This window comes from Microbulbifer sp. MCCC 1A16149 (assembly GCF_050368945.1).
Lineage (GTDB): Bacteria > Pseudomonadota > Gammaproteobacteria > Pseudomonadales > Cellvibrionaceae > Microbulbifer.
On sequence record NZ_CP185959.1, the window covers coordinates 4,300,001 to 4,357,671 of the forward strand.

Below are 57,671 nucleotides of genomic sequence, written 5' to 3' on the forward strand. Positions count from 1 at the left end.
GGTACCGTAACTTCGGGAGAAGGTACGCCGGTTTTGGTGATGGGACTTGCTCCCTAAGCTGAGGCCGGTCGAAGTGACCAGGTGGCTGCGACTGTTTATTAAAAACATAGCACTCTGCAAACACGTAAGTGGACGTATAGGGTGTGACGCCTGCCCGGTGCCGGAAGGTTAATTGATGGGGTTAGCTTCGGCGAAGCTCTTGATCGAAGCCCCGGTAAACGGCGGCCGTAACTATAACGGTCCTAAGGTAGCGAAATTCCTTGTCGGGTAAGTTCCGACCTGCACGAATGGCGTAACGATGGCCACGCTGTCTCCACCAGAGACTCAGTGAAATTGAAATCGCTGTTAAGATGCAGTGTACCCGCGGCTAGACGGAAAGACCCCGTGAACCTTTACTACAGCTTTGCACTGAACTTTGAGCCTACTTGTGTAGGATAGGTGGGAGGCTTTGAAGCAGTGACGCTAGTCATTGTGGAGCCATCCTTGAAATACCACCCTGGTATGTTTGAGGTTCTAACTCTGGTCCGTTATCCGGATCGAGGACAGTGTATGGTGGGTAGTTTGACTGGGGCGGTCTCCTCCCAAAGAGTAACGGAGGAGTACGAAGGTGCACTCAGCATGGTCGGAAATCATGCAATGAGCATAATGGTATAAGTGCGCTTGACTGCGAGTCAGACATGACGAGCAGGTACGAAAGTAGGTCATAGTGATCCGGTGGTTCTGTATGGAAGGGCCATCGCTCAACGGATAAAAGGTACTCCGGGGATAACAGGCTGATACCGCCCAAGAGTTCACATCGACGGCGGTGTTTGGCACCTCGATGTCGGCTCATCACATCCTGGGGCTGAAGCCGGTCCCAAGGGTATGGCTGTTCGCCATTTAAAGTGGTACGCGAGCTGGGTTTAGAACGTCGTGAGACAGTTCGGTCCCTATCTGCCGTGGGCGTTGGAAATTTGAGAAGAGTTGCTCCTAGTACGAGAGGACCGGAGTGAACGAACCTCTGGTGTTCGGGTTGTCACGCCAGTGGCATTGCCCGGTAGCTATGTTCGGACGGGATAACCGCTGAAAGCATCTAAGCGGGAAGCCTCCTTCAAGATTAGATTTCCCTGACTCCTTGAGAGTCCTAAAGGGCCGTGGAAGACTACCACGTTGATAGGCTGGGTGTGGAAGCGTTGTGAGGCGTTGAGCTAACCAGTACTAATTGCCCGTGCGGCTTGACCATACAACAGAGATGGTTACTAACGATTACTGATCAGATGATCGATCAGTGGATTGTGCGCGAGACGAGACATACAGATCTTGCGGTGTATTACTACAGAATGTTTTACCGACTTATTTGGGTTGATTGTTAGCTGCGAAAGCAGTGGCAAACGAACAATCAAGCGGCAGCGCCGAGCACAGAGCTCATAAGACCAAGCCAACCCAAGCCAGTTTGCCTGACGACCATAGAACTGTGGAACCACCTGATCCCTTGCCGAACTCAGAAGTGAAACGCAGTATCGCCGATGGTAGTGTGGTGTTTCGCCATGTGAGAGTAGGTCATCGTCAGGCTTCTAAATAAAAGAAAGGGCCACCCATTTGGGTGGCCCTTTTTTTATTTAGGATACGATGAATTACTGCCACTACCACGCAGCGCCAAAGCGCTGCCATGTGACCGGCCATGCTCCGCAGGAGCAAAGCCGGGGGCGCCGGAGGCGTCGCACCGCTCGCCACCCAGTGTAGGTCCACAGACTTCCAGCCACCCGCACCACCAGACCGAACACAAAAAAAAGCCCCGATCGCTAACGCGACCAGGGCCTTTTTTTATATCCACACACCCCTAGAAAACCAAACCCGCCCAAAAAAACACCGTCGCTTTTTTAAACGTTTTCCGCAACCCAACAACCACGCCACTCACACCCCATATCCCGTACTTACCCACAGCTCTATCCAGTTATTCTGTGAGTAACGCCTTTTACTGTTAGCTACAGGCGGCGCATATCGAGTACTGGCATGTTCTGCCGCACTGTCCCCAACTTATCCCCATCGAGCTTTGCAGTAATCACAGCTTCGCCCTCGCCAGCTTCCGCCAGCACGTCTCCCCAGGGATCAATAATCACAGAGTGTCCCCAGGTCCTGCGTTTCTCCGAGTGCTGTCCGCCCTGGTTTGCCGCAATGACGTAACAGCCGTTTTCAATTGCGCGCGCCTGTAGCAGGGTTTTCCAGTGTGCCTCGCCTGTAGTGTGGGTAAATGCGGCGGGTACCAGCAAAACCTCCGCACCCCGGGTAGCCAGTACTCTGAAAAGCTCGGGAAAGCGCAGATCGAAGCAGATACTCAGGCCGAGCTTTGTCCACGGGGTATCGACAACACTGGTATGGGTGCCAGGCTCGATAGAGTTCGATTCGCGATAGCGTCCCGCCGCGTCGGCGACGTCCACGTCGAATAAATGTATCTTGTCGTAGCGGGCGCAAAGCTGTCCGCGGTCGTCGTAGACCAGGCAGGCTGAGCGGTTGCGTTTCCCCTCAACCGGAGAGCCATCAGGGCGCTCAAGCAGTGGTATGGCACCGGCAACCAACCAGATACCCAGCTCCTTTGCCCAGCGACTGAGAGCAGCCTGAATTGGTTGCTGCGTTTCATCGGCGACGCCGTCCTCAGCGAAGTGTTCGGCTGCTGCGTAGCTGCCGCGATCCGAGAGATGTGCAAAATTTTCCGGGAGTAACACCAGCTCTGCACCGGCCTCCGCCGCTGTTCTCAACAGCGCATGGGCCCTGTTGAGATTGTTGGCGACGCTATCTCCGCTCACCATTTGAACCGCGCCTACGTGCACATCCTTCACGGAAATCTCCTTGAATTCTATTGCAATGAAACTTTCACAAGATTGCTTTCAGCCAGCAACGATCTGACAAATAGCACACGCTCACTATTTTTACTCAGGTCGAAGTTTAGTCGGAATCGGTTCTTGGCCAGTGGTACTTGCTGATCGATGCCGGTGGTCAGATTGATGCGCCGCATAACGGCCATATTCCCTTCGTGCGCCGTGAAGTACATCCAGTCGTCGCGGATCTGCCAGCGATTTGGCGAGGCTGAAGGTAACTCGGCCATGAGAAATGGATCGCGCTCGGGTCGAATAAACCAAACCTTGTTACTGCCATCAATACGTAAAAAGCGGTTGTCGGGGAGCGGGATATCAGCGAGGTAGCCTTGCATTTTGAAAGCCGAGGTTCCGGATAGCAGGTCGTGCTGATATAGCTTCACTGTCCCCTTTTCCATTTTCGAAAACTGCAGGCCACTGCCATCCGCTAACCAGAACGGGAACCCGACCAGCTCCGCACCACTGGTGATAAATTCGACGGATGGATCCCGCAGGTTCATCACGAAAACCCGATCACCGGCAACGCCGGCGATGTGACTACCAGTAGTATTCAGAGTAAGCGCTGTAACACGCGTGCCTGCCGGGAATTCAAAAATCTCGACGGGTTTTCCGTGATGGCCTGTGTACTTGAGGAGAAGTCCAGATCCGCGCTTTTCGAGAAAATAGAGCCCTCGCTGATCAGGGCTGAACAATGGAAAATCTTCCGCTCCGGGTAGGTCCAAGTTATGTGCTGCCATCAGCGAGCGTTCCATGAACGGGTTCGGCTGCTCCAGCAGATCAAGGAAGTTACCGTTATGTTTGCGCATGTACAGGCAGTGTGCATGGCACTGGTGGAAAACATCATTGATACCGTCGGCTAACGGATCGCCTAGGGAAAGGGTATTGGAGTTGAGATCAAAAAACTGAATCGCACCCTGGAAATTACTGAGCGTTATCTGGTCGCGGGTTTCTGACCACACCAGCCGATCGGCGGGCGCGAGCAGAACCCTGGTATGCAGCAGGCTTCCGGTTGTTTTGTCGAACACGAGAAGCTCCTGCTTGCCCGACTCCACCACCCGAAGTACCGCCAGCATGGAGCCATCGCTGGACTCCCGCGCAAAAATGTCGCCGGCTCCCTGTACATTGGGCGCAGTAACAGTGGTCACTTGCCGGGTATCCAAATTGATTTTGCTAATACCTGCGGGCACCCCCGGGCGAGGGCCGTCTTTGAGATAAACCGCGCGCTCACCTTGAGACCAGGACACGAGGTAGCGCCGTGTCGTCTGGTCGGCTAACAGCAGTTGCTCCGCGACGATCCCCTGCTGTGGGTCGAACTTGGCGAGATAGTGGGTCAGCTCGCTATTAACGCTGCGGGAATAGACGATTTCCTGCCCATCCGGAGACCACAGTGCGCTGGCGTAATCCGCGGATTCCCAGGTTAAGCGCTGTACCTGCGCGGTGTTCAGGTTTTTCACATACAGCTGTAAAAAGTCATCTTTATTAGATCGGTGAGAGAAGATCAGCCGGTTACTTGCAGGATTGTAGTCCGGGCTTACCTCCGAGCCGGTCATCCGCGTGAGAAGCTCTATCTCCGCAGGGCGCTGCTCGTGAACAGACGATGACCAGAGCGCAGCGATAAGCGCGGCACCGGCGCTGACGCCCGCAATTGGGATGAGAAGTCTATTTCGCTGCCGGGTGGTGCCTGTGTGCCCCTGACCATCGTCGGGGTAATACGGGGTGACCGGCGCGATCAATGAATAGCCTTTCAATGGCTCTGTGCGAATATAGTTTGAATTACGGGCATCGTCCCCGAACGCATCGCGCAATTTTCGGACCATCGCACGCAGTGCGTCATCTCCGACCACCCGATCTGGCCAGATATGTTTACCGATCCGTTCCCTGGTGATTGTTTCCCCGGGGCTTTCAATAAATAGCTTCAGCAGCGCGTTAACCTGGGGTTCAAGCCGCTTTACGTGGTCCCCTTGTAGCAGACGTCCGCGATCATCGTCGTATAAATATTCCCCTACCTGATGGCTGCCCTTCACAATACTCAAAGCTCCAAATACTTTGTAAATCAATCGGTTACGGCTTGTGAACAAGTGTGGCCGAATTCCCGGCGTGTCAGCCACATACATTCACAAAGCTTCCTTTGTCATCACGTGTCAACCTTCGATATTGATTCCTCATTAAAACACAGCCGATGTATCCGGTGCCGTCCGGATCGCGCTGGATTGATGGATACTGAGGAAAAACGTATGCAAAACATAACCAACCTGGCGATGGTTCTCGTGTCGCTTTTTGCTTTTCACCTTGGGGCAGCGGAGGCGTCGAGTACCACTGACAGAACCTATCCCGAGCTCGCCGGGGAAATTGATCAAATTCTAAAGCGCACTCGCACACCGGGCGCTGCGGTTGCCGTGTTTGAGCCAGACGGTTCCGTGTGGCGCTATACGACCGGGTTCAAGAATATTGAGCACCGGCAAAAAGTGGATCGACATACGGTATTCCGGGTCGGCTCCGTGTCAAAGATACTGGTGGGGCTCGCTGTAATGAAACTGGTTGCAGAGAAACAGCTGACCCTCGACGACCGCATCGCCGATCTGGCTCCGGAGGTGGAATTTGAAAATCCTTGGGAAGACCAGTATCCAATACGGTTGATACATCTGTTGAACCACACAACCGGCTGGGATGCACCGCACCCGCCTGAGCTTGTCAGCCAGAACAAGGAACCACTTACTATTGCCCAAACACTGGCACTGCACCCGCATTCGCGAAAATCGCGCTGGGTGCCGGGGAGCAGGTCTGCTTACAACAACACAGGGCCATTGGTAGCCGCGTATATCGTCGAGAAAATCACCGGCGAGCGCTATGAAGACTATATCCAAAGCCGGTTCTTCCAGCCCCTGGCCATGGACGACAGTGGATTCTATTTCGATGATCATTTTCGCTCCAACGCAGCAACCCTGTACCGCGGCAGTCAGGCCTTGCCCTACTGGCACTTGCCAAATCGTGCCGCCGGCGGCATGCACAGTAGTCTCGACGATATGGTCAGGCTTTTGCGTTTTATGCAGCATCCGGAGGAGACAGTAGACGGTACGGTGCTGAAAGCTGACAGTGTACGCTTGATGGAACGCCCCGTTGGCTCACGCGCAGCCGCCGCCGGGATCGAAATAGGGTGGGGAGCCGGACTAACCTCGTTTCACCATAAAGGGCAGATCTACTACGGCCACGAGGGGGCTCTACCCGGAGTACGAGCGCTGGTAGCTTACATGCCGCAGGGGAAACAGGGACATGTGGTTCTCACGAATGGTGAAAGCCCCGCAGCAAATCAGATCCACAAATTGCTGGCCGACTACGAAGCAACAAAACAGGCCAGTGAGAAAGCAAATCCTCCACGATCAATGGGGCATCCGAATGCCAGCTTAAGCGGTTTCTATCAGTTGGTGAGTCCGAATGCTGAGCAGTGGCGCATTGCCCACAAACTGATCCCGTGGAAGATTGCCGTTGCAGATGGCGGTATCACGGTCGCACCTTTGGTCGGTGGGAAGCCTCGAAAACTATCCGCGACGGCGAGCGGACAGTATCTACAGGAGGGTAGCGGTCGTGTTGCCTTGGTCGCGACTGAAGATCCCCTGCTGGGTAGTGTTCTCCATTACGGACCGATGACGTTAAAGAAAACGGGTATCCTTAGCGCGTTGCTTCCGCTGCTGTTGGTCGCGAGCTGGCTGGTAACCACCATACTCGGACTGCTTTTTCTTATGGTCTGGCTGCCGAGAAAGCTCTTCGGTCGCAACATGGCCGTCGCTGATGTTCGCTTGCGTAGCTGGTCGATAATACCCGTGTTCGGAGTCTTGACTGCATTTGTAGGTACAGTGATGGTTTCCCGTGGCCCTGAACCGTTCGCGCTGGCGGCGACCATGACACTGCCGTCACTAATGGTGTTTATTGGCCCTATCGTATTTGTACTCGCCTCGTTGTGGGCACTGCGGGTTGGTTACTTGCATCGCAAACAAACGACAGGGGGATTCTGGCGAAACCACGCGATAGTGTTGATGGGATTAAATGCAGTTCTAGCCTGCTTCCTGACAGGATACGGCGTCGTCGGCCTGCGTTTATGGGCCTGAGCATCGCGTAATCTGCGGTGCCTCAAATCGGCGGCACCGCATGGCATATCTCGCGATCCGTGCTTTCGTTTATTTTTTACCGGTGCCCACCTGGTAAACAAACTTCAGCCAGTAGTAATCGCCTTCGGGCGTGTTTTTGGTATCCATCTGTGGCAACCAGCGAAACTCGACCACGATATTGTCCTTGCCCATGGGCAGCATGTAACCGATTGCCGGACCAATACCGCCGCTTTTCTGACGGAAGGGACCCACAAACCGGTTCTGATTTTGGTCATCGCTGATTTGATTACCGTAGAAGCCGTTGACACCCAGGGTGAGGAAGCCGCTGCCCGCCTTAATCATCTGTTGCAGGCTCACATCAAAATGCAGCAGCCGGCCACTGCGATAATCGGTATCGGGATTTTGCTGGTTGATGGTCAATCCGGCGAACATCGTGGCGTTAAAACCCGATTCCATATTGGTGTAGGCGATTCCGAAGGTGGGATCTGCCGCCCAGTAATTGAGGCCGGGATTGGCAAGTCGTCCCTCCTCATAGTCGCCGGTGGGCGCATGGATAGGGAGAAAGGCGTTGTACTGCCAGTTACCATCCACCCAGGCCAGCATTGCCGGAATCAGGGTGGTGTCACCCAGACCGGATTCGGATGAGGTGCGACGGATAGAGCGTACGGGGCCTTCTACACGACCGGTAACCTCCACATCAATCCAGGACAGGTAGGCGCCCACGGTGTACTTGGCGCCCAGTACCGGCGTGTCGAAAGTATACAGTGCGCCGGGAACCACACTGTTGATGCGCACGTCGATACCCGCAGTAATCACGTCTGCAATCGGCACGCGTATATCGGTACTGATATCGCCGCTGTAATTGAGATACATAGGTTCAAACACCCAGCCCGTTTGAACCGGCGCGCGGTCAATCAAGGTTGCCGCTGTTCCGGGCACGTAATAGCCGATACCGCCTTCGGTCGCACGGGCAGGGTTTGCCCACAATCCCATAAGGCCCGTGCAAAACGCTGCCAGCAGCAAGCACGTTGAAATTCGGTTGGATAAAAGGTTTACGAGCACGACAGTTACTCCCTGACTCCGGGTCCGTTACTTCCTGTATATCGTTTGCAAGTGTAGTTGCTATCGCGATTTCTACTTGGGCTACTGCCCTTGGCGGCGCACCCTACTATAGGCCGGAAGTGTGTCAGCGCAGGGGCGTAGTTATGGATCTCAAGCTCGAAGGCAAACTGGCGTTTGTCAGTGGCTCTACCAAGGGTATAGGAAGGTCTATTGCGGAAAGCCTGATAAGTGAGGGTGCCAGAGTCATCATCAATGGCCGCTCGGACACCAACCTGGTAGCTGCCGAGCTGACTGCACTTGGCGATGTGATCGCGATCGATGGGGATCTGTCCGATGCACAGGATACGGCGCGAATCTGCGCAGAGATAGAATCCCACGGTCAGCTGGACGTGCTGGTCAACAATATGGGGATATTCAACCCCCGTCCCTTCGCCGAGATCACCGATGAAGAGTGGCGTCAGTTCCTCGACATCAATGTCCTTAGCACCGTGCGACTGTGCAGACACTTTTTCCCCAAGATGCTCGAGCAGGACTTCGGGCGCATCATCAATATTGCCAGCGAAGCCGGTATGCGCGGACTGGAGAGCATGGTGCATTACTCGGTGACAAAAGGCGCACAGATAGTTCTGGGGCGAGGTCTCGCCAATCTCACCAAGGGTAGTGGTCGCGATGTTACTGTGAATTCGGTGCTGCCGGGGCCAACCATGACCGAAGGAGTGAGTAGCTGGCTCAAAGAGAGCGCCCAGGTACAGGGAAAGTCGGAGGAGGAATTCGTCCGCGATTTCTTCCGCGAAACAGAGCCCGATTCCCTGTTGCAGCGCTTTATCAAGCCCGAGGAAATTGCGGCCGTGGTGGCATTTCTCGCTTCACCCTGCAGTGCCGCAATCAACGGTGCGAGCATCAAGGCCGAAGGTGGCCTGATCAAGAGTATCGTTTGATAGCTGTGCGCCGGGAAAAACTAGTGTCAGAGCAGTCTGCAGAATAATTATCTGCCGGCCACACCGTTGAACCGTAACACCCGGCATTTCATCGAGTAAGCGGACGCTGCGGATTCCAGCTCCGATGGGGCATGGTAGAGTTGTGCGCAAAGACCAACGACCACCGTTTAGCCTCTGGAGAGTCTTCCCATGTCCGGTATTTCACTGGCGCATCCTGCGCGGCTGCTTTCATTGCTTGCCCTGCTCGCCGCACTGGTTACGCAAAACACCCTGGCTGCTACCGCCGCCGAACAGCTTCAGCAAGTAATTGACGATCACTGGCAGTACAGTCTGCGGGAAGATCCCATCACCGCCGGTCGAATGGGCGAGAAGGGTTATAACGATCGCCTGCCGGGGGTATCGGAAGAAGACCGCGCCCGTCGTCTGCAGGCCGAGCAACAACTCGTGGCCCGTCTCGCCGAGATCGACAGCGCTGCACTGAACGACTCCGAGCGGGTCAACAGGGACTTGCTTACCTGGGTGCTGAAAAATTCCATCGAGGCTAATGAACAGTATCTCGATCGCATCCCGGTCAATACCTTCTACAGCTTCTGGAGTGCGGCGCTGGATGCCAGTAGCGGACTGAATATGCCAAAGCCGTCGGATTACGAGGACTACATCCAGCGTATCCAGGATTTCGGCCGCTACTTCGATGAAAACATCGCAAATATGCGAGCCGGGATTGAGGACGGGTTTGTACTTCCGAAAGTCGTCGTCGAAGGGATTGCCCCCACGGTGCGCGCCCAGGTCTATGACGACCCGAAGAAAAGCAGCCTGTACGAGCCGTTTGAAAACCTCCCGGACAATTTCTCTGCTGCGGAAAAAAATCGTCTGCAGAAGGCGGGCGCCCAGGCCATTAAAGAGTACGCGATCCCCGCATTTGATCGCGTGGCGACCTTCCTTGAAGGTGACTATATGAATGCGGCGAGTGAATCCCTGGCTGCGGAAGATCTGGCCGGCGGCAAGGATTATTACCGCCACGCGATCCGCACCTACGTCACCCTGGATATGGATCCCGCGGAGATTCACAAGATCGGGCTGGCCGAAGTAAAACGTATCCGTGCGGAAATGAACGCGCTGATCAAGGAGTCCGGGTTTGATGGCAGCTTCGAGGAATTCACCGAGTTCCTGCGCACCGATCCCCAGTTCTACGCCAAGACCCCGAAGGATCTCCTCAAAGAAGCCTCCTACATCGCCAAACGCATCGACTATCGCCTGCCGGAGTTCTTCGGCAAGCTGCCGCGCTTGCCCTACGGGGTGGTGCCGGTGCCGGATGAAATCGCGCCCAACTACACCACCGCCTCTTATAACCCGGCGGCCATTGGCGGCACCCGCGGCGGCGCCTACTGGGTGAATACCTACGCACTGGATCAGCGCCCGCTGTATGAACTGGTCGCACTGACCCTGCACGAGGCCGTTCCCGGCCACCACCTGCAGGGCGCGCTGTCGCTGGAACTGGAGAATGTCCCAATGTTCCGCAAGAACCTGTATCTCAGCGCATTCGGTGAGGGCTGGGCCCTGTATACCGAGCGCCTCGGGGTGGAAATGGGGGTATACGAAAATGCCTATCAGCAGTTCGGCCGCCTGAGCTATGAAATGTGGCGCGCCGCGCGCCTGGTCATCGATACCGGCATCCACTCCCAGGGCTGGAGCCGTCAACAGGCACTGGATTTCCTGGCCGATAATACCTCGCTGTCCAAGGCGAATGTGCGCGCAGAGGTCGACCGTTATATCTCCTGGCCGGGGCAGGCGCTGTCTTACAAAATGGGGGAGATCAAAATTCGCGAGCTGCGTGCGAAAGCGGAAAAAACACTGGGTGATCAGTTTGATCTGCGCGCCTTCCACGATGCGGTGCTGGCCAACGGTGCCCTGCCGATGGAAATGCTGGAAGCGCAAATGGATCGATTTATCGCAGAAAACAAAATCTGATAATTTGCGGCCCCGGTAAATTTAACCGGGGCCGGTCGCCCGTACCTCTGCCCGAACCCCTGCCCGAACCCTTGAAAGTCCCTGTGGACCAACCTTCCATAAATCGAACGATTTATCCAAATTAATTCGATTTAATCGCACCGACTCTCTTCTTATAGTGATGCCATCCAACCCTAGAGAGGACGGCAAGATGCTATATCTACGGCGTGCCGATGAGCGCGGCAAAGCAAATTTCGGCTGGCTCGATTCCCGCCACAGCTTTTCCTTTGGGAACTACTACGACCCGAAACACATGGGAATTTCTGTCCTACGGGTCATAAATGACGATACGGTCGCACCGGCTGCGGGGTTCGGCACCCACGGTCACCGGGATATGGAAATCATTTCCTATGTGCTGGAGGGCGCAATAGAGCACAAGGACAGCATGGGTAACAGCTTTGTGGTACCCGCCGGTGAGGTACAGCGCATGACCGCGGGTACCGGTGTTACCCACTCCGAGTTCAATCACTCGCAGACCGAAGCACTGAAATTCCTGCAGATCTGGATTATTCCCAACCAGCGGGACCTGGCGCCGGGATATGAACAGAAAGCGATAGCGCAAAACGGACCGCTGACGCCACTGGTAACCCCAAACGGCGAAGACGGATCCCTCACTGTGCACCAGAATGCCGGTATCTACCGCCTGCAGCTGAAGGACGGAGAAACCCTGAGCCTGAACCCGCAGAGAGGCATCGGCTACCTGCACCTGATCGAGGGCGGTGTTGCGGTAAACGATGGCCAGCTCACTGCCGGTGATGGCCTGGGCGTAATGGAGGAATCTCTGGAGCTGACCGCTGCAGAAAGTGGCGTCACGGCGCTCTGGTTCGACCTGCCGCGAGCGCCGGAAAATGCTGGATAGTGCATGGAGCTGATCAGTAACGGCCCCCTGTTCTGGGGCCTCGCAATACTGGGTGTGGTGCTCACCGGCATATCCAAATCTGGCTTTGCCGGCGGCGCCGGTGTGGTTGCGGTGCCGTTGCTGGCGCTGGTACTGCCGGTGGAAGCCGCGGTGGCCTTAATGCTGCCGATTCTGCTGATTATGGATGTGCGCACCATTGCCTATTACTGGCGGCACCGGGATGCCCTGGAGCTGAAAAAACTGCTGCCCGCGGCAGTGCTCGGCATCGCCCTCGGCGGCTGGCTGCTGGCCTGGGTTTCTCCGTTTGCGCTGACCCTGTCGCTGGGGCTGTTGAGCCTCCTATTCGCGTTCTGGCAAAAGCTGGCCCCCCTGGCGGCACGGCTTCCCGGCAGCGCCTGGCTGTGGGGCACCACATCCGGTGTGACCAGCACGCTGATACACGCCGGCGGGCCGCCGCTCAACATGTACCTGATCGGGCGCAGGTTGCCGAAACTGTCGTGGCTGGCAACGGCGGGGGTGGTGTTCGGAGTGATGAACCTGATCAAGCTGGTGCCCTACACCCTGGCGGGTTTGTGGAACCGGGAGCTGCTATTAACCGCACTGGTGCTGTCGCCCGTGGCCTATTTGGGGGTCTACCTCGGCTATCGTCTGCAGCATTATCTCAATGAGCGAACCTTCCTGGTGGTCTGCCGCTGGCTGTTGGCGCTGTCCGGCATGGCGCTACTGGTCAAAGCATTTGGGGCCTGATTAGGCCCCCCCAACTCCCACTATCGCTGACTGGCTTGGCGGCTGAAATGGCGGCCGTGCTTGCGGCTTTCGTTTTCATGTAATATTTTGAGTTACATGAAAAGAGACAGCAGACTTTCCGGAGTGCTTCACGTGCTCCTGCATATGGCCGAGATCGACGGCCCGGTTACCTCTGATGCCCTGGCGGGCATGATGCAGACCAACCCGGTGGTCATTCGCCGCATTCTGGCGGGACTGCGCAAGCAGGGGCTGGTGCACTCGGAGAAGGGCCACGGAGGCGGCTGGCGGCTGGCGAAGAATCTCGAAACCGTCACCCTGTACGATATCCATATTGCGTTGGGTTCGCCGGGCGTACTGGCGTTGGGTCATCGCACCGAGGCGCCCGGCTGCCTGGTGGAACAGGCGGTAAACAATGCCATGGGCGAAGCCTTTGATGCGGCCGAAGCACTGCTGTTGTCCCGATTCCGCGAAATCACCCTGGCGTCCCTGAGCCGGGATTTCCACCAGCGCATGCAGCACTGCGGCAATCCCGGGCACTGATGGCGATTGCCAGAAGCTCCCACGACCTGAGCTTTTCACAAGCCCGCAATTAAGGAACTGCACCTATGAAGGATTTTGATGTAGCGATTGTTGGCGGCAGCTATGCCGGAATGAGCGCAGCCCTGCAGCTTGCCCGTGGTCGTCGCCAGATTCTGGTGCTGGACAGTGGTCAGCGGCGCAATCGTTTTGCCTCCCACGCACACGGTGTCCTGGGGCAAGACGGCCGCCCGCCCGCTGATATCGCGGCAGATGGCCGTACCCAACTGCTTCAGTACCGCAACGTCACCTGGATTGAGGCCGCTGTGGAATCGGCGGAACAAAATGGAGAGAAGTTCCGGGTGAGCACCCGCCAGGGGGACAGCTACAGCGCAGCGCGTCTGATCCTCGCCACCGGCGTGCGCGATGGACTGCCCGATATCCCGGGGCTGGAAGAGCGCTGGGGCAGCGCGGTATTTCACTGTCCCTACTGTCATGGCTACGAGTTGGAGCAGGCGGCGCTCGGCGTATTGGCGGTGGGAGAGATTTCCATGCACCACGCGCTGATGTTGCCGGACTGGGGGCCCACCACATTTTTTATCAATGAAAGTTTCGTGCCGAGCGCCGAGCAACTGCGCCAGCTGGCCCAGCGAAACGTCACCGTCGAACGCACGCCGGTTTCACACATCGCCGGCGAACGGGCTGCGGTGCACCTGCAGGACGGTCGCGTCGTCGATCTCGCCGGGTTGTTTGTCGCCACGCAGCTGCAACATCCGGTGCCACTGGCGCAACAGCTTGGCTGTGCGTTTGAGGAAACACCGATGGGCGCGGTCATCCAGACCGATGCGATGCAGGCGACATCGGTGGCGAATGTGTTTGCCTGTGGTGATGCGGCGCGCGCCGCGGGCAATGTGACTTTTGCAATGGCCGATGGCGCCATGGCCGGTGCGGCTGCGCACCGTTCACTGATGTTTGAGGGACTGATGTAACCGGTTTCTTGGTTAACAAGGCTGGCGTAACAGGCTGGGTGGAAGCAAATTCTGCCCGGCATTTTTTGCGCGCGGAATTTACTGCGGCTGTGTATGCAGTGCCCGCCCCAGCAAAAGAAAATAATCGCGAAAGGCCGCGTTGACTCGAGCCCGGTGCGCGCCGCTCGGGTAGAGACCAAGCTTTGCTTCTTCCGTGGCTTTGGTGCCCGCCACCAGAAAATTGTTGGAAATACTCGCGTCCTGCACAAACGCTTCGAAGGCGCGCGCACACATTTCCGCGGGGTCGGCGTAATAGATACAGCCATTGGCCTTGTCCGCCGCTTTGGAGGCGCGGAACATATCGCTGGGGTTTTCTCCGCTTTCGTCCAGCATGATCGCGCGGAAGCAGGCGAACAGGCGGTCGTTGATGGGGTGGGGTACCGGGGTGGCGTCGCGCAACCAGGCCTCGGACGCGAACATGTTGCCAGACACATCACTGAAGGCCTTGTCGGCGAGGTAGTGGTCCAGTGCGTGAAACCACTCGTGGGCGATGGCACCGGGCCCGGCGTTCTTGGCCAGGGCAAAGGTGCGTGTTCCGGGTTCGTAATGGGCGGAGATCCCGGGGCGGCCGCCGGTGCCGTACTGGAAAGCGAGGGTGCCGCGCAGGGAAACCAGTAACTCCGGCCCCTGCAGTATCGTCATCAGGTCTACCAGCGCATCGTAAAACAGGCCCGCCGCGCGCGCTTTTTCTGCCTCGGTGACCCAGCGTCCGATGGCAATGGAGCGGAAATCAAAGCGCTTGCGCACGTCATTGAAGGTGACGTCCTGCTGTGAGCGCTGTTGCGGGCTGCGGCGGTAGAACATTCTGTTTAATACCATGGCGTTTGCGATTCAGGTATTCCAGAACTGATCGAGGGCGGTGGAAAGCATGTCGCCGTTGTCACAGGTCTGTGGTTGCCAGTGCTGTGGATACAGCGCGTGATAAAACGGATCGGCAAAGCGAGCGTCTGCCAGGATCACCACGCCCCGGTCGGTCTCGGTACGGATTACCCGTCCGGCAGTTTGCAACACGCGGGTCAGGCCCGGATAACGGTAGGCAATATCGAAACCGTTCTCGCCCCGCTGCTCGCTGGCAGCGCGCAGCAATTCCTGTTCCTCGTTTACCTGCGGTAGGCCCACGCCCACCACGATGGTACCCACCAGCTGTTCGCCCACGTAATCCACGCCCTCGCCGAAAACCCCGCCCATGATCGCAAATCCCAGGCTGCGCCGGCCACCCTGGAAGTGATCCAGAAAAGCACGGCGCTGCTGATCGGAACTGCCGGATGTCTGCTGGACCAGCGGGATTTCCGGGAACTTCGCGGCAAAACGCTGCGCCACCTGCTGTAAAAAACGGTACGAGGGAAAGAACACCAGATAATTGCCCGGCCGACCGTGATAAGTCCGCGCGATCAAATCCACCAGCGCGTCACTGGCCTGATCGCGGGCGCGGTAGCGGGTGTCCACAAACGGGCACAGAAACAGCCCCAGTTGCTCTGCTGCAAAGGGAGAGGGCAGGGCGAGGTACGGGGAATCATCCTGCAGCCCCAGTTGCCGATAAACATAGCCCGGCGGACGCAGGGTGGCAGAGAAGGCAATGACGCTGTGGAACTGTGCATAAGCCTGGCGCAGGTAATCGGCGGCATTCAGGCACAGCAGCTCGATTTCCTGTTCCCGCCAGCGGCTACCGCTGTTGGCCGGGTTTCGCGTGCGGGTTATACAGCGGTGTTGTTCCACAGCCAGCTGTTCCACGGTCTGGTACCGGAACAGGGCCTTGAGCCAGTCGGCAATGCCTTCCGGTGGTGACTGTGACTGTTCCCACAACTGGCTGACTACCAGCATTACCTTGTGGATCGCTGTATTCACCGCCCGGGGCGGGCCGTCTGCGAGAGCGGTGATCCACAGCTCGGTATTTTCTCCGTTGCGCGTTTGCGCGGACTTCTGTTCCGATTCCCGCAGCTGCTCCACCCACTGGTCCAGTGCGCGCACCACTGACTGTATGGCGCGCCGCAGACCGGGATGCGAACCCTTACAGCCAGCTGCTGCGCGACGGCTATCACCGCGGGTGAGCTTCGCGCTGAACATGGCGCGCGCCCGGTCGCTGAGATTGTGCGCCTCGTCGATCAGCAGCGCGCGCTGCATGCGTGTGTCCCGCAGGTTTTGCATCTGCACCAGTGGATCAAATACGTAGTTGAAGTCGCAGACCACCAGATCTGCCCACGGCAGCATCTGCAGTGACAGCTCGAACGGACAAAGCTGCAGGCGGTCCGCCTCTTCGGCAATGACCTCCGGTGTCAGCAACGGGTGCCCGAGGAGGTTCCGACGCGCTTCCGGCAACCGGTCAAAGAAGCCGCGGGTGCGCGGGCAGATACCCGCCTCGTCGCGGCTGCACAGGCCCAGGCTACAGGCACAGGTTTTGTCCCGTGCCTGCAGTTCCAGTACCGACAGTGTCAGTCCGTCGGCTTGTAGGCGTGCGGCGGTTTCCCGCACCACCTGTCGGCCGGAATTCTTTGCGGTGAGATATACCAGCTGGTCGAGGGTCGTTTCCCCCACGGCCTTTATCGCCGGGAACAGGGTGCTGATGGTTTTGCCGATTCCGGTGGGCGCCTCCACCACCAGTTCGCCACCATCGCGCAGACAGCGGTAGGTCGCCACCGCCAGGGAACGCTGGCCTGCCCGGTACGCGGCAAACGGAAACTCCAGCGCGCGGGCGGAGGCGCGCACCGCCAGGCGATGGGCCTGCCAGCGCCGCTGCCATTGCAGATACTCGGCGAGCGCGGTTCTGGCAAAGCTTTCCAGCTCGCACCAGCGGAATTCCCTGGATTCGGGGTAGGTTTTTTTTTCCTTCAGGTTGTGCCACAGCATCTGCAGCGCCACCGGGGTGTCCGCGGAGAACTGTTGCTGCAGCCCGTAACAGAAGCCGTAGATCTTCAATTGTGCCCAGTGCAGCTCGCGGACAGACTCCGCCAGTTTTTGTGGTGGTACGTACGTCGTCTTTATCTCGTCCAGCTGTACCGCGCGGTGCAGATCCGGCTGCGGGTGCAGGATATCCACGCGACCGCTGAGCACGACGGTGCAGCCATCCTGTTCCAGCGTCTCCTGCAGACGGTATTCCGCTTCGCTGCCCTTGGGGCGTTTTTTCTGTAGTCGTTGATGGGCGCGGATCCCCTCCAGGGCGGTGGGGCCGGTAGCGCTTTCTCCAACCAGATCGCCGCTGCGACAGGCAAAGGCCACCAGCTCTCCCACGGACAGTTGCAGCGCGGGGTTGCTCACGGCTGTTTCCACGCTCATGGCTGTCTCCACGCTCATGGCTGCGTTATCCCGCTCATGGCTGTCCACTCCACGTGCAGTACCCGGTGGGGGATCTGGTGTCTGGCGAAATAGGCCAGCCAGCGCTGCTGGTTTTGCTGCAGGCGATCGCCGGGGCCCTTCACTTCCACCAGTTCATAGCTGCCCTCCGCCGGGAACCGGATCAGGTCGGGTAGCCCGTTGCGATGGTGGGCGATATCACCCAGCAGACGGCGGAACAGGGCCAGCCAGTGCTGTGCGGGGATACGTTTCAGGGCCAGTGTCAGCAGCGGTTCCGGTAAGGCTTCCCAGGCGACCAGGGGGTTGGCGATACCCTGTTTCTCGTCGAAGTGTCGCCACACCCATGTGCTCAGGTTTCCCGTCTCCAGTTCTGCCAGTCGCCGTTCGAACGCAGCGCGGCGCTGGGAATAAAAATCGGCGGTGCGGAAATCGCTTGGCGCCACCTGAAAAGGATTGAAGAAAGCGCCGGGTATCGGCGCAAACAGGATGTCCCAGGTGGCGAGGCCGAGCACACCGTTAAACAGGGTGTTTTCCACGTAGAAGCAATGATCGTTCGAGGCGCCCGGCGCGAGGTACTCTGCCGCGAGCATTTCGACCCGCTGCCCGGTGGGGTTAAGGGCAACGGTTTCCACAGGCGGTTTGTGTCGGGGGGGCGCCGGCCAGTCCTGACTACAACCGGCTTTCTTTGCCGTGCGGTATCCGAAATTCTGCGCGAACTCGCTCTCCGCTTCATTGTGCGGGCTGGCGAGAATCTCCGCGCACAGCGCCAGGCCCAGCTCGGTGTCACCGCGGCTCACTGCGATCCGGGCCCTGCGTTCCCGCGCCGGCGGACGGCTGCACTGACGGTACAGCGCGTCGGCCTCGCTTAAGGCATCGAGTCGCTCCAGCTGCCGCGCCAGGGTCAGGCGCAACCGGTCGAGACGCCGATGCAGGGTACTGTCGCCGTCGATACCGGCGGGGAGTCGCGCCGCCAGCGCATTAATGGCGTCAGCATCCGCGGCCAGCGCGAACTCGGCCTCGGCCACACAGTCGTAATAACGCAGGTGCTGCTCGATCTGCTCGCGATTCCGGAACGGCAGTTGTTCCCGTTCCAGCGGGTAACTTTCATAGCGGTAAAGTCCCAGGTCCCGCAGCACATAGTCGGTCAGATCCTGGTTCAGGTTGCCGAAAAACAGCAGCTTGAAGGTCTCGAAGTGCTCTGCCGCCTGTACTGCCAGCAGTGGTTCGTTTTCCACCAGGGCACGCTGTATGGGCGAAGCCTCCTGCGCGAGCAGCGCCTGTTCCACGGCCGGGCGTTTCAGGGATTTGGGCAGGGGTTCTGGACTGCTGGCCAGCAGTTCGTTCTTGCTGAACAGTGGCAGGATTTCTTCCAGTGCCAGAGACGGGTTGTGCTGCAGCAGGCCGCTCGCCACCAGTTGTTCCACCGCGGCGCTCAGATCGCTGATTTCTGCGTAGTTCAGTTTGTATTGCCGGAACAGCGCGCCGGCACTGGAGGGCACCCCCTTGCGCGACAGCAGTCGCACATACAGGCGCTGGCTGTCGGTCGCCAGGGAACGAAACTGACCGAAGAAGCGCCTTTCGCTGGCCGACAACAGGTTTTCATAGCGCGCCACCACAAAGTCCACCAGTGCGCGGAAGTTGCTGAGGTAGTAATCCGGAGCCAGTTCGACGGGATCGGCCATGGGGAATTCAAGTATCTGGGGGTGAGCTCATGCGGTGGGCAGCGTCGCTGCCCAATGCTGTATGGTTATACAGGAACGTAGAAGTGCAAACAAACCTGAGCGCGACTGCAGGGCCATTGAAAGTGGCAAAAGCTGATTGGTGCTGCAAAACTCTTTTTAACGCCAATAACAATAACGTATAGAGGGACCTATATGACTCGCCATTCCCAACTTTCCAATCTTCTCCTTGCTGCGCTGGTTACCGCACTGGTGGGCTGCTCTTCCTCCGATGAGCCGCAGGATGAAGATACTGCAGAGCAGTCGAAGACGTATGTGATTCAGGAGATTCAGGTCGACTCAGGGGAGAGCGCTGATATCCTGCCCATGGCGCGCATGCGTCGCCCCCAGCTGGAAATACAGCCAGCATCGGCGTTGGCACTAGCGCCGCCACAAGTGGTACCCATTACGCCGGAAGGTTCTGGCGAGAAATATCAGGATCTGGAACCCCGCCAGGTAAAACTGGTGCGTGAGGATCCGGTCTCGACCTTTGCCCTGGATGTGGACACCGGCGGTTATAGCAATGTGCGCCGCTTCCTCAACAACGGACAGTTGCCACCCAAGGATGCGGTGCGTCTCGAGGAGCTGGTCAATTACTTCAACTACGACTTCGCGGGCGCGGATAGTAAACCGACACCCGCCAGCGATGATGACTTCGCCGTGCACTTCGATCTCTCCCGTGCGCCCTGGGACGCAGAGCGCACGCTGTTTTCCATCGGCGTGAAGGCGCGCGAGTTACCGATGGACGAGGTGCCGCCGGTCAATCTGGTCTTCCTGATCGACACTTCCGGTTCCATGTCCCAGGCGAACAAGCTGCCGCTACTGCAACAGGCCTACCGTCTACTGGCCAAGCAGCTGCGCGCCGAGGACTCGGTGAGTATCGTCACCTATGCCGGCAGCGCCGGGCTGGTGCTGGAGCCGACCTCCGGCGATCAGAAAACCAAAATCCTGCAGGCCATCGACCGGCTCCAGGCCGGTGGCTCGACCAACGGTGCCGGCGGTATAGAGCTGGCCTATGCGGTTGCGCAACAGGCGTTCAAGAAGAACGGGGTCAACCGCATCCTGTTGGCCACCGATGGCGACTTCAATGTGGGCATCAGCGATGTGGAAACCCTCAAACAGCGTATCGAGCGCGGGCGTAAAAGCGGTGTGCAGTTCAGCGCACTGGGCTTCGGCATGGGCAATTACCGCGAGGAAATGGTCGAGCAGCTGACCAATGTGGGTGACGGCAGCTACGCGTATATCGATACCATTTTCGAAGCTAACCGCGTGCTGGTGGAGCAGCTCGCGGGCACCCTGTTCACCGTCGCCAAAGATGCCAAGGTACAGGTGGAGTTCAATCCCGCGCGGGTTTCGGAATATCGTCTGCTCGGTTATGAAAACCGTCGTCTCAATCGCGAGGACTTCAACAATGATTCGAAGGATTCGGGCGATATCGGCGCTGGTCACTCGGTAGTGGCGCTGTATGAACTGACGCTGGTGGGCGATACCCCGCGGGTGGATCCACTGCGCTACGCAAACGACAGCGAATCCAATACGGCCCAGGTCAAGCGTGACGAACTGGCGACGGTAAAAGTGCGCTACAAGAAACCGGGCGAAGAAGACAGCACCCTCAAACAGTGGCACCTGGCACCGCAGATAAAGCCGATTCAGGAAGCCCAGCAGGACCTGCAGTTTGCCACCGCCGTTGCCGGTTTCGGTCTGCTGCTGCGCAGTGAACCCCTGCGCGAGTTCGACTACGAGGATGTGGCGGCGCTGGCGCAGCTTGCTCGCGGTAAAGACACCAGTGGCGATCGCGCCGAGTTCGTACGCCTGGTGAAAACCGCCGGCGCCCTGGCCAGTGCCCAGGCCATGCCGGTCACCAACCAGCCGGAGTGATACAGGCTGGCTCTGCCGATGGGCTACCGGTAGGCTGCGTCTCTCTATTGCCGAAATAAGGGATGCAGTCGATGTCCGAGGCCCGAAAAGTCTGGCGCACGCAAAAGGCGGGCGCCATCAGTAACCTGAAGCTGGTCGACGAATCGGTCGGGCCGCTGTCCGGCGAGCACATCCGTATCGCGGTAAAATCCGTGGGCTTGAACTTCGCCGATATCTTCGCGCTCACCGGACTCTACTCCGCGACCCCGCAGGGTAGCTTCATCCCCGGGCTGGAGTTTGCCGGGGTGGTCACCGCCCTGGGTGACAGTACACAAACGGATTTGCAGGTGGGTGATCGGGTCTACGGCTGCACCCGCTTCGGCGGCTACGCCACGGTGGTGGATGTACCGCCGCAACACTGTCGAAAAATCCCCGAACACTGGAGTTTCGCCGAGGGCGCGGCCTTTCCCGCGCAGAGCCTGACGGCGTACTACGCCCTCGCCACCCTCGCCGCGATAAAGCCCGGGCAGGTGGTGCTGATTCAGAGTGCCGCCGGCGGCGTCGGGTTGCAGGCCATGCGTATGGCCGCGCAGATGGGCGCAATCCCTATCGGCACCGTGAGCTCGGATAGCAAGCGCGCGTTTCTCGCCGGGCAGGGATTTGCCGAGGTCATCGTACGCGGTGATGACTTTGCCGAACAATTACACACCCAACTAAATGGGCGGCCGTTACAGGCCGTGCTCGATGGCATCGGTGGGAAAATCCAGAAACAGTCTTTCGCCGCACTTGCGCCTACCGGTCGCCTAATAGTATTCGGCGCTGCCGAATTTACCCCCGGCAACAAACCCAACTGGCTGAAAGCGGCCTGGTTATACCTGAAGCGTCCGCGCTACGACGTGATGGATATGATCAGCAGCAACAAATCCGTACTGGCATTCAACCTGATCTGGCTGTGGCAGGAACAGGCACTATTTGAAGAACTGTTGGACGGGTGTGCGGCGCTCGACCTGCCGGCCCCGTTTGTTGGTCGCGAATTTCCGTTCGCGCAGGCGCATGAGGCGCTGGCGCTGCTGCGCAGTGGCACATCGGTAGGCAAAGTCGTCCTCAATGTGACCTGAACAGAACCCTTGCAGAATTTGCTGTGCGGCCGGTCGTCCGCACTATGGTGCAATTTCGTCCGCTATGAAACGCCGGGCGGGGTTACTTGGCTGCGCCAAGATATCCAGTAGATATTCACAGGTCTGTCCCGAGAAACTGTGGGCAAAGCAATGTGGATAACTTTTTGCCAGACAATCTGCGCGCCCGAGTGCCGAAGTTCTCAGCTCTGTCACATCCTGCCTTTACGCTGGTTGATTGAATTCAACAGCTGGGACTTTGATGTGAACCGAATTACACGACGCAACTTCCTCAGGGCCGCGCTCGCCGCCACCGGCAGCGTAGCGGTCTCCACTCCGCTACAGGCCATGACCCGGCCGCAACTGCCGTCGGAGGTAACGTTCAAGCACGGCGTGGCCAGTGGCGACCCGCTGCAGGACGCGGTGATCCTGTGGACCCGCGCAACACCCGCGGCGGCAACAGCACCCAGTGGACCGACCCGGGTGACCTGGGAGCTGGCCGCGGATAACCAGTTCAGCAACGTATTGCGCCGCGGTGAAGCGGAAACCGATCTCGCACGGGATTACACGGTAAAGATCGACGTACAGGGCCTGCGGCCGAACACCGAGTACTACTACCGCTTTGTGGGGGCCAGTGAACAGAGCCCCGTGGGGCGCGCCAAGACGTTGCCGCAGGCAGGTGTTGAACAGGTGAAGCTGGCGGTATTTTCCTGTTCCAACTACCCGGCGGGCTACTTCAATGCCTATCAGCTGGCGGCTACCAGTGACGACTGGGATGCGGTGCTGCACCTGGGTGATTACATCTACGAGTACGGTAGTGGTGGTTACGCCACCGAACGCGCCGCGGAGATTGGCCGCGCATTGCCGGAGGACAGCAACGGCGAACTCTATACCCTCGCGGATTACCGCAAGCGCTACGCGCTGTATCGCACCGATGCGGGCCTGCAGGCGCTGCATGCGGCCGCGCCCTTTATCGCGGTGTGGGATGACCACGAGATCAGCAACGACATCTGGAAAGCCGGGGCGGAGAACCACGGCGAAGACGAGGGTGACTTCTTTGCCCGCCGCGCTGCCGCGGTACAGGCCTACTACGAATGGCTGCCGATCCGCCCACCCCGGGGCGAGCGCAATCCACAGATTTACCGCAGCTTCCGTTTTGGCGATCTGCTGGACCTGCATATGCTGGATACCCGCGTGATCGGTCGCGACCAGCAGCTGGAATTCAAGCGCTACCTGGACAGCGAAGGCGGTTTTGACAGCCGTACGTTCGGCGCCGACCTGACAGACCCGGCGCGGACCCTGCTGGGCGAGGCGCAGCGGCAATGGCTACAGGAAACCCTCACCGCGTCCACCGGCCACTGGCAGCTGCTGGGGCAACAGGTGCTGATGGGCAAAATGCACCTACCGGTGGAGATGATGACCAGCTTCTACCGGGGCGGGAGCCGGGATACCAGTGCCGAGCTGATTGGCCTCAAGGCCGCGAGCCTGCAGGGCAAGCTGCTCAGTGACAGCCAGCGCGCACGTTTGCAGCAGGTTGTCCCGTACAACCTGGATGCGTGGGATGGTTACGCCGTGGAGCGCGAAGCGCTGTACGCGCAGGTAAAGGCATCGGGGAAAAACCTGGTGGTGGTGGCCGGGGATACCCACAACGCCTGGTACAACCACCTGAAAGATGCCAAAGGGCAAATGGTGGGGGTGGAATTCGCAACGCCGAGCGTGACCTCGCCGGGCATGGAAACCTACCTGAAGATGGACCGCAAAGCCGCGGCCGACATGGCCGCAGGCATGTCGCTACTGATCGACGAGCTGCAGTACTGCAACCTCCACCAGCGCGGCTATATGGCGCTGACCTTCCGCCGCGATGCGGTGCAGGCGGAATGGAAATATGTGGATAACATCGACAGTCCGGAGTTTGTGGAAGTGGCGCGGCACAGCGTTACCCACCAGCTCGCCTGATGTCTGCTGAGCGATACCAATAAAAAAGCCGGTGCTTCTCAGCACCGGCTTTTTTTTGGGGTTGTGTTTCTTCTGTGCTCAGAAAGCGCCGAACTGCTTGCTGAACTCCAGGCTCAGGGTGCGCGGCGCGCCCTGGATATAGGTGGGGAAACCGAAGGAGGAGCCGGTATTACCCGCGTCCATTATGTACTCCTCGTCCAGCAGATTGCTGGCCGCCAGGGTCAGTGCCCAGTTGCGGTCGCCCGCGGCAATGCCGGCGCGCAGGTTGAGCAGGTCTACCGCGTCTTCCTCAAACTGGTTGGCGATATCGAAGTACACCGAAGAGCGGTAACTCCAGCTGCCACTGCTGGTGAACAGCAGCCCGCTGGTGATCGGCGTTTCATAGATATAGCTGATGGCACCGGTCAGCTCCGGCTGCAGGCGGAACTGGTTGCCGGCGTAGCTGCCGTTGCCGGACTCTTCGTCGATACCCGCATCGATGTACGCCATATTCGCCAGCAATTGCAGGCTGTCCGTCGCGCTCCAGCGCAGTTCAGCTTCCAGACCGGTATTGGTAGCAGAGCCGGCATTTTCCGTGCGGGTCTGGCCGCTGTCCTGATCGACCACATTCACCTGGAAATTGTCGTAGTTCTGATAAAAAGCGGCCACGGCGTAATCCAGCGGCGTGCCTGCAAGACGACCCTTGATGCCCAGCTCGTAGTTATCGATCTCTTCCGCCGGGATCAGGTTCTCGATGCCGGAGGACAGTTCGATCACCTCCGAGCGCTCGCCCCGAGAGATGGTGCCGTACAGGTTTGTGTCGTCGTTCAGGGCATACAGCAGATTGAAGCGTGGCAGCACTGCGGAATTGTCGGAATCCCCGCGGATCACATCGCCATCGGTATTCAGCGCCAGGCCAAAGAACAAATCGGTCATCATGCCCTGTGACGCCAGTATCTGGGAAAAGGGCAGGTTGCTGTTGTAGCTGGATTCGCGCTCCTCGCGTATCAGGCGGGCGCCGACGGTGGCTTCCAGTTGCGCGGTCACCTGGTAGGAAACATCCGCGAAAAGATTCAGGCTGCTGTTGTCGGCGCCGTTAGCGTAATAGCTTTCATAGGGCAGTGCCGCGACCATGCCGCCGGTAAGCAGCGCGGTGCTGTCTGTATTACAGCTGGGAATATTGACTGCGGCGAGCGCGCCGGCGCAGCTGAGAAAGGTGCCTTCCTCGGTGGCAAAGCCGACAAACTGCTCGGCGTCTTCCTCGAAGTAGCTGGCACCCATAAAGCCGTTGATACGCTCGCCGCTATAGTTCAGGCGCAGTTCGTGGCTGGACTGGTCGCCGGTGGCCCATTCAGAAAAGTTCAGCATCTCGAAGCCGGTGCCGTCGGCATCGAAGGCCTCGAGGGAATCGTGCTCCCGCTGGGCACCGATATAGGTGAGGGACAAGGCGTCGCCCAGCGTCCAGTCAATGGTTGCGTTGAAATCCTTTACCGTACGATCCACACCGATATCGTCCATACCCAGAATATTGTTATCCGGCACGCTCAGCGCTGCGTTATCGGTAAACAACACGGACTGGTTAACGAAGGCAGTCCCCGGGTCGGTGGCCTTGTCGTAGTTGTATACGAGATCAATAGTGAGATCGTCACTGGGGGTGAACCGCAGGCTGGGGCGGATGGCCTCGCGCTGGTAGCCGTTCAGGTCCGCTTCGCCGCTGGTGTTTTCCACATAACCCGCGCGCTCGCGGGTGACGAATGCCAGTCGACCCTGCACGGTTTCACTACCGCCGGTCACCATGCCCTCGAGCTTGCGCAGTTCGTAATCACCGGCACCGGCGCTGATGGATGCGGCAAAATCCTGCTGCGGCTTGGCGGTAATAAAACTCATGGCACCGATGGAGGCGGCGGTGCCGAACAGGGTAGCCTGTGGCCCCTTCACCACCTCGATGCGCTCCATGTCGTACACCTCGAAATAGGAGGTGCGCGAGCGGGAAACGTCGGTGCCGTTCAGGTATACGGATACCCGTGCGGCACCGGGCGCGCTGCCGTCATCGGAGGTAATGCCGCGGATCACATAGCCGTTGTTGTTCACGCTCTGTTGCTGCACCACAAGACCCGGTATCAGGTCAGACAGACTGTCGAAGCGGTCGATACCCAGCTCATTCAGGGTATCGCCATCCAGGCTGCTGACCGTCAGCGGTACATCCTGAATCGCCTGGGCGCGCTTCTGCGCGGTGACGATCACTTCTTCGATGTTTTCCGGTGTGGTTGCCTGCAAAGGTGCGGCAGCTGCGGCAATCAGGGTGGCCAAGATGGATCGGGGGAAGGCCTCTTTAAACAGACGGTTCATGGTAGCTCCAGCTTTTGTCGTGAGTAATAGCGAAAAGCCGGATGTTAGTGATGGAATGCGTCGCCCCTGTGACCAAACTATGACATTCGTTCGCAGTTATCTCAGAGCCCGCTAGCGATAGGTTGCACAGATTATGATCTATGGCGGCGGAGCTAGGGATCGTCGGTTTGGTGTGAAACGTAGGTGGTTCAAGGAAGTCGTGAACCGGTGCTATCGAGCAGTTGGTGCTGCTAGTCCACCGTTTTGGTAATCTGACCAGCGGAATCACACAATCAGATTGAATCAGAGACACCGAATGGCCAAAGCAGTCAAAGGCAACGCGAACGGCAAGAAAGCCGCCGCCAAGAAGCAAAAATCCTTCGAACAAACCCTCTGGGACACCGCCGACAAACTGCGCGGCAGTGTGGAATCCTCTGAGTACAAGCACGTGGTGCTGTCGCTGATCTTCCTCAAGTTCATCAGCGACAAGTTCGAGCAGCGCAAGCGCGAGCTGATTGCTAAGGGCCAGGGCGACTATGTGGACATGGTGGAGTTCTACACCATGAAGAACGTCTTCTACCTGCCGGCAGAATCGCGCTGGGACTACATTGCCGAGAACGCCAAGCAGGACGATATCGCCATCAAGATCGATACCGCCCTCTACACGGTGGAGAAGAACAACAAGGCGCTCAAGGGCGCGCTGCCGGATAACTACTTCTCCCGCCTGGGGCTGGATGGCAGCAAGCTGGCCGCGCTGATCGACTCCATCAACAATATCGACACGGTCGTGGAGCAGGAGGGCGGAGCGGCGAGCGAAGTCGATATCGTCGGCCGCGTGTACGAATACTTTCTCGGCAACTTCGCCGCCACCGAAGGCAAGGGCGGTGGCGAGTTCTATACGCCCAAGTGCGTGGTCAACCTGCTGGCGGAAATGATTGAGCCCTATCACGGCAAGATCTACGACCCCTGCTGCGGCAGCGGCGGCATGTTTGTGCAGTCGGTGAAGTTCGTGGAGAACCACCGGGGCAACAAGAAAGACATCTCCATCTACGGCCAGGAACAGACCAGCACCACCTACAAGCTGGCGAAGATGAACCTGGCCATTCGCGGCATCAGCGCCAACCTGGGCGAGGTGCCCGCCGACACCTTCTTCAAGGACCAGCACCCGGACCTCAAGGCCGACTTCATCATGGCCAACCCGCCGTTTAACCTGAAGGAGTGGCGCGGCCCCGACGAACTCACCGACGACCCGCGCTGGGCCGGCTACGAGGTGCCGCCCACCGGCAACGCCAACTACGGCTGGATCCTGCATATGATCAGCAAGCTCAGCGAGAACGGCGTCGCCGGCTTTGTGCTGGCCAACGGCGCCATGAGCACCAACACCAAGGGCGAAGGCGAGATCCGCAAGAAGATTATCGAGAACGACCTGGTGGACTGCATGATCGCGTTGCCCGGCCAGCTGTTCTACACCACGCAGATACCAGTGTGCCTGTGGTTTATCACCAAAAACAAAAAAGCGGAAGTGATCCCCGGCCACAGTGACAGCAACCACCGCAACCGTGAGGGCGAGACGCTGTTTATCGACGCCCGCAATATGGGCAGCATGATCAGCCGTATCCATAAGGAGCTGACCACCGACGATATCGCCGAGATCGCCCGCACTTACCACGCCTGGCGCGGCGAAGCCAAAGACGGCGAATATCAGGATGTTCCCGGTTTCTGCAAGGTCGCCACCCTCGACGATATTAAAGCCAACGACTATGTGCTCACTCCCGGTCGCTATGTGGGCGCCGCCGAGGTGGAAGACGATGGCGAATTGTTTGAAGAAAAGATGCGCGCACTGACCCAAACCCTCTACCGGCAGATGGCGGACGCCGAGCAGTTGGATGCGGTGATTAAGCAGAATCTGGAGGAGTTAGGTTATGGCTCCTGACTGGGTGCAACTCAAAGAGATTGTAAAAATTAAAGGTGGCAAGCGACTCCCAAAAGGTGAGTCTCTTCAGTCAGAGCCTAATTCTCATCCGTATATCCGTGTAAGGGATATGGGGGAGAAATACCTACCCAGAGAGGGGTTGGAATTTGTACCAGATTCGGTTTTTCCAAAAATTAAGAACTACATAGTTAACGAAAACGATGTAATTATTTCTATCGTCGGTACTGTGGGGTTAGTTGCCGTCATAGATAGCTATTTTGATACCGCTTCACAGACAGAAAACTGCGCTAAGCTCAGCGGATTAGATGCGATAGATGCTCAGTATCTCTATTACTGCCTAGTATCACCTCTCGGGCAGAGAGAAATTTCTGTGCAAACCGTGGGGGCTGTGCAGCCAAAGCTTCCTCTTTATGGAATAGAAAATATATCGGTTCCATGGCCTATAAAGTCTATTAGGGAGCAAATAGTCAGATATCTTGGTCGCTTAGATGACAAGATAGAGCTAAACCGCCAAATCAACTCCACCCTGGAATCCATGGCCCAGGCGCTGTTTAAAAGCTGGTTTGTGGATTTTGATCCGGTCATCGACAACGCCCTGGCCGCCGGCAACCCCATTCCCGACGCCCTGCAAGCCAGAGCGCGCGGCAGGCAAGAACTGCGCACCGCCGCCAGCGCCTCCGCGCATAGGCTGCCGGTCGAGATTCAGCAACTGTTCCCAAGCAGGTTTGTGTTTACTGAAGAGATGGGTTGGGTGCCAGAAGGATGGGGAGTCGTTTCTTTGCGCTCTCTAACCTCAAAAATCGGTAGCGGTTCTACACCCCGCGGTGGAAGCCAAGTATATTTAGAGGACGGTGTATCCTTAATTCGAAGCCAGAATGTATATGACTCCGAATTTACTTGGGATGGATTAGCTCACATCAATGATGAAGCAGCAAAGCAGCTTAAAGGAGTTACCTTAGAAGAAGGTGATGTCCTTCTCAATATCACCGGTGCTTCTATTTTGAGAACGTGTATCGTTCCTCCCGATGTTTTGCCGGCAAGGGTTAATCAGCACGTTGCAATTGTTAGGCCCATTGCTGGGGTTCCCTCTAAGTATCTGCATCTTCATCTCTTAAATGAAAAAACTAAAAGCTACCTTATGGGCCAGAATGCGGGCGCATCTAGAGAGGCTGTGACAAAAGGTCATATTGAATCGGTTCCAACGTTAAATCCTGGTAAGAAAATTCTTTTTCAATTCGAAAAAATTGTATCCCCTTTTATTGGAAGTACTACTGTTCGTAACTCAAATATAGTGGCTCTAACTGTACTTCGAGATTCTTTGCTTCCAAAACTACTTTCCGGAAAGATCCAAGTCTCTGAAGCTGAACAGCAGCTTGCTGAGGTGATCTAACGCTATGGCCAAGTTCACGGAAGACAAGTTAGAGAAAGCGATTATTGCTCTGCTGGAACAGCAGGGCTTTCCCAACACCCCCGGCGGCCAGTTGCAGCGCGCGCCCAACGAGGTGTTGATCAAGGACGACCTGCGCCGCTTTCTCGGCCAGCGCTATGCCGCTGACAAGATCACCCCGGCGGAAATCGAGGCGGTCATCAACGAGCTGGAGCGGCTGCCCGCCGCCGATCTGTATGACAGCAACAAGACCATCCACAAGCGGGTGGCGGATGGCTTTCTGTTAAAGCGCGAAGACCGCAGCAAGAAAGACCTGTATATCCAGCTACTTGATTACGCGGGCCTGCCGGAGCAGCGCATTCCCGCCGAGGGCGAGGTGGAAACGCTTGTAGCGCAGACGCTGCCGGATTACCACGAGCGCAATATCTACCGGGTGGTGGACCAGCTGGAGATCGAGGGCAGGGAAAAGCGCATCCCCGATGCCATCCTGTATATCAACGGCCTGCCGCTGGTGGTGTTCGAATTCAAAAGCGCGATCCGCGAAAACGCCACTATCTTTGACGCCTGGAAGCAGCTCACCACCCGCTACGCGCGCGATATTCCCGAGCTGATGAAATACAACACCCTGTGCGTGATCAGTGACGGCGTCAACTCGCGTATGGGTTCGCTGTTTGCGCCCTACGAGTTCTTCTACACCTGGCGCAAGGTGACCGGCGATGAAACCATCGAGCAGGACGGCATCAACGCCCTGCACACCATGCTCGAGGGGTTGTTCGACAAGGCGCGCCTGCGCGAGGTGATCCGGCATTTTGTCTACTTCCCGGATGTGTCCAAGCGCGAAGACAAGATCGTCTGCCGCTACCCGCAATTTTACGCCGCCACCCGGCTGTACCAGAACATCCTTAAGCACCGCAAACCGGCCGGCGACGGCAAGGGCGGCACCTACTTCGGCGCCACCGGCTGCGGCAAGAGCTTCACCATGCTGTTCCTCACGCGCCTGCTGATGAAGAGTGTGGAGTTCGCCAGCCCCACCATTGTGCTGATTACCGACCGCACCGATCTGGACGACCAGCTCTCGGGCCAGTTCACCAATGCCAAGGGTTATATCGGCGACCAGCATGTGGTGAGCGTGGAGAGCCGCGAACACCTGCGGCAACTGCTCAAGGGCCGCAACAGCGGCGGTGTGTTCCTGACCACCATCCACAAGTTCACCGAAGACACCGAGCTGCTGACCGAGCGCGCCAATGTGATCTGTATCAGTGACGAGGCCCACCGCAGCCAGATCAACCTGGATCAGAAGGTGCGCGTGACCGACAAGGGCGTCAAGCGCACCTTCGGTTTCGCCAAGTACCTGCACGACTCCCTGCCCAACGCCACCTATGTGGGCTTTACCGGTACCCCCATCGACGCGACCCTGGATGTGTTCGGCGAGGTGGTGGACAGCTACACCATGACCGAGTCGGTGAAAGACGAGATCACCGTGCGCATCGTCTACGAGGGCCGCGCCGCCAAGGTGATGCTGGACAACGACAAGCTCAAGGAGATCGAGGACTACTACGCGGAGTGCGCCGAGGCCGGCACCAGCGACTACCAGATCGAGGAAAGCAAAAAGGCCAGCGCCAATATGAATGCGATCCTCGGTGATCCGGACCGCATCAAGGCACTGGCCAGTGACTTCGTGCAACACTACGAACAGCGCCTACAAGAGGGCGCCACCATCAAGGGCAAGGCGATGTTCGTGTGCAGTAGCCGCGAGATCGCCTACCGCTTCTGGCAGGAAGTGATCGCGCTGCGGCCCGCGTGGAATGAGGTGCTGGCGGCGGAAGAGGGCGCGGAGCTTACCGACAGGGAGCGCAAAGAGATCAAGCCCATGGAACAGATCAAGATGATCATGACCCGGGGCAAGGACGACGACAAAGCGCTCTACGACATGCTGGGTACCAAGGAGTACCGCAAGGAGCTGGACCGCCAGTTCAAGAACCCCAAATCCAACTTCAAGATCGCCATTGTGGTGGATATGTGGCTCACCGGCTTCGATGTGCCCTTCCTGGATACCATCTATATCGACAAGCCGATCCAGCGCCACAACCTGATCCAGACCATCTCCCGCGTCAACCGCAAGTACGAGGGCAAGGACAAGGGTCTGGTGGTGGACTATATCGGCATCAAGAAGCAGATGAACCTGGCCCTGGCCCACTACAACAAGGCCGACCAGCAGAATATCGAGGAGATCGCCCAGTCGGTGATCGTGGTCAAGGATCACCTGGACTTGCTAAACAAGATCTTCCACAAGTTCGACAGCCAGCCCTACTTCACCGGCAGCCCGCTGGAGCAGCTCAACTGCCTGAATATGGCCGCCGAGTATGTGCAGCTTACCGACAAGATCGAAAAGCGCTTTATGGCGCTGGTAAAGCGTCTCAAGGCGGCTTACGACATTTGCTGTGGTTCAGACCGCATCAGACAAAGTGAGCGCGATCTGATTCACTTTTACCTGGCGGTACGCTCCATCGTATTCAAGCTCACCAAGGGCGATGCGCCGGATGTGGCGCAGATGAACGTCCGCGTGCGCGAGATGATTGCCGAGGCGCTGAAGGCCGACGGGGTGGAGGAGATCTTCAGGCTCGGCGAAGACGACGCCGGCGAGACGGATATCTTCGCCGACGACTACCTGGCCAAGATCGAGAAAATCAAACTGCCGAATACCAAGATCAAGCTGCTGCAGAAGCTGCTGGCCAAAGCGATCGAGGATTTTAAGAAAATCAACAAAACCAAGGGCATGGATTTCTCGGAGAAATTCCGCAAGCTGGTGGATCACTACAACGAGCGCAAGGAAGACAGTCTCTATGTGGGCGAGGTGTGGGATGACATTACCAACGAGTTTGTCGACCTGATTGCCGCGCTCAAGAAGGAAAAAGAGTCCTTCGCCGACTTGGGCGTCGATATCGAAGAAAAAGCCTTTTACGACATCCTGTTGAAGCTGGCGGGCAAGTACGAATTTACCTACCCGGAAGAAAAGCTGCTGGAGTTATCCAAGGCGGTGAAAGACGTGGTGGATGACAAGTCCAAGTACACCGACTGGAGCCAGCGCGACGACATCAAGGCCGAGCTGAAGGTGGATTTGATCCTGGTACTGGCGAAATATGGCTACCCGCCGGTGGATCGTGACGAGGTCTACAAGGAAATCTTCGAGCAGGCGGAAAACTTCAAACGCTACCAGGGGGATCGCGCTGGAGCGACTTGAGTTGTTCCATTTCCGGTAGATAAAGACGCCTCCTTAGGCGTCTTTCATTTCATCCCAGAAATCGGCGTCCAGTTTTTTCAGTTCGATCACCTGTTCCACCTGCATGCCCAGTCCGTAATCGTAGATATGGCGGGCGAGTTCCATACCGTCGATCAGCACCACATGAGTGCTGCCATTAAGGCTGCGGGCATATTCCTTGGCGCCGCTAGTGAATCGGGACGTGGTAATAAACACGCCCTTATTGGATTGCGCCACCGCCAGCGCGCCGACAAAGCCCTGGATATCTTCACGCCCCACGCTGTTATCGCGCGCGTAGCGTTTTACCTGAATATGCACGCGGCCAAAGCCGAGCACGTCCTCTTTAATAATGCCGTCGATACCGCCGTCATTACTCGCCTGGGTGACCTGGCCAGAATCCTTGATCTGGCCGCCGTAACCCATACGCCCCAGTAACTTCACCACCAACTTCTCCAGTTCATAGGGTGACTTGGAGAGGATGGTATCCAGAATGTTTTCCAGTGTTTCCGTGCGGATGGCGTCAAAGGCGGCGTTGAGGGTGTCTTGCGGAGTGAGGTGCTCGGCCGACTCGGTAAGCATGGGGCTTGCGTCGCTCACTTCACCTTGCTCGCGCTCGCGCTGCTTCCTTGCAGTGTGCTCCGCGGCCTTTTGCCGTACAAAGGTGCGCAAGGCCATGTCGTCTTCAAGATAAGACTCTGCGGCCGGCGCCGCCTTGTAGATGCCGCGCCCCGGCTTTTCCACCAGGTTGGCCATATTGAGATAGCTCAGCGCCCAGGAGATACGGTCCAAGAAAACGGTGCCGTTGCCGGACGCGTAGGGCTTGTCCAACTCTTCCTGTGTGAGCCCGAAATGCTCAGCAAGGGGTTGTTCAAGATCGCGGTAACGGGTCTCACCATGCTCCGCTAGGTAGCGCAGCGCATGGGGGATGATTTCATCGTATTTTGGAATCGTCATAGTCTATTGATGCTTATGCGTCGGTAAATAGTGACGTTAGCCACGGGTGTATCTCTGGATACTTTTGCGTATCCAGCACAAATTCTTGTCCGCGTGCGGCGGAATTTAACCGGCAGTGATTCTCTTCTAATTGCCAGCGTTCCGGCTTCTGGTGATAGGTTAACGCGGCTTCCATTGAGGGTGGATAAAAAGCCTGAGGCAAGCGCCACTGGCTCGGTTTGCGACTTTCTTGCGCGCTGAGCTGTCGCGCTGGCTGGTAGTGGCTGAAGATGCCGTAGCCGCTCACTTCGGGCCGATTGCCATTGGGCAGCGATAGTTCCTGGCTCGCTTCATAGAGGGTATTGAGCGGGCCACGCTCGCCGGAGAAATGCGGGTGGTAACGCGCCCAGGGCAGGGCCGCTGGCGCAAGGTTGGATACCGAATGCACCGCGCCCACCTGTAACCAACCCCAGATAATATGGCGGGCCGGTTCGGCTTTTATAAATTGCCAGCGGCCATTGGCGTCTTCAACGGGTCGAAAGAGTCCAAAGAACAGAAACAGGTCGCCGGCCGTTACCCCCTGGTTGCGCAGATGCGCCTGTGCCGTGCTGTCCTGCCCGAGCAGACCGCGCCAGTTGGCATCGCGCGGTAGCGCTCTGCGATCCACATCCGGGTCGATATGAGCGAAATGACTGGTGCGCTTGGCCTCGCCGGTTAAATCAGTAACCAGTTTACCCGCGTTTTCTCCATTCACAGTGATATCGCAATAACGCCAGGGTGACTGCTTATCGGGAATGGGCAGGCTGCACAAACGGCCGTCGGGCAGTATTGGGCTAGGGCAGCCGCCCGCTGACGAGTCGAAGCCCTTGCGGCTTAAGATGAGCCGCATGTCGCTCGTGATGCTCTTGGTTTTTGTGGAGAGACTGGCTTGGCCGCGCTGCAGGATTTTTTACCGCAGGTACTGCTGTCTTCGGGCCATTGATGGGGGGCTCCGTGTCGTCCCGGCTTAAAGTGCTTGCGGATGTAATCTACGCAGCGTTGTGCCAGCGCTTCACTGGAAAGTTTACCGGCACCCGACTGCCCACGCGGAACCGCCGGTCTTACATCAAAGGGTAGGGCGATTGCATTGCTTCCGAAATAGTAAAATTCGTCGGCGATCAGGACAAATCTGCCAGACAAATCACGTTGTAAATCAAACTGGCTGGGGCCGCTACCCGACCAATGATTGGGGTTTTCCAATTGCTCGAACTGCTCTGGCAGTACCGCTCCAGGCCCAAGAGGGCGATAGATATTATCACCTGCCTTGTATTCAGCGCCGTTGGCTTCCATCTGTGGAATTTTGTCTGCAAAACGCGGGTCATGGAAATAATCAGCGATAGCCAATTTCTCTCTTACTCGCATTAAGTAGATTAAGCGTTCTTCTCCAACCGGGCTACCCGCGAGCTCGATAGAAGTAAAACCTGCGATCCAATCTCCGACACGCTTGTGTTTACGAATCAGGGGTTTACAAGTTGCCAACGTCAGGGTGGAACCAAACGGGTTAGGAGCAAAACCCGTATCGTGGGTCTGTTTGTAACTGAAGAACCGCATACAGGGATGCCTTTTGTTTTATTTTTGGGCATGCAACAGAGCATCAATAGTGCCCCTTCTGGGAGCTCTTAGTAAAGCTTCCATTGAAATTGGCTAAAGAAAACGGTGCAAAATCATCCGGCTACAAAAACTGCGACGACGCTGTGTGGCGAATTTAGATACGGTATGGCACCACACCGTGAATATTGCCGCCCGGAGCATAATTACAGGTGACGATGGTTTTATATTGACCTTTTTCACAGCGGTAAACCCCGCAGCCTACCGCGCGCGCAACCTTTTTACCGTTCTCAATCGTATCGATCGTGTCCCAAATCAACTGGCTGTAGTGGCCGGTCTCCGTCGCCTTGAAGGGCTGGTAGCGATAGTCCTTTGCTTCAGCGGCCCAGGCGGCGACTGCCCGGGTAAGGGCATCGATATCGGAAAGCCGTTCACTGGCGAAATAGATGTTCTCACCTACCCACGGATGTGCTGCATTGCCGCCATTGTTGATAAAGTGTTCACGTCGTTGGGGGTTGTGTCCACGCCGTGCCGTGCATTGGGTTGCTGACCAATGGTATGCGGTGAGCGCGAGAGCCTTATCGTACACCAGCATTTCCACCGGTGGATTGGGTGTGGGACTGTTAGGAAGGCGACCAGCGTTCAGGTTTGTGCGCACTTGATTGTGGAGGTCCAGCGCTTCACAGTGGCTCGCTTCACCGCAATCGGATGGGTTGGCCGATAACGCGGGAGTAGTGATAAGACTGAGTACTGTTGCCAGCAAGAACAATTCAAATGAAATCCTGAGCACGGCTATAGTCCACTAGCTTTACTATTTGTCGAATTCTATTAACGTTCGCGCCCACTTTGAGGGCAGCATTTTTGACCCCCATCCGCTTGCCATCGACTTCCTTAGTGGTATCCAGGAGATATTAACAGGCCTGTCTACGGAAACTGTGAGGAACCTGGTTGTGGGTAACTTTATGTCCGGACGAGAGGCATTCAAAGTATTTCCAGATAACGTGCCCCACCCAGCTGTCGAACCTGACGATTGATGGTATACGCCCGTCCTCGCACATATTCGGACGGTCGCCCGGCCGACATGCGTTTGGGGCTGGGTAAAACTGCAGCTAGCAGACCAGCCTGCCAGTGGCTGAGGCGTTGCGCCGAATTGCCAAAATGGTGACGCGCCGCAGCTTCTGCTCCGTAAATCCCCTCACCGAACTCAGCGATATTCAGGTACACCTCGAGAATCCGCTCCTTCGACCAGAGAATTTCCATCAGCAGGGCGAACCAGGCCTCCAGTCCCTTGCGAATGTAGCTACGGCCATTCCACAAAAACAGGTTCTTCGCGGTCTGCTGGGTGATGGTACTGGCACCGCGCGTGCGTTTGCGCTTTTCCGTGAGCGCTTTGTGCAGCGCATCTAAATCGAAGCCGAAATGATCCGCGAATTTCTGGTCTTCCGAGGCGATGACGGCGATCTGCAGGTTGGGTGAGATCTTCTCCAGCGGACGCCAGCTGTGCTTGGCCGTGCGACCGCTGTGCCGCTCCCAGTTTTGGATGACCATGGAGGAGGGCGGATTGATCCAGCGCAGGGCAAACACCAGCAACGCGGTGACCACCACAAACGCAGTACCAAGGAGGACTACGGCTTTAGCGGCTCGCTTCAGGTAACGGGCTTTATAGGTACTCATGGATTGATCGCTGACATCACTGGCTGGGAAGTTTGCCGAAGTGGTTGTTCTGCAATTCACCGATGCGGGCCCGGCTGCGAATTGAAGTCTGGCGCTGAGTCGTGCTGATGGGTATCGCCGACCACTTCGATTGCGAATAGTAATTTCCGAATGTTTCGCCGTCTTGCGACCGGTTCAACTTTTGCGCCATCGTCGGCTGACTGGGAAGTCGGCACCTTCCGCAAGCATAGGAGATAAGGATGAACAAATCGCTGCAGACGTTCTTTGGCGCCTTCGCCTTCTTCGGTTCGCAAAACGCAGAATTTCTGGCGCGAAGGCATACCCCTGTGACCACTAGGGGCCACAGAGCCGGATGTGAAGTGTTATAGAAAGGCAGGCTCCAAAAAAGTGTGGCGGCCCGCGTTCCGCTACACGACATATTTACGCGCTTTTCTACCAAAAAAAGGATTTAGACCATGACTGATAGCAAGACCAGTACTTCCGGCCAGTGTCCGGTTATGCACGGCGGTATGACGGAGTGCGGCGACTCAGTAATGGAGTGGTGGCCCAAGGCCCTGAACCTCGACATATTGCACCAGCACGATTGCAAGTCGGATCCGATGGGGGCGGATTTCAACTACCGGGAAGAATTGAAGAAGCTCGACTTCGACGCGCTCAAAAAGGATCTACACGCATTGATGACCGACAGCCAGGAATGGTGGCCGGCGGACTGGGGTCATTACGGTGGGCTGATGATCCGCATGACCTGGCACGCGGCCGGTTCTTACCGCGTCGCCGACGGCCGCGGCGGTGCGTCAACCGGCAACCTGCGCTTTGCACCGCTGAACTCCTGGCCCGATAACGGCAATCTGGACAAGGCGCGTCGCCTGCTCTGGCCGATCAAACAAAAGTACGGCAATAAAGTAAGCTGGGCAGATCTGATTGCCTATGCAGGTACCATTGCCTACGAGTCAATGGGTTTAAAAACCTTCGGCTTTGGTTTTGGCCGCGAGGATATCTGGCATCCGGAAATCGATACCTACTGGGGTTCGGAAAAAGAATGGCTGGCGCCCACCGGTAGTGAGGGCAGCCGTTACTCCGGTGAGCGGGATCTGGAAAATCCGCTGGCCGCAGTCATGATGGGCCTGATCTATGTAAACCCCGAAGGGGTGGACGGCAATCCGGACCCGCTCAAAACCGCACACGATGTGCGCGTGACTTTTTCCCGTATGGCCATGGACGATGAAGAAACCGTGGCGCTGACCGCCGGCGGCCATACCGTGGGTAAAACCCACGGCAATGGTGATGCCGAGTTACTTGGCCCGGAGCCGGAAGCGGGCCCCCTCGAAGACCAGGGCTTCGGCTGGCTCAACAAAACCAAGCGCGGCATTGGCCGCGATGCGGTTACCAGCGGTCTCGAGGGTGCCTGGACCACCCATCCAACCCAGTGGGACAACGGCTATTTTGAAATGCTACTGAACCACGAGTGGGAGCCGCGCAAAAGCCCCGCCGGGGCCTGGCAGTGGGAGCCGGTGGATATCAAGGAAGAGGATAAACCGGTCGATGTCGAAGACCCTTCCATCCGCACGACTCCGATCATGACCGACGCCGATATGGCGATGAAAATGGATCCGGAATACCGCAAGATTTCCGAGCGGTTCTATAAAGACCCCGCCGCGCTTGCCGACGCGTTTGCGCGAGCCTGGTTTAAGCTGACCCATCGCGACATGGGACCGAGAGCGCGCTATATCGGTCCGGATGTGCCGCAGGAAGATTTGATCTGGCAGGACCCGGTGCCGGTAGGTAGCACCAGTTATGACGTCGATGCGGTAAAGGCCAAGATTGCCGCCAGCGGACTGAGTATTGGCGAGATGGTCGCTACCGCGTGGGACAGCGCGCGAACCTTCCGCGGTTCAGATATGCGTGGTGGTGCCAACGGTGCGCGTATCCGCCTGGCCCCCCAGAAAGACTGGGTGGGCAACGAGCCTGAGCGGCTAGCCAAGGTATTGTCGGTATTGGAACCCATTGCGACGGAGAGCGGCGCAAGCGTTGCGGATGTCATCGTGTTGGCGGGCAATGTCGGTGTCGAACAGGCAGCCAAGGCTGCGGGTTTTGATATTACCGTGCCGTTCTCGCCGGGGCGCGGAGATGCTACGGCCGATATGACGGATGTGGAAGCTTTCGATGTACTGGAACCCATCCACGATGGTTATCGCAACTGGTTGAAGAAAGACTATGTGGTAAACCCGGAAGAAATGCTGCTCGACCGCACCCAGTTAATGGGACTGACTGCGCCGGAAATGACGGTATTGATCGGTGGCATGCGGATGCTCGGCACTAACCATGATGGTACCAAGCACGGGGTGTTTACCGATCGCGAAGGAGAGTTGAGCAACGACTTTTTCGTGAACCTGACCGATATGGGCAATACCTGGCAGCCCGCGGGCAAAAACCTGTATGAAATCCGCGATCGTAAAACCGATCAGTTGAAATGGACCGCAACCAGGGTGGATCTTGTGTTCGGCTCCAATTCCATCCTGCGCGCGTACGCAGAGCTCTACGCACAGGACGACAGCAAGGAAAAATTTGTGCAGGATTTTGTCGCCGCCTGGGCCAAAGTCATGAATGCGGATCGGTTTGATTTAGTCGGCTAACCCACTAACCACCAACGCAGCAGCAGTGAAATAGCACCGAGGGCCGCGACGCTCATCAGCCAGATCGCGGCCATCCAGGCCAGCCGCTTCCACAGGGTGGATTGCGTCTCCACTAGTGGTACCCCTCGGTGCCGACCTTGCCGCGGAACACCCAGTAGGCCCAGCCGGTGTAGGCCAGAATTAGCGGAATAATAAATACGGCCCCGACCAGCATAAACAGCTGACTGCTGTGGGGGGCTGCGGCATCCCAGATCGTAATCGAGCGCGGCACCATATACGGGAAAATACTGATACACAGGCCGATAAAGCCGAGCAGGAACAGTGCCAGTGCCATCAGAAAGGGAAGTACTTCATGTCCCTTGCGTAAACTCCAGAAAAAGAATCCGGTACAGATGGCGACAAGTAAGGGAATTTGTGCGGTGAGCAGTACCTGCGGCATCTCAAACCAGCGTCGCCAGTATTCGTAATCCAGGAACGGGGTTGCGGCACTGACCGCTGCCAGCGCGAGCACGGTGAGGATGCCGAGCCGGAACGCCAGGCGACGCGCATGCCGCTGACAGCTGCCTTCGGTTTTGATGATGAGCCAGGTAGCACCCAGCAGGCTGTAGCCTACGGCTACGGCAATGCCGGTGAGGCAGCTGAACGGACTTAACCAGTCGACCCAGCCACCGGCATAGGCATTGTTTTCCACACGGATACCCTGCAGCAGCGCACCAATGGTAATGCCCTGGGCCACGGCGGCCACGGTTGAGCCCACGGTAATTACCAGATCCCACAGCGGCTGATGCCGCGGGTCCCGCCAGCGAAATTCGAACGCGGCGCCGCGAAACACCAGGCCGAGCAGCATGGCAATCATCAGCGGGTAAGTGGCCGGCAATATGATGGCATAGGCGAGGGGGAAGACCGCCAGCAGACCGCCACCGCCCATAACCAGCCAGGTTTCATTGCCGTCCCATACCGGAGCGATGGAATTGATCGCCTGATCCTTTTCCTCGCCCGGACTCAGGGCCGGAAAAAGGATACCGACACCCAGATCAAACCCGTCCATTACCACATAGGCGAACACCGCAAAGCACAGGATGGCGGCCCAGATGGTTGGCAGATCAAAGCTTGCCATGGGAGTCCCCCGCTTCTTTTAGCGAACTGGCACCGATGCTCGATGCCGGCGTAATACCCGCCGCGTGGAAGGGCACATTGGGCGGCTCTGTCTCCCCGCGGTGTGGTGGCTGGGCCATCAGGCGCAGCAGATAGTAAATGCCCGCGCCGAACACGGCGGTGTAAACCACGATAAATGCCAGCAGCGATGCCGCCACGGCAGGCGCGTCCAGGGGAGAGCTGGATTCCGCAGTTCTCAGCAACCCGTATACGGTAAATGGCTGTCGACCGACCTCGGTGGTTATCCAGCCCGCAATCACGGCGACAAAACCCGCAGGCCCCATGATTACGGCGGCGCGATGTAATTTTTTCGATGTATAGAGTTTTTTGCGGCGTCGCGCGATAAGGCTCCACATGCCGAGTGCTAGCATCGCAAAGCCGATCGCAACCATGATTCGGAAAGACCAGAAAACAATGGCTACCGGCGGCCATTCATCCCGGGGGAAATCGGTCAGGCCTGGCAGGGGCGCGTTGGGATCATGTTTCAGGATGAGTGATCCCAGTTTGGGTATCGCCACCTTGTAGCGCACCTCTGCTGCCTCGTCATCCGGCAGGCCGAAAAGAATCAGCGGTGCGCCCTCTGGGCTGGGATCGTAATCCCCCTCCATCGCAAGCACCTTGATCGGCTGATGCTCCAGCGTGTTCAAACCGTGCATATCACCGGCGACGATCTGGAAGGGGGTCACGATCACCGCCATCCACATCGCCATGGAAAACATTTTGCGCGCACCCACATTGGTGCTGTCTTTCAACAGGTGCCAGGCGCCAACACCACCAACGGCAAAAGCGGTGGTCAGGTACGCCGCGGTTACCGTATGCACCAGCCTGTAGGGGAAGCTCGGGTTGAAGACGATGTCCCACCAGGACCCGCCCGGCACAAACTGCCCGTCGGCATTGATTTCGAAACCTGCTGGCGTCTGCATCCAGGAGTTGACCGACAGAATCCAGAAAGCGGAAATAAATGTGCCGAATGCCACCATGCAGGTGGAAAAAAAGTGCAGCCCCTTTCCCACCTTGCTAATGCCAAACAACATGACGCCGAGAAAGCCCGCTTCCAAAAAGAACGCGGTCATGACCTCGTAGCCCATGAGTGGCCCGATAATCGGTCCTGCCTTGGTAGAAAACACCGACCAGTTGGTGCCGAACTGATAAGAAAGCACAACGCCGGAGACCACGCCCATACCGAAGCCTATGGCAAAAATCTTCAGCCAATAGCGGTACAGATTCGCGTAGACACCGCGTCCGGTTTTCAACCACAGCCCTTCGAGCACCATCAGGTAACTCGCCAGGCCGATGGAAAACGCCGGGAATATAAAATGGAACGACACGGTGAAAGCAAATTGCACACGGGCCAGCAATACGGCGTCTAGTTGTTCGATCAAGCCTGCCTTACCTCTTAACCTGCCGAAGCAGCTGTTTTTTCATTTTTCCTAGTAAACCGTAGTCGTCACAGGTGCGGTGTCTAGGCGGGGATAGCGCAAAAAAGGAGATAGAGTGGTCTTGCTGTCAAAATATGGCGCGCAGATGTTTTCTTGAGGCGCGGGGCCCGCCTGGGCTCCAATCTGCTGGTTACATAGCCGTGCTTGACAGATTTAGTGCTGCACATATACTTGCGCAATCAACTAATTGTGCAGTATATCCATCATGTCAACTACCAGTGCTAACCTCGTCATCCAGAACGCGTTGCTCGCCGCCAAGCTCGCACGTAAAGCAGGTAACCGCTTGAGTGTCCACGGTATCAGTCTGACCGAGTACCTGGTTATGGATTACCTTTGTCGATGTACCCAGGAAGTCTCCCGAATAGAATTGGCAGAACATATCGGTATGAGTGCCTCGGGTGTTACACGCCTGCTATTGCCCATGGAGAAAAATGGTGTGGTGGAAAAAGTGCAGAATCCACGAGACGCCCGGCAAAGCCTGGTCAGACTGTCGAAGACTGGAAAAACCTTATACAAGGATGCCACGGTAAGTTTTACCCATATTGCGGATGATCTGACTTCAGCGTTGAGCGAGGCGCAAAAAAACAAAGCGATAGAGCTGCTGACGAAGTTGGGGTAATGCGCTTCAGTCACAGTTAACCAGGTTTCACAATGGAAGATTTTTCCCGGGCCTCATCCCTGGTCTTGTTCGACGAAGCCTGCCGCGCGGCGGGGCTCGACGAACAGACGATGCTGGAAAAGGCGGGGTTGCCCGTAGATATCCTCACACAGCCCGAAAGCATGATTTCCTACCAGCGGATGGCGTTGCTTTTGGATGACTGTGCACAGGTATCGGGCAACCCGCTGTTCGGGCTGGAACTGGGGCTGCGTCAGGGAACGGCTGTATTTGGTCAGCTGCTGTATCTGTTGAAAAACGCCCACACTGTGGGTGAGTCCCTGGCGGAGCTCGCCCGCTACTACCATCTGCATTCCAGCAGCGGCACGGTGAAGGTGGAGATACACAACAAGCTGGCATTTCTCGAATACACACCAGTGCTGCGCGAGGGCATTCCCTCGCGACAGGCAATCGAGCACGGGGTTGCCGTCGGTTGGCAGCTGTTGAAAATGTTGCTGGGCAATAACTGGAACCCTCGCGGTCTTTATCTGCAGACTGCCGCCGGTGCTTCCACGCGCAGTTACACACGGTTGTTGCGTACCGCGCCCCAGTTCAGCAGTGACAGAAATGCCTGGGTATTTGATGCCGCACTGCTGGAGGCGCCGTTAAGCGATGCGGATCCGGCCCTGCACGCACTGATGCAGGCGCATATCGACAAACTGGATGCACTCGCGCCCAAGGAATTACCCGCATTCGTCAGCCAGTTACTGCGCAACCTGCTGCCCAGCGGCAAGGTTTCCCTGGATTATGTGGCGGACTACATGATGCTCGGTACCCGCTCGTTGCAGCGCATGTTGATGGAAGAGGGCACCAGCTTTCAGGCGCTGCTGAATGAAACCCGCCAGGCGGTGGCCTCCCGCTACCTGAAAGAATCCGATATCAGTCTGACCCAGCTGGCGGCGCTGCTCGGTTACGCCGACCTGGCCACTTTTTCCAAAGCCTTTCAGCGCTGGTTTGGTGTCAGTCCACGACAGTGGCGCCAGGCCAACGCCGCCCCTTCCGACACGGCGAAAAAACTGGCGCGCGAGCGCCGACGCCCCTCCTGGTTGCGTTAAATGCCGCGCAACAGGCCACTTTCGTTCTCCCCCTGAAAAATCAAAACATCTGGCGTGAATTGACAAATAATTTACGCCTTTAGACAAGTTTCACTCTTGCCCTTGCCGCGACAATACGCGATCGAATCAGCCCTGCCTGCCCATTCCTCAGGGCGGGTACAAAGAGATCACACTGCCAACAAATCATTGCCACGCAGTTCAGCAAAGAGTGTTCTATGACCTACAAAGCGATCCAACTGAGCAAGCGCCCGAACGGCGACCTGACACCGGATATTTTTGAAACCGTCGAGCTGGAAACCCCGACCCTGGAAGAGGGACAGTTCCTGGTCAAGCAGACCTATATGTCCCTCGACCCGGCCATGCGCACCTGGCTGAACCCGCGCGAGGACAGCTACATGCCACCGGTGCAGATTGGTGAGGTCATGCGTTCCTACGGCGTGGGTGAGGTGGTGGAGTCCCGCAATTCCAATTACCCGCAAGGCGCACGGGTAATCGGTACCACCGGCTGGGCGGAGTACGTACTCGGCAACGAGGAAATGCAGGTCGTGGATCCCTCCCTCGATCCGGAAGCACTGTTGTCCGTGTTTTATGTCACCGGCCTCACGGCCTACGTGGGTCTGATCAAGATCGGCCGGCCACAAGCGGGCGAGACGATTCTGGTGAGCGGGGCTGCCGGTTCTGTCGGTTCACTGGCGGGCCAGATGGCCAAAGCCGAAGGCCTGCGCGTAGTGGGCACCGCGGGTAGTGACGAAAAATGTCGCTGGCTGGAAGAAGAGCTGGGTTTCGACAAGGCGATCAACTACAAGTCTGACAACCTCGCATTGGAGCTGGACCAGGCGTGCCCGAACGGTATTGACCTGTTCTTTGAAAATACCGGTGGTCCGATTCAGGAGCTGGCGTACAAGCGGATGAACCGCTTCGGTCGTATCCTGGTGTGCGGAATGATCGCCGAGTACAACTTCGAACAGCCGGCGCCGGGCCCGAACTGGATGGACATCAACTTGAAAGGCCTGCGTGTAGAGGGCTTTGTGGTACCGGACCACCTGGACAAGGCGCAGGAAGCGACCGAAGCCCTGACCAAATATGTACAGAATGGCCAGATCCGTTTCCGCACCCATGTCATCGAAGGGCTGGACAGTGCCAAGGAAGGTATCAACCTGCTATTCAGTGGTGAAAACCAGGGTAAGTTGCTGGTTAAACTTTGAAACTGATTTCGCGCCTCCGTCACGCCCGTGACGGAGGCATTTATTCGACGACATCTCCCTCCCCCAATTTTCTCATTTATTTTCCTGATTTTTTGAACGTCTCTTTGTAGAAATTTATTTCGATTTCTTGCGCCTGTAGAAACTGGGTTTGGTTATTTGAATTAGATCGCGATATCCGCAGGCTCACCGGCCGATTTTTTACAAGGGGTGTTACACAACGTTACGCAGTGTTCTGTGAGGTTGTGACGTACCGCGAAGTCTTACTAGGGACAGCTTGTAAAACTGCGCGGGTAAGCAAACTGAAGAGTCAGGAATTCCTTCCTCAACAGAATAATAACCCGCGATATTAATCTCTCCCTGTGAAATCCATGGGCTTGTTCCTGACATAAAGCAGAGCCTTGCGGCGCGGTTGATGAGAATAAAATTAAATTTTTAGGTATTTAAGATGAATAATTTTGGCAGAGTGAGTCGCCTGGCCGCGGCCATATTTGCGCTTTCGGGGGGGCTGTCCGCGGCTCCCGCTCTGGCCCAGGAGCCCGAGCAGCAGCCTGCTGGTGGCGAACTGACCTTTACCCTGATTACCGGTGACAAGGTTTCCGCCGTTGTAAAAAATGACGGTGCGCTGGCCGGTATTCGCCTGATGGGTGAAGATGGCAGTGACGTAGTGACCAGCATCTACAAGTACGGTGACAGCACCTATGTGGTGCCGCCCAAGGCGCAACAGCTGGTAGACGCAAAAGCCGTGGACATGGAGCTGTTCAATATCAGCAAGCTCTACGAGGCGGGCTACGACGACGCATCCACCAGCAAGCTGCCGGTGATTGTCGAATACGTCGACGGCACCCTAAAGGGCGCTGCAGTGCCCAAAGCACTCAACGGTATGTCCCTGACCGGTGAAATCGAAATTATCGACAGCGCCGCTTTCGGTATCGAAAAGTCCCTGGCTGCTGAACTCTGGACCCAGCTGACCGTAGATAACAGCGTAGAAGGTGTGTGGCTGGATGCGTTTGTCCATGCGCACAAGGTGTCCGGTTCTGAAACCCTGACCCCGACCGTGCCGCTGACCGGCGCCCACGGCAAATACGCGGCGGACTTCACCGGTGAAGGTGTCACTGTGGCGGTACTGGACACCGGTTACGACACCGAGCATGCGGACCTTAACGGTCGCGTTGTGGCTTCCCGTGACTTCACCTATTCCCGCAACGGTGTGGACGACCTGAATGGTCACGGTACCCACGTTGCCACCACCATCGCCGGCACCGGCGCTGAATCCAATGGCCTTTGGGCAGGTATGGCTCCGGAAACCAATCTGGTGATCGGCAAGGTCCTGAGCAATACCGGTGGTGGTTCCACTTACGGCATCATGAACGGCATGATCTGGGCAGTACAGCAGGGTGCGGACATCGTCAGTATGTCCCTGGGTGGCAGCGCCACTTCCTGTGACGGCCCCATGGTGGACCTGGTGGAAGCGCTTAGCGACGAAGCCCTGTTTGTTATTTCTGCGGGCAACAGCTTTACCCGCGAAACCGTCGGTTCTCCCGGTTGTGCGCCCAGCGCCCTGACCGTGGGTGCGATCGATCGCAACAACGAAACCGCGGTCTTCTCCTCCCGCGGCCCATCCCCGGATGGCCACTCTTCCAAGCCTGATATCGCTTCCCAGGGTGTTGCCGTGGTTGCGGCTGCGTCCGGTGGTTTTGGTGAAACCGGCTATACCGCTCTCTCCGGTACTTCCATGGCCGCGCCGCATGTTTCCGGTGGCGCTGCGCTGCTCAAGCAGGCGCGCCCGGAACTGACGCCGCGCGAGCTGAAAAAAGTACTGACGTCCTCGGTAACTCCGAGCGATGCGCACGTGCTGGAGCAGGGCGCAGGCCCCATGGACGTCAATCAGGCGATGGTTCAGAACGTCGTGGCCAATCCGAATCCGGAACTGGGCTTTTTCACGGGTGGTCATTACGAGTACACCGAAACTTCGGTCACCTTGGAAAACCTCTCCGCTGAAGACAAAACTTTCAAACTGAAGCTGGATATCGTCGGTGAAGACGAGTCCGTGGAATTGCCGTCTACACTGGCCGGGCTGGGCGTCAAGTCCATCACCGTACCGGCGAACGGCAGTGTCCAGGTACCGGTCTGGATCGACCCGACCGTTGGCCTGCGCAGTGGCGCTTACGGTGCAATCACCGGTCGCATCGAGGGCACTGTTGTCGGCAACACCGACGAGCGTCTCACCGTTCCGGTTTCCTTCTGGATCGATCAGCCGCAAGTCGAGCTGAGCTTTTCCGTCACCGACCACCGCGGCAAGCCGGCGCAGTCCCCCTCGAAAATCTACGTGATGAACGACGAAGATGACTGGGGTCATTATCTGGCGGTACATAACGGTGTCGCCAGCATGAAACTGCCGGAAGGCGAGTACAGCATCGTCGCCAACATCATGACCTTCGATACCGATAGCGCTTTCGGCGGCCTGGTGGAATCCGCGGCCCAGATGGCGGTGCTGCGTCGCAAGGTGTCCGGTAACGCCACCATTGAATTCGATGCGCGCAATGCAGAGAAGGTGGAATTCAAGGCCGATAAGCCGCTGGTCCCCCAGGGTTATTCCTTCGGCTTTACCTACGCGCTGGACGATGCCCAAACGGCGAAGCTGGCGGCAATGGAGCTGGCGCCTGACTACGTCAAGAACTTCTACGCCTTGTCACAGGGCCACGACGAGCGCTTCCGCTCTTTCGTGACTACCCGTGCGATTGCCCCGGAAGCGGTGGTAACTCTGGAAAATGGCGAAGAGCTGGATTACGTCAACCAGGGCCTGGCGCTCAGCTTCCACGGTGAAGGCAGTGCGGAAATGGTCGCTGTGGGCGATGCTGGTTATGCCACCGACTGGGAACAGTTCGACCTTGAAGGCAAGATCGCGCTGATTGCCAACCCCTACTACCTGACCTCCTACATGGTCGGTAATGCGATGAAGCACGGCGCTGCGGGTGTGATTTTCTATCGCCCGGGCAGCAGTGGTCGTTACAAGGGCATCATCAACGGTACACCCAAGGTGCCTGTGATCGGTGTGAGCAGCGAGCAGGGCGAGCGCATCGCGGCCCAGGTAGAAGCCGGCAACAACCTGGTGAGCTGGTCTGGTATTGCGGCGGAACGCACCCCTTACGCATACTCCATCAACCACATCACCGATGGGCACATCGACGGCGGTCTGGTGCAGGTTCACGAGAAGGACATGCATAAAATCACCGCGCGTTACCATGCGCAGGATGACGACCGTCCGGCCTGGACTGATGTGATGGCCATGACCAACAGCACCGGTGAGTTCTACTCCACCGGCAGCCCGCAGCTGGTGATGACCCCGGTGGAACGTGAAGAGTATTACACCGCGACCAGCAAAAATGCCTGGACCAACATTGTGATGCCCGACCACCAGTTACGCAGCAACGGTGGTTACTTCGACGGTCCGCGTCTGATGACTGCTGGCGCCGAAGAGGAAACTTCCTGGTTCAAAGGCCCCCGTGGCGGCACTCTGCTGAGCAGTGGCTCCCCCCTCGCGTATCGCGATACCAATGTGCTGCAGATCCGCACCCCCTCGTTCGGTGATGCGGCCGGTCACGATGGCACCGGTGGCTACAACGGACGTGCGGCCTACGGCCTGACCGTCAATGGTGAAACCCAGTACCCGGATGGTGGATTGCTCACCGTGCCCGACAGCAACAGTGAAATCACCCTGGAAATTCGCTACTACCCGAGAGGCGTGGGCGAGCGTTCCCCGATAGGTGACCACCTGGGCTCGCTCTACCAGGGCATTTACTCCTTCAACACCAGCGCCGAGCAACAGGGGCCGCAACCGGTTCTGGTACCGGTAATCGACCTGCCGGTGAGCATTGTGAATACCGCAAACGCCGGTGAACCGATGCAGGTCAAACTGTCCGGGGTAATGGATGGACTGGGTGAAGTCGACCTGTCTTCCGTCTCCCTGCAGTACGGCTACGGCCAGGAGTGTGTAGTGGATACCGTACCGGCATTCGTGTACTGCCCGGTTTCCACCAAGTTCTCTGAAAGCAACTGGGTGGACGCAGAGGTGGAGCAGGTAGACGGTGAGTGGATTGCCACTATCCCGAATGCGGGCGAAGCGGGTGAGTTTGTACATCTGCGCGTGGAGATGGCTGGCCCGCAGGGCAGTCACACCAAGCAGATCACCATGCGGACTTACATGCTGCTGTAAGCGTTAAATAAATTTCATTTGGTCCTGTCTTTGGCCGCTGATGTTTACGCATCAGCGGCCTTTTTTATGTATGGCCGCGCGACGGGTTGTATATTTCCACACTGCCTAATGCGGCGCCCAATGCTGCAAAAACATACGACAGCAAGAAATCCCCTTGGCTGGTCAGTGGGTGTGGCCGTCACGGCAAGGGTGATGGACCCCGGTTAAATTTAAATTAGGTTTTCACCTCGATATTTAGCATATAAATGCAAATAAAATGCTAAGTTTTGTGTGGATAGTAGAAATGTGTATTATTGTGCCATATCGCTGACTATAGGCTTGGAAAACTCTCGCAGCAGTCTGGAAGCATGTTTTTTTGACGGTTTCGATCGGATAAGAGGCGGCGGGTCGAGAGCAGTTGTTTGTGCCAGCTTGCTATGCGGTGTTTGTGAAAAATAAACAATAATCTCAAATAAAAATTTACCAACAAACCACTCAAATAACTGGGGGAAATATAATGTTAAAGAAACTCTTCATCCTGAGCCTGGCGCTTGCTGCTGTTGGCTGTGCTGGTGTTAAAACAGTGCCTTTGTCTGAAGAGTCGATTCCGATGATAGAGGGTAGAGCCATCAGCGGATCTTTCTCCAGTGAAAAGCCGGGCTTTGCAGCGATGACGGCCGGTAAAGGTGCATTTGGCGCACTTGGTGCCGTCGCCATGATTTCTGCGGGCAATAAGCTGGTCGCCGAAAATAATGTTCAAGACCCTGCCGGCTATATCTATGACTCTCTGGCTACAGAGCTGGCCAAGGAATACTCGCTGCGTCTTCTTGAAGATACCAGAATTGAAACCTCTGGCGCCAAGCTGGACGATCTCACTGCGCAAGTGAGTGATGCCAGATTGCTGCTGGATGTGCGCACCACAAATTGGAACTTCGTTTACTTCCCAACCACTTGGAATAAATACAAAGTAGGCTACAGCGCAGTTTTACGGCTGGTCGACACTTCCACCAAGGAAGTACTCGCCGAATCTATGTGCAGCAAATTTAGCCATGAGGATAGCGAGACGGCGCCTACCTATGACGAGCTGGTGGGGAACGAGGCAGCGCGATTGAAGCAGGAATTACACGCGGCTGCGGATTATTGTATCGGTGAATTCAAGGCCAATACGCTGCGGCTTTGATCTGTATTGCAACAATATAAACCTATTGCGGTTTAGTCGATTTCTGGGAAGTTGGTTGGAATAAGATATGTCAGCCAAACCTTATTCTCAGATCGATAAAACAAAACCCCTGCTCGCGTATGAGCAGGGGTTTTTTTTAACATGAACGAGGTCGCCCGAGAGGATGCGCTCTCGTTGTTCGCGGCTCTCCGCTTCGCTCCGGGTAGCTCCCTTCGGTCGCTGCTCTCCGGCGCTTTGCGCCTGCGAGTCGAACCTGGGAGTTGGTCAGAGCCCTCGGGCTTGAGGTGGCATATAAGAAAAGTCACCCGAGAGGATTAGCTTCGCCCTGCGGGCTCGCTGCTCTCCGGCGCTTTGCGCCTGCGAGTCGAACCTGGGAATTGGTCGAAGCCCTTGGGCTTGGGACTATATATAAAAAAGGCCACCCAACGGGTGGCCTTTTTTATATATGGCCCGCCCGAGAGGATTCGAACCTCTGACCTTCGCCTCCGGAGGGCGACGCTCTATCCAGCTGAGCTACGGGCGGAATGTGCGCCGAATCAAGGGGTTACATTAACCGGGCGCGGACGCGGATTATACAGAAGCACCGGGATAGGGCAAAGCGGGGATTTGGACTTTGTGCCGGTTACCCGCTCCCTCGCTTGAGGGGCGGGCCGGTCCTGTGAGGGAAGGGGGTTAGAACTGGTAGCGTGCGCGGGCCATGAGCTGGCGCGGCGGGATCAGCTCGACACCGGTGGCGTTGACGCCGAACACGTCACTCATACGGGAGTTGACGCCGTCTTCGTCGAACAGGTTCATGGCCATCAGGTCAAAGCCCCAGCTGTTGGGCAGGTCGAAGGCGGCCACGGCGTTCACCACGTTGTAGGCGGGCACTTTATCCACAGCGGGGTTCTCGAAGATGCGCTGGCTGAAACTGCCGCGGTAGGTGTACTGCAGGGTGCCGGTGAAGGCGGTGCCGGAGTCGAAGGTGCTGGTGTACTGCAGGCTGAGGTCGGCGGTCATGCCGGGGGTCTTGGCCAGTTCGTTGCCGTTCACATTCTCGCGGCTGTTGTAGCGCAGCAGCTCGTCGCCAAAGAAGGTGCCGCTGACGGCCACATTGTCCAGGGCGTCGAAGTCGGAGGTGATCTCGGATTCGATCGCCGCCAGCTTCAGGTCCAGAAGCCAGGCGCTGCCGAGCAACGCAGTCACTTCCAGCTCGGTTCCGTAGATCTCGGACTCTGGAATGTTGGCCACGCCACCCTGGAAAATGTCCGGGTCAGTGGCCTGGAATTGCAGGTTGTCGTACTGGTAGTAGAAGGAAGCCAGGTTGGTGCGCAGCAGGCCGTCCAGCAGTTCCGCTTTTATCCCCAGCTCGAACGCATCGATGGTCTCGTCTTCGAAGGTGGGGTCCACCAGTGCCGGGGAGCCGTCTTCACCATTGCCGTAGGTGAGGTTGCTGCCGCCGGGTTTGAAGCCGCGGGTGTAGGAACCGTACACCATGGTGGTCTCATTCAGGTCGTGTTCCAGGGCCAGGCGGCCGGTGACCACGTCGGTCTCCGCTTCGATGATATCCGGTTCCGGCACGAAGAAGTTGGAGACCTCGCTGTAGACCTCATCCTCGGTGTAGCGCAGGCCGGTAATCAGGCGCGTGGTGTCATTCGCGTAGAAGGTGGTCTGGCCGTACAGCGACAGGGATTCCCGTGTGGGGAAGGCGTCGGAGATAAAGCCGACATCGCCGGCAAACACGTCCGGGAAGGTGGTGGGGTAGCCGTCCAGCACGCCGTTGCCGTTGGTATCCAGCTCCTCGCGAATGTGGTTTTCCAGTTCGGTATCCAGGTAGAAGGCACCCACGATCCAGTCCACCTTATCGAACAGCGGCTGATTGGAAATCATATTGACCTCAAGAGTACGCGTTTCAACCTCCGAGGTTTCGGGGTCGAATGCGCTGATGGTGTACTCCGGGTTCAACTCGTAAGAATGCCGATCGTTGTCGCGTACTACCAGAATGTCATCTTTCTGCCAGCTGCCCAGGGTTTTCAGGGTGACAGCACCCAGGTCCGTTTCCAGGATGGCGCCGACGATGCGCGATTCGAGGGTGTATTTGGAGCGGGTGTCCTGGGCGAGTTTGCGTTCGTCCGGCGTCGGGTCGTCGATGCCCTTGATGGCAGCGCCGTTGGCATCTTCGTCGAACGCCTGGCCGAATACACGCAGGCTGGTGTTGGCGGAGAGATCAAACAGCCAGTCGGTGCGCAGGCTCAGATTCTCCATATCGTCCAGCTCCTGCCCGTTGAGGACATTCTTGGAAAAGCCGTCGCGGGTGGCGCTGGTGAGCGAGGTACGCATGGCGACAGTATCCGACAGCGGCACGTTCACCGAACCGCGAACCTTCTGCAGGTTGTAGCTGCCGAGCGTGGTATCTACCTTGCCGGAAAATGCCTCGGTGGAGGGGGCGCTGCTAATGACGTTGATGGCGCCGCCGGTGGAGTTCTGGCCGAACAGGGTGCCCTGGGGGCCACGCAACACTTCGATGCGTTCCACGTCGATAAAGTCTGTCTGCAGTGCGAAGGGGGAGGCGATATAGATGCCGTCCATATGGTAGGAGACGGACGGGTTGGCAATGGCATTCTGGTTGGCTTCATTACCCACCCCGCGGATGGAGATCACCGTCTTGTAACCCTCGTTCTTGGCCACAGTGACCCCCGGTGCCACACCGCTCAGATCCACAAAAGACTCGATGCCCTTGGTCTCCAGGTCATCGCTGGACATCGCGGTTACCGCCTGGGATAGGTCCTGCAGGCTTTCACTGCGTTTTTCTGCCACAACGGTGACTTCTTCCAGCTGGTTGGCGTGCAGCACTGAGGGGACGATGGCGAGGGCAATCGCCACGCTGAGCGGGGAACGCGCCCGGGATGCGGCGTTGAGAATGGAGCGGTACATGGTTCTGTCACCTTGCTGTTTATCTGGGTTGGATTGCTGGCCATCGACACATCCCGGCCGCTGCTGGCTCGCACCTCGGAGCGCGCGCCGAAGTCTGTTTCGCACAAAATGTGCCAAAAGCTGACCAAGTTGTCAGAAATTGTCTTGGGTGACGTCGAAATGCTTCGCGGGGCTTTTAAAAAGTGGGGTTGGAGAGGCTGCACCATGGGGGCGGACGCAATTGTGTCTCGCATCGCGCTAATTTAGCGGCGCCCAATACGTAAACGGCTTAAAACGGTGCGTAATTTGCGCGCCAGAGAGCCCCGTGAAAGATTGCGGTGCATGCGCCCTGACGCTGGCTGAGCAACAGGATGCGGTTAGCGCACCGCAGTCGCCCGTGTCCATTGGCGGGCGACATACCCAGCCAATCTGACTAATCGGTTAATTTTTTGGCACGCTCGTTGCTCTTCTGGTTATCGGGATACACCACACAGAACAAATACAACGAGAACCGAAGACCACCGGCTGCCTGTTCCGGCACTCGGTTTGCGCAAAGGATACTGATCAATGAGCAAGGCAATCACACCCACTCTTCTCGCTGCCGCTATCGCTGCGACCCTGCCGACGGTGGCCGCCGCCCAGGAGGCTGGCGAGGCAAAACGTAAAACGGCAGTGCTGGAGGAGGTCACCGTCACCGCCCAGAGACGCGCGGAAGGGCTGCAGGATGTGCCGATCTCCGTAGAGGCACTGTCCGGTGAGGGCTTTGAAAGCATTTTTACTGCCGGCGATGACATTCTCGCGCTGGCCGCGCGGGTGCCAAACCTGTACGCGGAATCCTCCAACGGGCGCGCGGCACCGCGATTCTATATTCGCGGCCTGGGCAACTCCGACTTCGATCTCGCCGCGTCGCAGCCGGTTTCGATCATCTTCGATGACGTGGTGCAGGAAAACGTGGTGCTGAAAAGCTTCCCGATCTTCGACGTGGAGCAGGTGGAAGTGGTGCGCGGTCCGCAGGGTACGCTGTTTGGCCGCAACACTACCGCGGGTGTGATCAAGTTCGATAGCCGCAAGCCCACCCAGGAAAACGAAGGTTACGTGAAAGTGGCTGCCGGTGAACTGGGCACCGCCAATATTGAAGGCGCCTTCGGCGGCGCACTGATTGATGACAAACTCGCCGGCCGCGTATCGGTTCTGCGTCAGTCCCGCGGCGACTGGATCGACAACGGTTATACCGGGGAAGGCGATGTCATGGGCGGCTTTACCGAAGTGGCCGCCCGCGGGCAGCTGCTGTGGACGCCGACGGAAGACTTCTCCGCGCTGCTGAATGTGCACCAGCGCGATCTCGACGGTACCGCCAGCGTTTTCCGTGCGAATATCTACGAGCAGGGTGAAAACGGTGAGTTAAACGAAAGCTTCGATCGCGATGCGGTGTACTACGACAGCGGCGACAATAACCCGCAGAAATATGAAAGCGCCGGTTCGTCCCTGAAACTGGAGTGGGATCTGGGCGACATGCTGCTGACCAGCATCTCTGCCTACGAAGGTGCGGACGGTTCCAGTAAAGGGGATATCGACGGCGGCGTGGTAGGCGATGGTCCCGGCTTTATTCCGTTTGACGCGGTTACCGAAGATAAAGCGGATGTATCCCAGCTCACCCAGGAAGTGCGTCTCGCCAGCAACACCAATGATCCGTTGCAATGGCAGCTGGGTGGTTTCTATTACGATGCCGATCTGGATGTGACCAGTATCGATGGCTTCTTCGGTGCTACCACCGTCAGCCATGGCAACACTTCCTGGGCGCTGTTCGGTCAGACCTCCTATGATTTTACCGATGCTCTGACCGGTACCGTGGGCCTGCGTTACACCTACGACGAAAAATCCCTGGTGGTGGGTGAGCAGAACGTGGATGGCTTTGCCGTGGTTATCGGTGCTGCCGGGATCCAGGACTACGACCCGGTAAAGATCGATGATAACCAGCTGAGCTGGGAAGGCAGCCTGAACTACGCACTCAACGATCAGTCCAGCCTGTATGTACGTCTGTCGGAAGGCTTCCGTGCCCAGTCCATTCAGGCCCGCGACGTGGCCTTTGAAGGCAGCCCGTCGGTGGCCGATTCGGAAACCATCACTTCCTTTGAGGTGGGTTACAAGGCCGACCTGCTGGAAGATACCCTGCGCCTCAACACCGCGGTGTTCTTCTACGAGATCGACGATATCCAGCTGACCGCTGTTGGTGGGGGTGGCAACTTCAACCGCCTGCTGAACGCGGATAAAGGTGTGGGCAAGGGCTTCGAGGTAGATCTGGAGTGGGTAGCCACCGAAAATCTGCTGCTGACTGCCGGTGTCGGTTTTGCGGATACCGAAATTCAGGATGCCGACCTGACGACCGCACCCTGTGGTTCCGGGCAGTGTACCGTCACCAATCCGCTCACTACTGATGGCCTGGCAATGATTGACGGTAACCCCTTCCAGTCTGCGCCGGAGAGTGTGTTCAATTTCACCCTGCGCTACGGCGTGCCGGTGGGTAATGATGGCGAGATGTTCTTCTATACCGATTGGGCCTATCAGGGTGAAACCCATCTCGCGCTCTACACCGCGGAAGAGTACACCATCGACAATCAGTTTGAAGGTGGCCTGCGCGCCGGATACACCAGTTTCTCCGGTGACTACGAAGTGGCGCTGTTCGGCCGCAACATCACCGACGAGGAGAACATCAAGGGCCAGATTGATTTCAATAACCTGACCGGCTTCGTCAACGACCCGCGTATTATCGGAGTGGAATTCCGCAAGAACTTCTAATCTTGCAAAAATGGTTCCGTGCAGGCACGACGCAGTGGCCTGTGCGGATGACCATTGAAACATCACATTAACCCGGTAGATTCTTGCTACAAGAATCGTTCACCGGGTTTATTGTTTTTAGAGGCTGGAGTCTGAGTGTGAATATGACTAAGCGATCCAAGTCTGCCATTTATCCTATTTTGGCAATCTTTGCGAGTCTGATGGCAACAACCATTAGTCCCGCAGTCAATGCAGTCGAACCCTGGTTCGAGGATTTCAAGTCCTCCGCCGACGACCGCGAACTCTATCGCTTCCTCTATGCCCTGCCCAAAGGGGGCGATCTGCACAATCATCTCACCGGCTCAAATTTCAGCGAGTGGTGGTACGAGCTGGCTACCAATGAAAAACTCAATGGTGGCTACGAGTATTACACCCGGGTGCGCATCAACAACTGTGCCGGTTACGGTAGTGACATGTTCGGCATGGCGCCCTATCTGATGTATTTCCGCAACCTGCAGGGCTCCAGCTTCGAGGCGCTGTCTGAGTGTGAAAAAAGCGAATACAAAAAAATCGACGCACTGGATGCGCGCGAGAAAGCCGCGTGGATGAACAGCCTGCGGCTGGACAAAGAACATGAGGGACGAGAGGAATTCTTCCAGACCCACTGGCAGCGCCTCAACGACCTCGGCCACAACCCGTATATCAACGCCGAAATGCTGGTGAAGAACATGCAGGCGTTTGCGCGTGAGGGACTCACCTATCTGGAGACCATGGAGGGCACCCGTTTCTATAGTCGCCCCGATGGCAGCGCCTTTACCACGGATGAGGTCGCGGATATTTTCCGCCAGCGACTGGCAGAGCCCGATGCCCTGGCCACTGGCGTTACCGCACGCATGCAGTATTACCTGCTGCGTTTTATCGGCAATGCGGAGGAAGACCTGGAATGGATCTACCGCTATGTTGATCAGAACCGCGACCTGTTTGTGGGCATCAACATGGTGGGCCGCGAAGATAATGACAAGGGCCACCCGCTGCGGTTCCTGCCCACCCTGCGCAAACTGCGTCGGGATATTCCCGGTGTTCCCCTGTCTATCCACGCCGGCGAGGTGGACGAACCCAATCATCATGTCCGCGATACGCTGTTGCTGGGCGCTACCCGTATCGGGCACGGCGTCAACCTGATCAGCGATCCGGATACCATGCTGCTGATGCGCAGCGGCGATTATCTGGTGGAAATCAACCTGATCAGCAATCTCCTGCTGGACTACGTGGACGATTACAGCCAGCACCCGTTTCCGGAGTATCTGCGCATGGGTATACCGGTGGCGTTGTCTACCGATGACCGCGGCATGTGGGATTCCAAT

The 57,671-nt window shown here is 57.4% G+C and carries 37 protein-coding genes, 1 tRNA gene and 2 rRNA genes (2 of these 40 running past the window's edge); 23 read left to right on the forward strand and 17 right to left on the reverse strand.

The annotated features are described in order from the left end of the window. Window positions 1–1,222 (forward strand): 23S ribosomal RNA (locus ACONT6_RS17800); it begins 1,661 nt to the left of the window's first position. A 213-nt stretch (window positions 1,223–1,435) separates the two neighbouring features. Further along, window positions 1,436–1,551: ribosomal RNA gene (gene rrf, locus ACONT6_RS17805) — 5S ribosomal RNA — on the forward strand. A gap of 413 nt (window positions 1,552–1,964) precedes the next feature. On the opposite strand, the gene ACONT6_RS17810 is transcribed toward rrf, so the two are convergent. Next, window positions 1,965–2,816 carry a carbon-nitrogen hydrolase family protein gene (locus ACONT6_RS17810; protein WP_428819720.1) on the reverse strand — a complete coding sequence of 284 codons (852 nt, stop codon included), beginning with the start codon at window positions 2,814–2,816 and terminating at the stop codon, window positions 1,965–1,967. Window positions 2,817–2,833: 17 nt separating this feature from the next. After that, a complete protein-coding gene (locus ACONT6_RS17815) occupies window positions 2,834–4,966 on the reverse strand; it encodes a winged helix-turn-helix domain-containing protein (protein ID WP_428819721.1) in 2,133 nt (710 codons plus the stop codon). 120 nt (window positions 4,967–5,086) lie between these two features. Between ACONT6_RS17815 and ACONT6_RS17820 the strand changes: the two genes are divergently transcribed. Further along, the gene (locus ACONT6_RS17820) at window positions 5,087–6,955 is read left to right on the forward strand and encodes a serine hydrolase domain-containing protein (protein WP_428819722.1); all 1,869 of its coding nucleotides are present in this window, start codon (window positions 5,087–5,089) and stop codon (window positions 6,953–6,955) included. A gap of 69 nt (window positions 6,956–7,024) precedes the next feature. Here ACONT6_RS17820 and ACONT6_RS17825 read toward each other — a convergent pair whose 3' ends face one another. Continuing rightward, complete coding sequence (locus tag ACONT6_RS17825) at window positions 7,025–7,948, reverse strand: SphA family protein (protein ID WP_428819723.1); 924 nt, start codon at window positions 7,946–7,948, stop codon at window positions 7,025–7,027. A 212-nt stretch (window positions 7,949–8,160) separates the two neighbouring features. On the opposite strand from ACONT6_RS17825, the gene ACONT6_RS17830 reads away from it, so the two are divergent. The 6 genes from ACONT6_RS17830 (at window position 8,161) to ACONT6_RS17855 (ending at window position 14,073) form a co-directional block, all read left to right on the forward strand. Continuing rightward, window positions 8,161–8,955 (forward strand): SDR family NAD(P)-dependent oxidoreductase, encoded by a 795-nt coding sequence (locus tag ACONT6_RS17830; RefSeq protein ID WP_428819724.1) that lies wholly within the window; start codon window positions 8,161–8,163, stop codon window positions 8,953–8,955. Window positions 8,956–9,144: 189 nt separating this feature from the next. Further along, on the forward strand, window positions 9,145–10,923 hold the full coding sequence (locus tag ACONT6_RS17835; RefSeq protein WP_428819725.1) for a DUF885 domain-containing protein: 1,779 nt from the start codon (window positions 9,145–9,147) through the stop codon (window positions 10,921–10,923). 190 nt (window positions 10,924–11,113) lie between these two features. Beyond that, complete coding sequence (locus ACONT6_RS17840; RefSeq protein ID WP_428819726.1) at window positions 11,114–11,821, forward strand: pirin family protein; 708 nt, start codon at window positions 11,114–11,116, stop codon at window positions 11,819–11,821. Between the two features lie 3 nt (window positions 11,822–11,824). Further along, the gene (locus ACONT6_RS17845; RefSeq protein WP_428819727.1) at window positions 11,825–12,568 is read left to right on the forward strand and encodes a sulfite exporter TauE/SafE family protein; all 744 of its coding nucleotides are present in this window, start codon (window positions 11,825–11,827) and stop codon (window positions 12,566–12,568) included. A 96-nt stretch (window positions 12,569–12,664) separates the two neighbouring features. Continuing rightward, the gene (locus ACONT6_RS17850; protein WP_428819728.1) at window positions 12,665–13,108 is read left to right on the forward strand and encodes an Rrf2 family transcriptional regulator; all 444 of its coding nucleotides are present in this window, start codon (window positions 12,665–12,667) and stop codon (window positions 13,106–13,108) included. Window positions 13,109–13,173: 65 nt separating this feature from the next. Then, complete coding sequence (locus ACONT6_RS17855) at window positions 13,174–14,073, forward strand: NAD(P)/FAD-dependent oxidoreductase (protein WP_428819729.1); 900 nt, start codon at window positions 13,174–13,176, stop codon at window positions 14,071–14,073. Window positions 14,074–14,151: 78 nt separating this feature from the next. On the opposite strand, the gene ACONT6_RS17860 is transcribed toward ACONT6_RS17855, so the two are convergent. The 3 genes from ACONT6_RS17860 to ACONT6_RS17870 are packed head-to-tail and all read right to left on the reverse strand — an operon-like array spanning window position 14,152 to window position 19,082. Beyond that, window positions 14,152–14,931: a CLCA_X family protein gene (locus tag ACONT6_RS17860; RefSeq protein WP_428819730.1), complete on the reverse strand. Its 780-nt coding sequence runs from the start codon at window positions 14,929–14,931 to the stop codon at window positions 14,152–14,154. A 12-nt stretch (window positions 14,932–14,943) separates the two neighbouring features. Further along, window positions 14,944–17,382 carry an ATP-dependent DNA helicase gene (locus tag ACONT6_RS17865; protein ID WP_428819731.1) on the reverse strand — a complete coding sequence of 813 codons (2,439 nt, stop codon included), beginning with the start codon at window positions 17,380–17,382 and terminating at the stop codon, window positions 14,944–14,946. A 14-nt stretch (window positions 17,383–17,396) separates the two neighbouring features. Then, window positions 17,397–19,082, reverse strand: a complete 1,686-nt coding sequence (locus tag ACONT6_RS17870; RefSeq protein ID WP_428819732.1) for a VRR-NUC domain-containing protein — start codon at window positions 19,080–19,082, stop codon at window positions 17,397–17,399. 192 nt (window positions 19,083–19,274) lie between these two features. On the opposite strand from ACONT6_RS17870, the gene ACONT6_RS17875 reads away from it, so the two are divergent. From ACONT6_RS17875 to ACONT6_RS17885, 3 genes are all read left to right on the forward strand, one after another. Continuing rightward, a complete protein-coding gene (locus ACONT6_RS17875; RefSeq protein ID WP_428819733.1) occupies window positions 19,275–20,996 on the forward strand; it encodes a vWA domain-containing protein in 1,722 nt (573 codons plus the stop codon). A gap of 71 nt (window positions 20,997–21,067) precedes the next feature. Continuing rightward, window positions 21,068–22,093 (forward strand): zinc-binding dehydrogenase, encoded by a 1,026-nt coding sequence (locus ACONT6_RS17880; protein WP_428819734.1) that lies wholly within the window; start codon window positions 21,068–21,070, stop codon window positions 22,091–22,093. A 261-nt stretch (window positions 22,094–22,354) separates the two neighbouring features. Further along, complete coding sequence (locus ACONT6_RS17885) at window positions 22,355–24,046, forward strand: alkaline phosphatase D family protein (RefSeq protein ID WP_428819735.1); 1,692 nt, start codon at window positions 22,355–22,357, stop codon at window positions 24,044–24,046. A gap of 78 nt (window positions 24,047–24,124) precedes the next feature. On the opposite strand, the gene ACONT6_RS17890 is transcribed toward ACONT6_RS17885, so the two are convergent. Next, complete coding sequence (locus ACONT6_RS17890; RefSeq protein WP_428819736.1) at window positions 24,125–26,374, reverse strand: TonB-dependent receptor; 2,250 nt, start codon at window positions 26,372–26,374, stop codon at window positions 24,125–24,127. 295 nt (window positions 26,375–26,669) lie between these two features. On the opposite strand from ACONT6_RS17890, the gene ACONT6_RS17895 reads away from it, so the two are divergent. From ACONT6_RS17895 to ACONT6_RS17905, 3 genes are read left to right on the forward strand one after another with little or no spacing between them, the layout of a single operon-like run. Continuing rightward, window positions 26,670–28,286 (forward strand): N-6 DNA methylase, encoded by a 1,617-nt coding sequence (locus ACONT6_RS17895; RefSeq protein ID WP_428819737.1) that lies wholly within the window; start codon window positions 26,670–26,672, stop codon window positions 28,284–28,286. Continuing rightward, window positions 28,276–29,676 (forward strand): restriction endonuclease subunit S, encoded by a 1,401-nt coding sequence (locus ACONT6_RS17900; protein WP_428819738.1) that lies wholly within the window; start codon window positions 28,276–28,278, stop codon window positions 29,674–29,676. Before ACONT6_RS17895 ends, ACONT6_RS17900 begins: the two co-directional genes overlap by 11 nt. A gap of 4 nt (window positions 29,677–29,680) precedes the next feature. After that, window positions 29,681–32,914, forward strand: a complete 3,234-nt coding sequence (locus tag ACONT6_RS17905) for a type I restriction endonuclease subunit R (RefSeq protein WP_428819739.1) — start codon at window positions 29,681–29,683, stop codon at window positions 32,912–32,914. Between the two features lie 33 nt (window positions 32,915–32,947). Here ACONT6_RS17905 and ACONT6_RS17910 read toward each other — a convergent pair whose 3' ends face one another. The 5 genes from ACONT6_RS17910 to mtgA all read right to left on the reverse strand — a co-directional run bounded on the left by ACONT6_RS17910 (window position 32,948) and on the right by mtgA (window position 37,126). Continuing rightward, window positions 32,948–33,886 carry a restriction endonuclease gene (locus ACONT6_RS17910; protein ID WP_428819740.1) on the reverse strand — a complete coding sequence of 313 codons (939 nt, stop codon included), beginning with the start codon at window positions 33,884–33,886 and terminating at the stop codon, window positions 32,948–32,950. Window positions 33,887–33,899: 13 nt separating this feature from the next. Continuing rightward, window positions 33,900–34,754: a hypothetical protein gene (locus ACONT6_RS17915; RefSeq protein ID WP_428819741.1), complete on the reverse strand. Its 855-nt coding sequence runs from the start codon at window positions 34,752–34,754 to the stop codon at window positions 33,900–33,902. Beyond that, on the reverse strand, window positions 34,739–35,455 hold the full coding sequence (locus ACONT6_RS17920; RefSeq protein WP_428819742.1) for a hypothetical protein: 717 nt from the start codon (window positions 35,453–35,455) through the stop codon (window positions 34,739–34,741). The genes ACONT6_RS17915 and ACONT6_RS17920 overlap by 16 nt, the downstream gene beginning before the upstream one ends. A 154-nt stretch (window positions 35,456–35,609) precedes the next feature. Beyond that, entirely contained in the window at window positions 35,610–36,242 is a 633-nt protein-coding gene (locus ACONT6_RS17925; protein WP_428819743.1) for a CAP domain-containing protein, read from the reverse strand. A gap of 191 nt (window positions 36,243–36,433) precedes the next feature. Further along, window positions 36,434–37,126: a monofunctional biosynthetic peptidoglycan transglycosylase gene (mtgA, locus tag ACONT6_RS17930; protein WP_428819744.1), complete on the reverse strand. Its 693-nt coding sequence runs from the start codon at window positions 37,124–37,126 to the stop codon at window positions 36,434–36,436. A 455-nt stretch (window positions 37,127–37,581) separates the two neighbouring features. Between mtgA and katG the strand changes: the two genes are divergently transcribed. Continuing rightward, complete coding sequence (gene katG / locus ACONT6_RS17935; RefSeq protein ID WP_428819745.1) at window positions 37,582–39,759, forward strand: catalase/peroxidase HPI; 2,178 nt, start codon at window positions 37,582–37,584, stop codon at window positions 39,757–39,759. Here katG and ACONT6_RS17940 read toward each other — a convergent pair. From ACONT6_RS17940 to ACONT6_RS17950, 3 genes are read right to left on the reverse strand one after another with little or no spacing between them, the layout of a single operon-like run. Next, the gene (locus ACONT6_RS17940) at window positions 39,756–39,872 is read right to left on the reverse strand and encodes a DUF2474 family protein (protein ID WP_428819746.1); all 117 of its coding nucleotides are present in this window, start codon (window positions 39,870–39,872) and stop codon (window positions 39,756–39,758) included. The genes katG and ACONT6_RS17940 overlap by 4 nt on opposite strands. After that, entirely contained in the window at window positions 39,872–40,876 is a 1,005-nt protein-coding gene (gene cydB / locus ACONT6_RS17945) for a cytochrome d ubiquinol oxidase subunit II (RefSeq protein ID WP_428819747.1), read from the reverse strand. The genes ACONT6_RS17940 and cydB overlap by 1 nt, the downstream gene beginning before the upstream one ends. After that, complete coding sequence (locus ACONT6_RS17950) at window positions 40,863–42,296, reverse strand: cytochrome ubiquinol oxidase subunit I (RefSeq protein ID WP_428819748.1); 1,434 nt, start codon at window positions 42,294–42,296, stop codon at window positions 40,863–40,865. Before ACONT6_RS17950 ends, cydB begins: the two co-directional genes overlap by 14 nt. Before the next feature lie 262 nt (window positions 42,297–42,558). Between ACONT6_RS17950 and ACONT6_RS17955 the strand changes: the two genes are divergently transcribed. The 5 genes from ACONT6_RS17955 (at window position 42,559) to ACONT6_RS17975 (ending at window position 50,640) form a co-directional block, all read left to right on the forward strand. Continuing rightward, entirely contained in the window at window positions 42,559–42,972 is a 414-nt protein-coding gene (locus tag ACONT6_RS17955; RefSeq protein WP_428819749.1) for a MarR family winged helix-turn-helix transcriptional regulator, read from the forward strand. Between the two features lie 32 nt (window positions 42,973–43,004). Then, window positions 43,005–44,063 carry an AraC family transcriptional regulator gene (locus tag ACONT6_RS17960; protein ID WP_428819750.1) on the forward strand — a complete coding sequence of 353 codons (1,059 nt, stop codon included), beginning with the start codon at window positions 43,005–43,007 and terminating at the stop codon, window positions 44,061–44,063. Between the two features lie 215 nt (window positions 44,064–44,278). Beyond that, on the forward strand, window positions 44,279–45,268 hold the full coding sequence (locus tag ACONT6_RS17965) for an NADP-dependent oxidoreductase (RefSeq protein ID WP_428819751.1): 990 nt from the start codon (window positions 44,279–44,281) through the stop codon (window positions 45,266–45,268). A 445-nt stretch (window positions 45,269–45,713) separates the two neighbouring features. Next, complete coding sequence (locus tag ACONT6_RS17970; RefSeq protein ID WP_428819752.1) at window positions 45,714–49,481, forward strand: S8 family serine peptidase; 3,768 nt, start codon at window positions 45,714–45,716, stop codon at window positions 49,479–49,481. A 496-nt stretch (window positions 49,482–49,977) separates the two neighbouring features. Next, window positions 49,978–50,640, forward strand: coding sequence for a hypothetical protein (locus ACONT6_RS17975; RefSeq protein ID WP_181254673.1), 663 nt, complete (start codon window positions 49,978–49,980; stop codon window positions 50,638–50,640). A gap of 446 nt (window positions 50,641–51,086) precedes the next feature. On the opposite strand, the gene ACONT6_RS17980 is transcribed toward ACONT6_RS17975, so the two are convergent. Further along, window positions 51,087–51,163: transfer RNA gene (locus ACONT6_RS17980), tRNA-Arg, on the reverse strand. Window positions 51,164–51,312: 149 nt separating this feature from the next. Then, window positions 51,313–53,553, reverse strand: a complete 2,241-nt coding sequence (locus ACONT6_RS17985; protein WP_428819753.1) for a TonB-dependent receptor — start codon at window positions 53,551–53,553, stop codon at window positions 51,313–51,315. A 546-nt stretch (window positions 53,554–54,099) separates the two neighbouring features. Here ACONT6_RS17985 and ACONT6_RS17990 point away from each other — a divergent pair. Further along, window positions 54,100–56,328 carry a TonB-dependent receptor gene (locus ACONT6_RS17990; RefSeq protein ID WP_428819754.1) on the forward strand — a complete coding sequence of 743 codons (2,229 nt, stop codon included), beginning with the start codon at window positions 54,100–54,102 and terminating at the stop codon, window positions 56,326–56,328. A gap of 200 nt (window positions 56,329–56,528) precedes the next feature. After that, window positions 56,529–57,671, forward strand: partial view of an adenosine deaminase family protein gene (locus ACONT6_RS17995; RefSeq protein WP_428819755.1) — the 5' portion only. It continues 276 nt past the right edge of the window; the window shows 1,143 of its 1,419 coding nt (coding positions 1–1,143); its start codon is at window positions 56,529–56,531; its stop codon lies beyond the right edge, outside the window.

What these genes read in the sequence shown, in the direction of transcription:
- cydB (WP_428819747.1), bottom strand. Translation starts at nt 40,876, where the DNA reads ATGGCAAGCTTTGATCTGCCAACCATCTGGGCCGCCATCCTGTGCTTT.
- ACONT6_RS17895 (WP_428819737.1), top strand. Translation starts at nt 26,670, where the DNA reads ATGGCCAAAGCAGTCAAAGGCAACGCGAACGGCAAGAAAGCCGCCGCC.
- ACONT6_RS17840 (WP_428819726.1), top strand. Translation starts at nt 11,114, where the DNA reads ATGCTATATCTACGGCGTGCCGATGAGCGCGGCAAAGCAAATTTCGGC.
- katG (WP_428819745.1), top strand. Translation starts at nt 37,582, where the DNA reads ATGACTGATAGCAAGACCAGTACTTCCGGCCAGTGTCCGGTTATGCAC.
- ACONT6_RS17825 (WP_428819723.1), bottom strand. Translation starts at nt 7,948, where the DNA reads ATGGGATTGTGGGCAAACCCTGCCCGTGCGACCGAAGGCGGTATCGGC.
- ACONT6_RS17965 (WP_428819751.1), top strand. Translation starts at nt 44,279, where the DNA reads ATGACCTACAAAGCGATCCAACTGAGCAAGCGCCCGAACGGCGACCTG.
- ACONT6_RS17880 (WP_428819734.1), top strand. Translation starts at nt 21,068, where the DNA reads ATGTCCGAGGCCCGAAAAGTCTGGCGCACGCAAAAGGCGGGCGCCATC.
- ACONT6_RS17815 (WP_428819721.1), bottom strand. Translation starts at nt 4,966, where the DNA reads ATGTATGTGGCTGACACGCCGGGAATTCGGCCACACTTGTTCACAAGC.
- ACONT6_RS17955 (WP_428819749.1), top strand. Translation starts at nt 42,559, where the DNA reads ATGTCAACTACCAGTGCTAACCTCGTCATCCAGAACGCGTTGCTCGCC.
- ACONT6_RS17835 (WP_428819725.1), top strand. Translation starts at nt 9,145, where the DNA reads ATGTCCGGTATTTCACTGGCGCATCCTGCGCGGCTGCTTTCATTGCTT.
- ACONT6_RS17910 (WP_428819740.1), bottom strand. Translation starts at nt 33,886, where the DNA reads ATGACGATTCCAAAATACGATGAAATCATCCCCCATGCGCTGCGCTAC.
- ACONT6_RS17855 (WP_428819729.1), top strand. Translation starts at nt 13,174, where the DNA reads ATGAAGGATTTTGATGTAGCGATTGTTGGCGGCAGCTATGCCGGAATG.
- ACONT6_RS17915 (WP_428819741.1), bottom strand. Translation starts at nt 34,754, where the DNA reads ATGCGGCTCATCTTAAGCCGCAAGGGCTTCGACTCGTCAGCGGGCGGC.
- ACONT6_RS17875 (WP_428819733.1), top strand. Translation starts at nt 19,275, where the DNA reads ATGACTCGCCATTCCCAACTTTCCAATCTTCTCCTTGCTGCGCTGGTT.
- ACONT6_RS17820 (WP_428819722.1), top strand. Translation starts at nt 5,087, where the DNA reads ATGCAAAACATAACCAACCTGGCGATGGTTCTCGTGTCGCTTTTTGCT.
- ACONT6_RS17860 (WP_428819730.1), bottom strand. Translation starts at nt 14,931, where the DNA reads ATGGTATTAAACAGAATGTTCTACCGCCGCAGCCCGCAACAGCGCTCA.
- ACONT6_RS17845 (WP_428819727.1), top strand. Translation starts at nt 11,825, where the DNA reads ATGGAGCTGATCAGTAACGGCCCCCTGTTCTGGGGCCTCGCAATACTG.
- ACONT6_RS17850 (WP_428819728.1), top strand. Translation starts at nt 12,665, where the DNA reads ATGAAAAGAGACAGCAGACTTTCCGGAGTGCTTCACGTGCTCCTGCAT.
- ACONT6_RS17890 (WP_428819736.1), bottom strand. Translation starts at nt 26,374, where the DNA reads ATGAACCGTCTGTTTAAAGAGGCCTTCCCCCGATCCATCTTGGCCACC.
- ACONT6_RS17970 (WP_428819752.1), top strand. Translation starts at nt 45,714, where the DNA reads ATGAATAATTTTGGCAGAGTGAGTCGCCTGGCCGCGGCCATATTTGCG.
- ACONT6_RS17900 (WP_428819738.1), top strand. Translation starts at nt 28,276, where the DNA reads ATGGCTCCTGACTGGGTGCAACTCAAAGAGATTGTAAAAATTAAAGGT.
- ACONT6_RS17960 (WP_428819750.1), top strand. Translation starts at nt 43,005, where the DNA reads ATGGAAGATTTTTCCCGGGCCTCATCCCTGGTCTTGTTCGACGAAGCC.
- ACONT6_RS17920 (WP_428819742.1), bottom strand. Translation starts at nt 35,455, where the DNA reads ATGCGGTTCTTCAGTTACAAACAGACCCACGATACGGGTTTTGCTCCT.
- ACONT6_RS17990 (WP_428819754.1), top strand. Translation starts at nt 54,100, where the DNA reads ATGAGCAAGGCAATCACACCCACTCTTCTCGCTGCCGCTATCGCTGCG.
- ACONT6_RS17985 (WP_428819753.1), bottom strand. Translation starts at nt 53,553, where the DNA reads ATGTACCGCTCCATTCTCAACGCCGCATCCCGGGCGCGTTCCCCGCTC.
- ACONT6_RS17870 (WP_428819732.1), bottom strand. Translation starts at nt 19,082, where the DNA reads ATGGCCGATCCCGTCGAACTGGCTCCGGATTACTACCTCAGCAACTTC.
- ACONT6_RS17905 (WP_428819739.1), top strand. Translation starts at nt 29,681, where the DNA reads ATGGCCAAGTTCACGGAAGACAAGTTAGAGAAAGCGATTATTGCTCTG.
- ACONT6_RS17830 (WP_428819724.1), top strand. Translation starts at nt 8,161, where the DNA reads ATGGATCTCAAGCTCGAAGGCAAACTGGCGTTTGTCAGTGGCTCTACC.
- mtgA (WP_428819744.1), bottom strand. Translation starts at nt 37,126, where the DNA reads ATGAGTACCTATAAAGCCCGTTACCTGAAGCGAGCCGCTAAAGCCGTA.
- ACONT6_RS17975 (WP_181254673.1), top strand. Translation starts at nt 49,978, where the DNA reads ATGTTAAAGAAACTCTTCATCCTGAGCCTGGCGCTTGCTGCTGTTGGC.
- ACONT6_RS17865 (WP_428819731.1), bottom strand. Translation starts at nt 17,382, where the DNA reads ATGAGCGTGGAAACAGCCGTGAGCAACCCCGCGCTGCAACTGTCCGTG.